The 55,333-nt window shown below is 63.1% G+C and carries 60 protein-coding genes and 1 tRNA gene (2 of these 61 cut by a window edge); 14 read left to right on the forward strand and 47 right to left on the reverse strand.

The features are described 5' to 3' along the window. The 5 genes in view from C513_RS0100850 to C513_RS0100870 are tightly spaced (at most 36 nt apart) and all read right to left on the reverse strand, a layout consistent with a single transcriptional unit that may run on beyond the window. Positions 1–389, reverse strand: the 5' portion of a protein-coding gene (locus tag C513_RS0100850) for a DUF4870 family protein (protein WP_018714131.1). 49 nt of this gene lie to the left of the window's left edge; only the first 389 of its 438 coding nucleotides appear in the window; its start codon is at positions 387–389; the stop codon falls past the left edge of the window. Between the two features lie 36 nt (positions 390–425). Next, on the reverse strand, positions 426–785 hold the full coding sequence (locus tag C513_RS0100855) for a phosphoribosyl-ATP diphosphatase (RefSeq protein ID WP_018714132.1): 360 nt from the start codon (positions 783–785) through the stop codon (positions 426–428). Continuing rightward, a complete protein-coding gene (gene hisI, locus C513_RS0100860; protein ID WP_026320399.1) occupies positions 785–1,186 on the reverse strand; it encodes a phosphoribosyl-AMP cyclohydrolase in 402 nt (133 codons plus the stop codon). The genes C513_RS0100855 and hisI overlap by 1 nt, the downstream gene beginning before the upstream one ends. A 9-nt stretch (positions 1,187–1,195) precedes the next feature. Further along, a complete protein-coding gene (gene hisF / locus C513_RS0100865) occupies positions 1,196–1,978 on the reverse strand; it encodes an imidazole glycerol phosphate synthase subunit HisF (protein ID WP_026320400.1) in 783 nt (260 codons plus the stop codon). Beyond that, on the reverse strand, positions 1,972–2,946 hold the full coding sequence (locus tag C513_RS0100870; protein ID WP_051084362.1) for an NAD-dependent epimerase/dehydratase family protein: 975 nt from the start codon (positions 2,944–2,946) through the stop codon (positions 1,972–1,974). The genes hisF and C513_RS0100870 overlap by 7 nt, the downstream gene beginning before the upstream one ends. A gap of 151 nt (positions 2,947–3,097) precedes the next feature. Here C513_RS0100870 and C513_RS0100875 point away from each other — a divergent pair, with 151 nt between their 5' ends. Then, entirely contained in the window at positions 3,098–4,147 is a 1,050-nt protein-coding gene (locus tag C513_RS0100875) for a CDP-6-deoxy-delta-3,4-glucoseen reductase (RefSeq protein WP_018714136.1), read from the forward strand. Between the two features lie 19 nt (positions 4,148–4,166). Here the strand turns inward: C513_RS0100875 and C513_RS12345 are convergent, their stop codons facing one another. From C513_RS12345 to C513_RS0100920, 9 genes are all read right to left on the reverse strand, one after another. Further along, on the reverse strand, positions 4,167–4,586 hold the full coding sequence (locus C513_RS12345) for a VOC family protein (RefSeq protein ID WP_018714137.1): 420 nt from the start codon (positions 4,584–4,586) through the stop codon (positions 4,167–4,169). A gap of 98 nt (positions 4,587–4,684) precedes the next feature. Further along, positions 4,685–5,401 carry an ABC transporter ATP-binding protein gene (locus C513_RS0100885; RefSeq protein ID WP_018714138.1) on the reverse strand — a complete coding sequence of 239 codons (717 nt, stop codon included), beginning with the start codon at positions 5,399–5,401 and terminating at the stop codon, positions 4,685–4,687. 10 nt (positions 5,402–5,411) lie between these two features. Next, complete coding sequence (locus tag C513_RS0100890) at positions 5,412–6,182, reverse strand: ABC transporter ATP-binding protein (protein WP_018714139.1); 771 nt, start codon at positions 6,180–6,182, stop codon at positions 5,412–5,414. 10 nt (positions 6,183–6,192) lie between these two features. After that, complete coding sequence (locus C513_RS0100895) at positions 6,193–7,389, reverse strand: ABC transporter permease subunit (protein ID WP_018714140.1); 1,197 nt, start codon at positions 7,387–7,389, stop codon at positions 6,193–6,195. 13 nt (positions 7,390–7,402) lie between these two features. Continuing rightward, positions 7,403–8,332: a branched-chain amino acid ABC transporter permease gene (locus C513_RS0100900; protein ID WP_026320402.1), complete on the reverse strand. Its 930-nt coding sequence runs from the start codon at positions 8,330–8,332 to the stop codon at positions 7,403–7,405. A gap of 202 nt (positions 8,333–8,534) precedes the next feature. Next, positions 8,535–9,893 carry a replication-associated recombination protein A gene (locus C513_RS0100905; RefSeq protein ID WP_083927336.1) on the reverse strand — a complete coding sequence of 453 codons (1,359 nt, stop codon included), beginning with the start codon at positions 9,891–9,893 and terminating at the stop codon, positions 8,535–8,537. A 113-nt stretch (positions 9,894–10,006) separates the two neighbouring features. After that, positions 10,007–10,699, reverse strand: coding sequence for an outer membrane lipoprotein periplasmic chaperone LolA (gene lolA / locus C513_RS0100910; RefSeq protein WP_018714143.1), 693 nt, complete (start codon positions 10,697–10,699; stop codon positions 10,007–10,009). A gap of 225 nt (positions 10,700–10,924) precedes the next feature. Beyond that, positions 10,925–13,300, reverse strand: a complete 2,376-nt coding sequence (locus C513_RS0100915) for a DNA translocase FtsK (protein ID WP_018714144.1) — start codon at positions 13,298–13,300, stop codon at positions 10,925–10,927. 22 nt (positions 13,301–13,322) lie between these two features. Next, positions 13,323–13,997: a Crp/Fnr family transcriptional regulator gene (locus C513_RS0100920; RefSeq protein ID WP_018714145.1), complete on the reverse strand. Its 675-nt coding sequence runs from the start codon at positions 13,995–13,997 to the stop codon at positions 13,323–13,325. Between the two features lie 224 nt (positions 13,998–14,221). Between C513_RS0100920 and trxB the strand changes: the two genes are divergently transcribed. From trxB to rpmG, 3 genes are all read left to right on the forward strand, one after another. Then, a complete protein-coding gene (gene trxB / locus C513_RS0100925; protein WP_018714146.1) occupies positions 14,222–15,178 on the forward strand; it encodes a thioredoxin-disulfide reductase in 957 nt (318 codons plus the stop codon). A gap of 256 nt (positions 15,179–15,434) precedes the next feature. After that, a complete protein-coding gene (rpmB, locus tag C513_RS0100930; protein ID WP_018714147.1) occupies positions 15,435–15,668 on the forward strand; it encodes a 50S ribosomal protein L28 in 234 nt (77 codons plus the stop codon). Positions 15,669–15,697: 29 nt separating this feature from the next. Next, the gene (gene rpmG, locus C513_RS0100935) at positions 15,698–15,868 is read left to right on the forward strand and encodes a 50S ribosomal protein L33 (RefSeq protein ID WP_018714148.1); all 171 of its coding nucleotides are present in this window, start codon (positions 15,698–15,700) and stop codon (positions 15,866–15,868) included. Between the two features lie 114 nt (positions 15,869–15,982). Here the strand turns inward: rpmG and C513_RS0100940 are convergent, their stop codons facing one another. The 23 genes from C513_RS0100940 to C513_RS0101050 form a co-directional block, all read right to left on the reverse strand. Beyond that, positions 15,983–17,266 (reverse strand): RsmB/NOP family class I SAM-dependent RNA methyltransferase, encoded by a 1,284-nt coding sequence (locus C513_RS0100940; protein ID WP_018714149.1) that lies wholly within the window; start codon positions 17,264–17,266, stop codon positions 15,983–15,985. Between the two features lie 84 nt (positions 17,267–17,350). Then, on the reverse strand, positions 17,351–18,439 hold the full coding sequence (nagZ, locus tag C513_RS0100945) for a beta-N-acetylhexosaminidase (protein ID WP_018714150.1): 1,089 nt from the start codon (positions 18,437–18,439) through the stop codon (positions 17,351–17,353). A gap of 21 nt (positions 18,440–18,460) precedes the next feature. Continuing rightward, positions 18,461–18,868: a holo-ACP synthase gene (gene acpS / locus C513_RS0100950; protein WP_018714151.1), complete on the reverse strand. Its 408-nt coding sequence runs from the start codon at positions 18,866–18,868 to the stop codon at positions 18,461–18,463. Further along, entirely contained in the window at positions 18,865–19,659 is a 795-nt protein-coding gene (locus C513_RS0100955) for an alpha/beta fold hydrolase (RefSeq protein ID WP_018714152.1), read from the reverse strand. Before C513_RS0100955 ends, acpS begins: the two co-directional genes overlap by 4 nt. After that, positions 19,656–20,423 carry a pyridoxine 5'-phosphate synthase gene (locus tag C513_RS0100960; RefSeq protein ID WP_018714153.1) on the reverse strand — a complete coding sequence of 256 codons (768 nt, stop codon included), beginning with the start codon at positions 20,421–20,423 and terminating at the stop codon, positions 19,656–19,658. The genes C513_RS0100955 and C513_RS0100960 overlap by 4 nt, the downstream gene beginning before the upstream one ends. Beyond that, on the reverse strand, positions 20,420–21,178 hold the full coding sequence (recO, locus tag C513_RS0100965; protein ID WP_018714154.1) for a DNA repair protein RecO: 759 nt from the start codon (positions 21,176–21,178) through the stop codon (positions 20,420–20,422). Before recO ends, C513_RS0100960 begins: the two co-directional genes overlap by 4 nt. A gap of 27 nt (positions 21,179–21,205) precedes the next feature. Continuing rightward, positions 21,206–22,243, reverse strand: coding sequence for a GTPase Era (gene era, locus C513_RS0100970; RefSeq protein ID WP_018714155.1), 1,038 nt, complete (start codon positions 22,241–22,243; stop codon positions 21,206–21,208). Next, a complete protein-coding gene (gene rnc / locus C513_RS0100975; protein WP_018714156.1) occupies positions 22,240–22,986 on the reverse strand; it encodes a ribonuclease III in 747 nt (248 codons plus the stop codon). The genes era and rnc overlap by 4 nt, the downstream gene beginning before the upstream one ends. Before the next feature lie 81 nt (positions 22,987–23,067). Beyond that, entirely contained in the window at positions 23,068–24,033 is a 966-nt protein-coding gene (gene lepB, locus C513_RS0100980) for a signal peptidase I (protein WP_026320406.1), read from the reverse strand. 3 nt (positions 24,034–24,036) lie between these two features. Further along, a complete protein-coding gene (gene lepA, locus C513_RS0100985) occupies positions 24,037–25,845 on the reverse strand; it encodes a translation elongation factor 4 (RefSeq protein WP_018714158.1) in 1,809 nt (602 codons plus the stop codon). Positions 25,846–26,059: 214 nt separating this feature from the next. After that, positions 26,060–27,607, reverse strand: coding sequence for a DegQ family serine endoprotease (locus C513_RS0100990; protein WP_018714159.1), 1,548 nt, complete (start codon positions 27,605–27,607; stop codon positions 26,060–26,062). Positions 27,608–27,842: 235 nt separating this feature from the next. After that, entirely contained in the window at positions 27,843–28,907 is a 1,065-nt protein-coding gene (locus C513_RS0100995) for a MucB/RseB C-terminal domain-containing protein (protein WP_083927325.1), read from the reverse strand. A gap of 14 nt (positions 28,908–28,921) precedes the next feature. Further along, positions 28,922–29,623, reverse strand: a complete 702-nt coding sequence (locus C513_RS13590; RefSeq protein WP_018714161.1) for a hypothetical protein — start codon at positions 29,621–29,623, stop codon at positions 28,922–28,924. 22 nt (positions 29,624–29,645) lie between these two features. After that, positions 29,646–30,293: an RNA polymerase sigma factor RpoE gene (gene rpoE / locus C513_RS0101005; RefSeq protein ID WP_051084363.1), complete on the reverse strand. Its 648-nt coding sequence runs from the start codon at positions 30,291–30,293 to the stop codon at positions 29,646–29,648. Then, positions 30,290–30,823 carry a hypothetical protein gene (locus C513_RS14545; RefSeq protein WP_245552779.1) on the reverse strand — a complete coding sequence of 178 codons (534 nt, stop codon included), beginning with the start codon at positions 30,821–30,823 and terminating at the stop codon, positions 30,290–30,292. Before C513_RS14545 ends, rpoE begins: the two co-directional genes overlap by 4 nt. A 54-nt stretch (positions 30,824–30,877) precedes the next feature. After that, positions 30,878–32,122 carry a beta-ketoacyl-ACP synthase II gene (gene fabF / locus C513_RS0101015; protein WP_026320407.1) on the reverse strand — a complete coding sequence of 415 codons (1,245 nt, stop codon included), beginning with the start codon at positions 32,120–32,122 and terminating at the stop codon, positions 30,878–30,880. A gap of 214 nt (positions 32,123–32,336) precedes the next feature. Beyond that, positions 32,337–32,576, reverse strand: coding sequence for an acyl carrier protein (acpP, locus tag C513_RS0101020; protein ID WP_018714165.1), 240 nt, complete (start codon positions 32,574–32,576; stop codon positions 32,337–32,339). A 113-nt stretch (positions 32,577–32,689) separates the two neighbouring features. Continuing rightward, a complete protein-coding gene (fabG, locus tag C513_RS0101025; RefSeq protein WP_018714166.1) occupies positions 32,690–33,433 on the reverse strand; it encodes a 3-oxoacyl-ACP reductase FabG in 744 nt (247 codons plus the stop codon). Positions 33,434–33,460: 27 nt separating this feature from the next. Next, a complete protein-coding gene (fabD, locus tag C513_RS0101030) occupies positions 33,461–34,411 on the reverse strand; it encodes an ACP S-malonyltransferase (RefSeq protein ID WP_018714167.1) in 951 nt (316 codons plus the stop codon). An 88-nt stretch (positions 34,412–34,499) separates the two neighbouring features. Further along, positions 34,500–35,477, reverse strand: coding sequence for a beta-ketoacyl-ACP synthase III (locus tag C513_RS0101035; protein ID WP_018714168.1), 978 nt, complete (start codon positions 35,475–35,477; stop codon positions 34,500–34,502). Positions 35,478–35,596: 119 nt separating this feature from the next. Beyond that, entirely contained in the window at positions 35,597–36,670 is a 1,074-nt protein-coding gene (gene plsX / locus C513_RS0101040) for a phosphate acyltransferase PlsX (RefSeq protein WP_018714169.1), read from the reverse strand. Between the two features lie 106 nt (positions 36,671–36,776). Continuing rightward, positions 36,777–36,959, reverse strand: coding sequence for a 50S ribosomal protein L32 (gene rpmF / locus C513_RS0101045; protein ID WP_018714170.1), 183 nt, complete (start codon positions 36,957–36,959; stop codon positions 36,777–36,779). Between the two features lie 216 nt (positions 36,960–37,175). Then, complete coding sequence (locus tag C513_RS0101050) at positions 37,176–37,640, reverse strand: YceD family protein (protein WP_018714171.1); 465 nt, start codon at positions 37,638–37,640, stop codon at positions 37,176–37,178. A 136-nt stretch (positions 37,641–37,776) separates the two neighbouring features. Between C513_RS0101050 and C513_RS0101055 the strand changes: the two genes are divergently transcribed. Together C513_RS0101055 and C513_RS0101060 are read left to right on the forward strand one after the other, a co-directional pair. Continuing rightward, entirely contained in the window at positions 37,777–38,397 is a 621-nt protein-coding gene (locus tag C513_RS0101055; protein ID WP_018714172.1) for a Maf family protein, read from the forward strand. Then, entirely contained in the window at positions 38,394–39,176 is a 783-nt protein-coding gene (locus tag C513_RS0101060) for an SAM-dependent methyltransferase (RefSeq protein WP_018714173.1), read from the forward strand. The genes C513_RS0101055 and C513_RS0101060 overlap by 4 nt, the downstream gene beginning before the upstream one ends. A gap of 46 nt (positions 39,177–39,222) precedes the next feature. Here the strand turns inward: C513_RS0101060 and C513_RS0101065 are convergent, their stop codons facing one another. Beyond that, complete coding sequence (locus tag C513_RS0101065; RefSeq protein ID WP_018714174.1) at positions 39,223–39,516, reverse strand: H-NS histone family protein; 294 nt, start codon at positions 39,514–39,516, stop codon at positions 39,223–39,225. 96 nt (positions 39,517–39,612) lie between these two features. Continuing rightward, positions 39,613–40,929 (reverse strand): hemolysin family protein, encoded by a 1,317-nt coding sequence (locus C513_RS0101070; RefSeq protein ID WP_018714175.1) that lies wholly within the window; start codon positions 40,927–40,929, stop codon positions 39,613–39,615. A gap of 26 nt (positions 40,930–40,955) precedes the next feature. On the opposite strand from C513_RS0101070, the gene C513_RS0101075 reads away from it, so the two are divergent. Further along, positions 40,956–41,783, forward strand: coding sequence for a symmetrical bis(5'-nucleosyl)-tetraphosphatase (locus tag C513_RS0101075; protein WP_033394760.1), 828 nt, complete (start codon positions 40,956–40,958; stop codon positions 41,781–41,783). Positions 41,784–41,795: 12 nt separating this feature from the next. Here the strand turns inward: C513_RS0101075 and C513_RS0101080 are convergent, their stop codons facing one another. The 3 genes from C513_RS0101080 to dcd form a co-directional block, all read right to left on the reverse strand. Continuing rightward, a complete protein-coding gene (locus tag C513_RS0101080; protein ID WP_018714177.1) occupies positions 41,796–43,265 on the reverse strand; it encodes a DEAD/DEAH box helicase in 1,470 nt (489 codons plus the stop codon). Between the two features lie 92 nt (positions 43,266–43,357). Then, positions 43,358–44,227 carry a KPN_02809 family neutral zinc metallopeptidase gene (gene ypfJ, locus C513_RS0101085; protein WP_018714178.1) on the reverse strand — a complete coding sequence of 290 codons (870 nt, stop codon included), beginning with the start codon at positions 44,225–44,227 and terminating at the stop codon, positions 43,358–43,360. 115 nt (positions 44,228–44,342) lie between these two features. After that, a complete protein-coding gene (gene dcd, locus C513_RS0101090; RefSeq protein ID WP_018714179.1) occupies positions 44,343–44,912 on the reverse strand; it encodes a dCTP deaminase in 570 nt (189 codons plus the stop codon). A gap of 166 nt (positions 44,913–45,078) precedes the next feature. Here dcd and cobA point away from each other — a divergent pair, with 166 nt between their 5' ends. Beyond that, a complete protein-coding gene (gene cobA / locus C513_RS12355; protein WP_051084364.1) occupies positions 45,079–45,885 on the forward strand; it encodes a uroporphyrinogen-III C-methyltransferase in 807 nt (268 codons plus the stop codon). On the opposite strand, the gene C513_RS0101100 is transcribed toward cobA, so the two are convergent. After that, positions 45,877–46,188, reverse strand: coding sequence for a c-type cytochrome (locus C513_RS0101100; protein WP_026320409.1), 312 nt, complete (start codon positions 46,186–46,188; stop codon positions 45,877–45,879). The two genes, cobA and C513_RS0101100, sit on opposite strands and share 9 nt — an antisense overlap. 400 nt (positions 46,189–46,588) lie before the next feature. Between C513_RS0101100 and C513_RS12360 the strand changes: the two genes are divergently transcribed. Both C513_RS12360 and C513_RS12365 read left to right on the forward strand, forming a co-directional pair. Next, positions 46,589–47,161 (forward strand): hemerythrin domain-containing protein, encoded by a 573-nt coding sequence (locus C513_RS12360; protein WP_018714182.1) that lies wholly within the window; start codon positions 46,589–46,591, stop codon positions 47,159–47,161. A gap of 46 nt (positions 47,162–47,207) precedes the next feature. Then, complete coding sequence (locus C513_RS12365; RefSeq protein ID WP_018714183.1) at positions 47,208–47,708, forward strand: hypothetical protein; 501 nt, start codon at positions 47,208–47,210, stop codon at positions 47,706–47,708. 63 nt (positions 47,709–47,771) lie between these two features. Here C513_RS12365 and C513_RS0101115 read toward each other — a convergent pair. The 3 genes from C513_RS0101115 to C513_RS0101125 all read right to left on the reverse strand — a co-directional run bounded on the left by C513_RS0101115 (position 47,772) and on the right by C513_RS0101125 (position 51,089). Further along, positions 47,772–47,859, reverse strand: a tRNA-Ser gene (locus tag C513_RS0101115). Between the two features lie 43 nt (positions 47,860–47,902). After that, positions 47,903–49,525: a phosphoethanolamine transferase gene (locus tag C513_RS0101120; RefSeq protein WP_018714184.1), complete on the reverse strand. Its 1,623-nt coding sequence runs from the start codon at positions 49,523–49,525 to the stop codon at positions 47,903–47,905. Positions 49,526–49,658: 133 nt separating this feature from the next. Next, entirely contained in the window at positions 49,659–51,089 is a 1,431-nt protein-coding gene (locus tag C513_RS0101125; protein ID WP_018714185.1) for an SLC13 family permease, read from the reverse strand. A gap of 535 nt (positions 51,090–51,624) precedes the next feature. Between C513_RS0101125 and C513_RS0101130 the strand changes: the two genes are divergently transcribed. The 4 genes from C513_RS0101130 (at position 51,625) to C513_RS0101145 (ending at position 54,536) form a co-directional block, all read left to right on the forward strand. Then, positions 51,625–51,927 (forward strand): type II toxin-antitoxin system HigB family toxin, encoded by a 303-nt coding sequence (locus C513_RS0101130; protein ID WP_018714186.1) that lies wholly within the window; start codon positions 51,625–51,627, stop codon positions 51,925–51,927. Between the two features lie 17 nt (positions 51,928–51,944). Next, on the forward strand, positions 51,945–52,316 hold the full coding sequence (locus tag C513_RS0101135) for a helix-turn-helix domain-containing protein (RefSeq protein ID WP_018714187.1): 372 nt from the start codon (positions 51,945–51,947) through the stop codon (positions 52,314–52,316). Between the two features lie 542 nt (positions 52,317–52,858). Further along, a complete protein-coding gene (locus C513_RS0101140; RefSeq protein WP_018714188.1) occupies positions 52,859–53,455 on the forward strand; it encodes a DUF6088 family protein in 597 nt (198 codons plus the stop codon). Continuing rightward, positions 53,448–54,536, forward strand: coding sequence for a nucleotidyl transferase AbiEii/AbiGii toxin family protein (locus C513_RS0101145; RefSeq protein WP_018714189.1), 1,089 nt, complete (start codon positions 53,448–53,450; stop codon positions 54,534–54,536). Before C513_RS0101140 ends, C513_RS0101145 begins: the two co-directional genes overlap by 8 nt. Positions 54,537–54,565: 29 nt before the next feature. Here the strand turns inward: C513_RS0101145 and C513_RS0101150 are convergent, their stop codons facing one another. Next, positions 54,566–55,333 carry the 3' portion of a DUF3322 domain-containing protein gene (locus tag C513_RS0101150; protein ID WP_026320412.1) on the reverse strand. It continues 393 nt past the right edge of the window, so the window shows 768 of its 1,161 coding nt (coding positions 394–1,161); the start codon falls outside the window, past its right edge; its stop codon occupies positions 54,566–54,568.

Below are 55,333 nucleotides of genomic sequence, written 5' to 3' on the forward strand. Positions count from 1 at the left end.
ATGCGGTACAGGAACCAGACCGAGACAACGCCCCAGGCCAGGTAGCCGGGCACGATCAGCAACAGGAACAGCGGGCTGGTGACCACATACCAGAAGGTGGCCCAGAGCACCGAGCGGATGCGCCAGCTGAAGTGGCTTTCCTGCCAGGTACCCTGCGCATCTCCGCGCTTGACCAGATCAATCACGAAAGCGATGATCAGCACCGCCACCCCGACCTGGAAGCCGGGAATGACAGCGGCCAGAGCCACCGTCAGGTGCAACAGGTAGCTGACCCAGCCCACGGCCTTCAGGTTGCGTGCGCGGGCGTCCTGTTCGGGGCCCTGCGGAAAAGCCGGCGGCTGTGTCCGCGGCTGGGTTTCGCGGGCTTTCACGTCGATCACATCATTCATGGCAACTCCTTGTCGTGGACAGTGGGTGGCTCGGAGTCAGTCTGCCGGTCGGCTCGCCTTCTCTGTAATGCCACTGATCCCTTCACGGCGCGCAAGTTCCGCCGTAATGTCTTCCGGGCGCAAGCCGTAGTGCGCGAGCGCGATCATGCTGTGGAACCACAGATCGGCAATTTCGTACACCAGCTTGGCCTTGTCGGCACCGGCATCCACGTCCTTGGCCGCCATCACGGTTTCGGTGGCTTCCTCGCCAATCTTCTTGAGGAAAGCGTCCGGCCCCTTGTGCAGCAGTTTCGCCACATAGCTGGTTTCGGGATTGCCGCCGCGTGCCGGCAGGCGCGTTTCCAGCGTGTCGGCGACACGGGCGAGGATATCTTGCGTGTTGAAGGTCATGCGCATTACTTGTAGATGGTGTCCGGGTCTTTCAAGACCGGATCGACGGCCTGCCAGCCACCGTTTTGCAAGCTTTGGTAAAAACAGCTGTGGCGACCGGTGTGGCAGGCAATGCCGGGTTCGTGGCCGAGCTGGGTGATTTTCAGCAGCACCACATCGTTGTCGCAGTCGAGGCGGATATCGTGCACGGTCTGCACATGGCCGCTTTCCTCGCCCTTGAACCAGAGCTTGTTGCGCGAACGGCTGAAATAGACGGCACGACCCAGTTCGGCAGTCTTCTGCAGCGCTTCGCGGTTCATCCAGGCGAACATCATCACATCGCCGGTGGCCGCTTCCTGGGCAATGACCGGCACCAGGCCGTTGGCATCCCAGCGAATGGCATCAAGCCAGTCAGGCATTGTCGTCATGGGGTCTCCTTACAGGCGCACCGGAATGCCGCGTGCAGCCATGTGCTGCTTGGCCTGCAGCACGGTGTATTCGCCATAGTGGAAGATACTGGCAGCCAGCACGGCATCCGCACCGCCCTGCTGCACGCCATCGGCCAGATGGTCGAGGTTGCCGACGCCGCCGGAAGCGATCACCGGCACCGGAATCGCATCGCTGACGGCTCGCGTCAGCTCCAGGTCGAAGCCGCTCCTGGTGCCGTCCTTGTCCATGCTGGTGAGCAGGATCTCGCCAGCACCGTAGTCGGCCATCCTGCGTGCCCATTGCAGCACGTCCAGGCCGGTGTTCTTGCGCCCGCCGTGGCTGTAGACGTCCCAGCCCTCGCCCCGTGCGGCAATGTCTTCGGCAGCCACGCGGCGCTTGGCGTCGATCGCCACCACGATGCACTGCGAACCATAGCGGCCGGAGGCCTCGCGGATCACCTCCGGATTGGCAATGGCGGCCGAGTTGAAGCTGGTCTTGTCGGCACCGGCATTGAGCAGGCGACGCACGTCGTCCACGCTGCGCACGCCCCCCCCCACGGTCAGCGGAATGAACACCTGGCTGGCGACCGCCTCGATGATGGGCAGGATCATGTCCCGCGCATCGCTGGTGGCGGTGATGTCCAGGAAGGTGAGTTCGTCCGCGCCCTGCTCGTTGTAGCGGGCGGCGATCTCGACCGGGTCACCGGCATCGCGCAGTTCGACAAAATTGACGCCCTTGACCACGCGGCCACCGGTAACGTCGAGACAGGGAATGATTCGTTTGGCTAGCATGGTCCCGATTGTAAGGGCTGACCCGACAGCAAGCCCTGCGCCGGGGTCGGGTAACGCAGCACCAGCCCCAGCTCCTGCTTCAGGCGGGTGTTGTCGAGTTGGCGCGATTCCAGCATGAAGCTCAGCAGCGTCGGCGAAAGCTGGGTGCGCGCCTGTTCCAGGCTGATGCGCGGCGGGCGCGGCAGACCGTACAGGTCGGCGGCCAGATCGAAATAGTCTCCCATTTTCAACCGCGCATCGTCGTTCACGTGGACGATGCGCTGCGGCCGTCCGCGCCACAGCGCCAGCCAGCAGGCGCGCGCCAGGTCATCGGCATGAATGTGGTTGCTGTAGCTGTCATCCTGCGGCTGCAAGGCCGGTGTGCCGCGCAGCAGGCGTTCGCGCGGCGTGCCCTGCGCGCGGTCGGGCGCATAGATGCCGGGAACGCGCAGAATGCTGATGGCAGGCTGCCCCAGGCGTTGGCGGCCCCAGTCACGCAAGGTCTGCTCGGCATGCACGCGACGCTGCGCACGCCCGGTCGCGGGAGCCAGGGCAGCAGTTTCACGCAGCAAGGCCCCCTGGCGGTTGCCGTAGACACCGCTGGTACTGCCATACACCAGCTGCAGGGGGGATCGGCCACGCCGCAAGGCCTGCACCAGCGCGTGCGTGCGCACATCCCGCGCCCCGCCATCGGCCCCCGGTGGTGCCAGATGCAGCACGCGCTGTGCCAGTCCGGCCAGCCGGCGCAGGGTACACGGCTGATCGAGGTTGCCGGCCAGCACCGTCAGCCCTTGCGCGCGCAAGGCATTCAGCCGATCTGGCTGGCTGCTCAGGGCCAGCAGCTGCACTCCACGACGCGCCACGCGCTGCAGCACGACACGGCTGCCGACATCGCCACAGCCCACAATCAGCAGACGCTGCCGTCGGAATCGGGCTGGCAGCGCACGCGGGCGGACAAGTGAAGCCGGTCGGGCAAGGGACAGGGGCATGGCAAGATGGATAACAGACGGGAACCCACCCTAATGTAACAGCCCCAGACCCTGCCCCTGTCAGGGATCGGCAAGATGCAGGACAATAAGGAATTGCGGCCTGTGCAGCAGGCCACCCCGTTCACCCAGTTTTTGCAGGAGATCACCCCCCATGGGATACCAGGTCCATATCCAGCCCAGTGGCCGCCAGTTCGAGGTTCTGGACGGCGAAACCGTGCTCGATGCCGGCATCCGTCTGGCCATCGGCCTGCCCTACGGCTGCAAGGATGGTGCCTGCGGATCCTGCAAATGCAAGAAGATCAGTGGCGAAGTCACACATCGCCCCTACCAGGCCAAGGCCATGTCGGACGAGGAGCTGGCCGCCGGCATGGTGCTGGCCTGCCGCGCCGAGCCGCAGTCCGACCTGGTACTGGAATCACGCCAGGTGACTGCTGCCGGTGCGTTCCCGGTGCGCAAGATGCCGGCGCGCGTGATGGGCCTGACGCGCCTGGCCGATGACGTGATGCAGATCAGCCTGCAGCTGCCGGCCAACGCGCCGCTGCAATACCATGCCGGCCAGTACATCGATATCCTGCTGGCGGATGGCCAGCGCCGCAGCTACTCCATGGCCACGGCGCCGCAGGACGTCGATGCGGCACAGCCACGCGTAGACCTGCATCTACGCCACATGCCCGGCGGCAAGTTCACCGACCATGTGTTCGCCAGCATGAAGGAAAAGGAAATCCTGCGCATCGAGGGGCCGTTCGGCAGCTTCCACCTGCGCGAGGATGCCGGCCAGGGGCCGCTGCTGTTCCTGGCCTCCGGCACCGGATTTGCCCCCATCAAGGCGATGCTGGAGCACATGGAGCACACCGGCAGCCAACGCCATGCCGTTCTCTATTGGGGTGCGCGTCGCCCGGCCAACATCTACATGCACGACTGGATCACGGAATACTGCACACGCCACCCACAGGTGCGCTATGTGCCGGTGATTTCCGATGCCCTGCCGGAAGATGGCTGGACCGGTCTGTCGGGTCTGGCCCTGGATGTGATGCTGCAGGAACATCCTGACATGCGCGATATGCAGCTGTATGCCTGCGGCGCACCGGCCATGGTGGAAGCGGCACAACAGCGCGCCGTAGCGGATCACCAGCTGCCAGCGGAGCACTTCTTTGCCGATGCCTTCACCTCGCTGAAGGACAAGATCGAGCCGCAAGCCTGAGCCGAAGCGGCTGCTGCCGTCAGCCGCAGAACTCCACCAGCCGCAGACGATTACCGTCAGGATCCTGCACACGCAAGACGCGCAAGGCATTGATCTTGCCGGTATACAGCACGGGTCCCGCGGAGTCGGCCCAGCCTTCACGCTGCAGGTGGGCACGGATGCCCTCGACCGGTTGTTGCACCAGGAAGTAGAACTCCTGGAAGCCGGCCTGCTCTGCGTCAGCCGCTGCGTTGGCAGCAGCACGCCTGGTCAGCGGGGGCCTGACCTCCATCAGCTCAATGCTGCCGGTTCTCAAGCGGAAGACAAAACGCTCACCCGGCACAGCCTGTGCCACCCGTACATCCAATTCCAAGCTGGCAATGCGCTTGAGCAGTAGTACCCGGGTATAAAAATCCAGGCACTTCAGTGGCCTGGTACTGACAATGTGCGTTTCCAGCATGCTTGGATTGTTGCCGGAAACAATGAGCTACACGGATTGTCCCATCTGCGTTGTAGCAAAAACCCTGAGAACGTGTGACATATTCCCAGCCAGCAGGCTCACTCGCCCAAATAAGCCGCCCGCACACGCGGATCCGCCAGCATGGAGCCGGCTTCTCCCTGCATGGTCATGACGCCGGACTCCATCACGTAGCCACGATCGGCAATCGATAGCGCCCGACTGGCGTTCTGCTCCACCAGCAGCAGAGTCATGCCGCGCTGGTGCACGTCCTGCACCACCTCGAAAATCTTGTCCACCATGATGGGCGACAAGCCCATGGACGGCTCATCCAGCAACAGCAGCCGCGGCCGCGCCATCAGCCCGCGCGCCATGGCCAGCATCTGCTGCTCACCGCCGGACATGGTGCCGGCGAGCTGGCTACGGCGTTCCTGCAGGCGCGGGAACAGCTGCAGCATGCGCTCCAGATCCTCTGCCACGGCGGCCTTGTCCTTGCGCAGGAAAGCGCCCATCTGCAGGTTCTCGATGATGGTCATGCGCGTGAAAATGCCGCGCCCCTCCGGAATCATCACCAGGCCTTCGCGCGCAATATCCCAGGCGCCCTTGCCGCGAATACTCTTGCCGAGAAACTGGATATCACCGTTGCGCACCGGCTGCAGCCCGGTGATCGCCTTCATGGTGGTGGTCTTGCCGGCACCATTGGAGCCGATCAGCGAGACCAGTTCGCCTTCCCTCACCTCCAGATCGATGCCCTTGACCGCATTGATGCCGCCGTAGGCCACTTCCAAGCCGCTGATTTTCAACAGGGTGTTGCTCATGCTGTCTGCCTCAATGCTGTCCGGTGCCCAGATAGGCCTCGATCACTTTCTCGTCCTTCTGCACCTCGGCTGGCGTCCCCTGGGCGATCACCTTGCCATAGTCCAGCACGGTCACGCGGTCGCACAGGCCCATCACCAGCTTCACATCGTGTTCGATCAGCAGAATCGTGCGGCTGTCCTGGCGGATACGGTCGATCAGCTCGCGCAGCTGCACTTTCTCTGTGGCGTTCATGCCGGCAGCAGGCTCATCCAGTGCGATCAGTTGCGGGTCGGTTGCCAGCGCACGGGCAATTTCCAGGCGGCGCTGGTCGCCATAGCTCAGGGTGCGCGCACGGAAATCGGCATACTGGCCGATACCGACATAGTCGAGCAGCTCCTGGGCACGGGCGCGGATGGCTGCCTCCTCCGCCAGGAAGGAGCGCGTCTGGAAAATCGCCCCCAGTACGCCGGAGTGGGTGCGCACATGGCGCCCCACCATGACGTTTTCGAGTGCCGTCATTTCGGCAAACAGGCGGATGTTCTGGAAGGTACGGGCGATGCCGGCCTGTGCCACCTTGTGCACTGCCGTGGGCTCATAACGCTGGCCGGCCAGCTCGAAGCTGCCGCTGTCCGGCGTGTAGAGGCCGGTGATCACGTTGAAGAAAGTCGTCTTGCCCGCGCCGTTGGGGCCAATCAGTCCGTAGACCTGGCCTTGTTCGATATGCAGATTGACATCGCTCAGCGCCTGCAGGCCACCAAAGCGCTTGGACACATCGCGGACTTCGAGAATGGTCGTGCTCATGCTGTGCGCCTCAGGGGTTGACGCTGTCCTGGCGGACCGTGGTGGTACCGGGAACGGCATCGGCGGGCGAATCCACACCGGGCGGATTCTGCTGGGCCGTGACGGGCTGTGCCTTGCTGGCAACCCCCTTGCGGCTGCCGGCCTTGCCATGTTCGGGAGACGGCCAGAGACCACGTGGACGCAGCAGCATCACCGAGATCATGGCCAGCGCAATCAGCAGCTGACGCAGGATGGCCGGGTCCAGCCGGCCATCGGTCATGGCCTGCAGCGGGTGCGCCACATAGCGCAGCACCTCGGGCAGCGCCGACAACAGCACCGCGCCCAGGATCACGCCCGGCAGGTGGCCCAGACCGCCCAGCACGACCATCGCCACGATCATGATGGATTCCATCAGGCTGAACGACTCGGGCGAGACAAAGCCCTGGAAGCTGGCAAACATGGCCCCGGAAATACCGCCAAAAGTGGCCCCCATGCCGAAAGCCAGCAGCTTCAGGTTGCGCGTGTTCAAGCCCATGGCCTGCGCCGCCGTCTGGTCTTCGCGGATCGCCATCCAGGCGCGACCGATGCGCGAATCCTGCAGGCGATAGCAGACCACCACCGTCAGCACCACCAGGATCAGGAACAGGTAGTAGTACAGGCTGACCGAGGACACGGTAAAGCCGCCAATATCGAGCGAACGCGACAGCGGGTGGCCGGCCACGGTCACCGGATCGATCTGGCCGATGCCCTTGGGGCCGTTAGTGATGTTGACCGGCGCGTCCAGGTTGTTCATGAAAATGCGGATGATCTCGCCAAAGCCCAGCGTGACAATCGCCAGATAGTCGCCACGCAGCTTGAGCAGCGGGTAGCCGAGCAGCACGCCGACAATGCCAGCCAGTGCCGCCGCCAGTGGAATCACCGCCCAGAGTGGCAAGTGCAGGCCTCCGGGAAAAGTGGCCGCCAACTGCGGGAAGGTACCCAACAGATGGGGCGATGCCAGCAGCGCGAACAGGTAGGCCCCGACGGCATAAAACGCCACATAACCCAGATCCAGCAGGCCGGCGTAACCGACCACGATGTTCAGGCCCAGTGCCAGCATGATGTACAGCAGCGCCAGATCGGCGATGCGCACCCAGGCATTGCCGAACTGCTGCAGTACCAGCGGCAGCACCAGCAGCCCGATGGCGGCCAGCAGGAAGACGAACAGCTTGCTCTTGCTTGATGTCATGGTGTTCTCCCGGTCAGGCACGGTCGGCCACACGTTCGCCCAGCAGGCCGGACGGACGCAGGATCAGGATCAGCACCAGCACCAGAAAGCCCAGGATATCGGTGTAATGGCTGCCCAGCACACCGCCGGTCAGCACGCCCAGGTAGCCGGAACCAATCGATTCGATCAGGCCCAGCAGCAGGCCTCCCACTACTGCGCCGCCCAGGTTGCCAATGCCGCCTAGCACGGCGGCAGTAAAGGCCTTCAGGCCGGGCAGGAAACCCATGGTGTGCTGTACCGTGCCGTAGTTGGCGGCAAACATGACGCCGGCTACGGCCGCCAGTACCGCACCGATGATGAACGTGGCGGAAATCACGGTGTCGGGCTTGACGCCCATCAGCGAGGCCACACTCGGGTTCTCTGCCGTGGCGCGCATGGCACGGCCCAGACGGGTACGATGCACCACGTACAGCAGGATGGACAGGCAGATGGCGGTCACGCCCAGCACCATCACCTGGGTCACGGTGATCACGGCACCGGCGACCTGGAACGGCTCTGCGGCCAGCAGCGTCGGGTAGGACTTGTAGTTGGGCTTCCAGATGATCATGGCCAGCGTCTGCAGCAGGATGCTCATGCCGATGGCGGTGATCAACGGCGCCAGACGCGGGCTGTTGCGCAGCGGCCGGTAGGCGATTTTCTCGATGCTGAAGTTCAGCACGGCGGCTACCACGCAGGCCACCAGCATGGCGATCAGCAGGATCATCCAGCCCGGTGTCCCCGGCATGCTCTCCTGGATCAGGCCGACAATCGTCCAGCTGGTCAGTGCACCAATCATCAGCACTTCGCCGTGGGCAAAGTTGATCAGGTTGATGATGCCGTACACCATGGTGTAGCCCAAGGCCACCAGGGCGTACATGCTCCCCAGAACCAGACCATTGATGATCTGTTGCAACAAAATATCCATCGAATCGGCTCTCCCGGAAGTCGGGCACCAGAGGGGACTGGCGCTGGGATGGGCTCTTGCCGGGTCAGGCAACAGGCTAGGGGCAGTCAGGGGTCGTTGCAATCGCTTACGGACCAGTGGCGGTTTCGAATTGTAGCAAGCACGGTCGTTCACCTCGATTCTGGCTGATTAGGGAGATTCCCTGATCACGGTCTATTCGTCATCAGCCTGTTCGCCCCTCCCCTGCTTCGTCATCCAGCTTCCGCAGAAAAGTCAGCTTCTCGCCAATCCGGGATTCCAGCCCTCTCGGCACAGGCTGGTACCAGCCTGGTTCCGCCATGCCATCGGGCAGATAGGTTTCACCGGCGGCATAGCCATGCGGTTCCTCATGCGCGTAGCGATAGGCGCGGCCATGGCCCAGCTCCTTCATCAGCTTGGTGGGCGCATTGCGCAGGTGTACCGGCACTTCGCGGCTCTTGTCCTGACGCACAAAGGCGCGCGCCTGGTTGTAGGCGGTGTAACCGGCATTGCTCTTGGCCGCAATAGCCAGGTAGATGACGGCCTGCCCCAGGGCCAGCTCGCCTTCGGGGCTTCCCAGCCGTTCATAGGTCAAAGCGGCATCGTTGGCGATCTGCATGGCACGCGGATCGGCCAGCCCGATGTCTTCCCAGGCCATGCGCACGATGCGCCGCGCCAGGTAACGCGGGTCGGCTCCGCCATCGAGCATGCGCGTCAGCCAGTACAGGGCGGCATCGGGATGCGAGCCACGCACTGACTTGTGCAACGCCGAAATCTGGTCATAAAAGGCATCGCCTCCCTTGTCGAAGCGCCGCGCATTCAGCGTCAGCGCATTCTCGACAAAGGCGCGGTCGATCTGGTCCGTGTGCGCCGCCTGCGCTGCCGTTTCGCACTGTTCCAGCAGGTTGAGAAAGCGGCGGCCATCGCCATCGGCATAGCCGATCATGGTGTTGATGGCCGCATCGTCGAAATGCAGATGCCCGAGCGCCCGTTCATGTGCCGCGGCAAACAGCTGGCGCAGCTCGTCATCGGTCAGCGACTGCAGCACGTAGACCTGGGCACGCGACAGCAGCGCCGAGTTGACCTCGAAGGACGGGTTTTCGGTGGTGGCACCGATGAAGGTCACCAGCCCGGATTCGGCATAGGGCAGCAAGGCGTCCTGCTGCGACTTGTTGAAGCGGTGGATCTCGTCGACGAACAGGATGGTGTGGCGGCCCTGGGCCAGATGGCGCTCGGCCTGCTCCATGGCTGCGCGAATATCCTTGACGCCGCTGAACACCGCCGACAAGGCGATGAAGTCGCAGTCGAAGGCATGCGCCATCAGGCGCGCCAGCGTGGTCTTGCCGACGCCGGGCGGGCCCCACAGAATCATCGAATGCGGCTTGCCGGAGGCAAATGCCAGTTGCAGCGGCTTGCCTTCACCCAGCAGGTGCTGCTGGCCGATTACCTGCTCCAGCGTTTGCGGCCGCAGGCGCTCGGCCAGCGGTGCAGCAGCCGATGCCACACCGGCGGGGAGGCGGCCAGGGCTGGCCGGGGCGGGAACATGTCCAAACAGGTCTTCCATGGACTGCATGTTACCTGCTGGCGGCCTGCCCTGTCAGGGCGGCGCGGCAAATGCAGAACGGCACCAGAAGGAGTCCCCCTGGTGCCGTTTGCGGCCTGACGCGCCTGACGGGCTTACTGCTTCAGGACATCGGCGCCAGCCGGCGGCTTGAAGTTGAAGCTCACGTTGGCCGGCAGCTTGCTGCCAAAGTTCTGGAACTGGATGTCGGAGCGCTGGCCAAAGTTGTCCTGGATCACCAGCGAACGCAGGTTCTTGCCCTGGAAGCCGATCATCACGCTCTTGATCTGGCCATCCTGGGCCTTGGGTGTGGCGCGCACCCACTCCAGACCGTTCTGGGCCGGCGCGTTTTCCAGCTGGTAATGGGTCTGCAGCGACTTCAGGCTGGTCGCCGATGCCACCAGGGCCGCCGGCGTGGCATCCAGCACCTGGGCCTGGCTGCGCTGCGTGACCTGGTTCAGGCCGGCGTCATACATCCACAGCGTCTTGCCATCGGCCACAATGGTCTGCTTGAAGGGTTTGGTGTAATCGAAGCGGAACTGGCCCGGACGCTTGAAACTGAAGGTACCGGAGCTCTGGCGTGCCGTACCCTTCTTGTTCACATTGGTCACGGTCTGGGTAAAGGTTGCCTGGCCGGACTTGCTGTTCTTGATGTAGCTGTCGAGCGTTGCCAGGCCATCGGCATGGGCCGCCCCGCTCCAGCCAGCCAGACCCACGGCCAGAATGGACGCAGCGCCCAGCAGGGAACGGCGGCCGGAAGCGGCAACAGGCGACAGGGACTTGGCGGTTTCTTGCTTGATCATCAGCATTTTCTCCTTGTTGGCCGACCTGCCACACAACCCCATGTCATGTGGCTGCAGACGTGCTGCTACAGGTCTCGCTGTCAGTTTAGAGGGGGAATCGGGCAGAGGTTCAGCCACAAGCGTTGCAAAAGTTCTGCCGTGGCAGAAAATGTAACAGCGAAAGGCGCAAGTCCCTGCCGGCCTTGCCACCACACAGGGACTTGTTACAAAACAAGGACAGAAAGCTGACGCCTATTCGTCGCGATTCGGCACCAGGATGTCGCGCTGGCCGCTGGTGGACAGGCTGCTGACCAGTCCCGCACGCTCCATGTCCTCCAGCAGGCGGGCAGCGCGGTTGTAGCCGATACGCAACTCACGCTGCACCAGAGAGATGCTGGCCTTGCGCTTCTTCAGCACCACTTCCACGGCCTGGTCGTACATCGGATCCTGCTCGCTGCCGCCCTCGCCGTCCAGACCGCCTTCCTCGCCATCGACGGTGCCGCCTTCCAGCACGCCCTCGATGTAGTTGGCTTCGCCATGCTCCTTCAGGTAGGTCACGACACGGTGCACCTCGTCATCGCTGACAAAGGCACCGTGCACGCGGGTCGGCAGGCCATGGCCGGCCGGCAGGTACAGCATGTCACCCATGCCGAGCAGGCTTTCGGCCCCCATCTGGTCCAGGATGGTACGGCTGTCGATCTTGCTCGATACCTGGAAGGCGATACGGGTCGGGATGTTGGCCTTGATCAGGCCGGTGATCACGTCCACGCTCGGGCGCTGCGTGGCCAGGATCAGGTGGATGCCGGCGGCTCGCGCCTTCTGCGCCAGACGCGCAATCAGCTCTTCGATCTTCTTGCCAACCACCATCATCAGGTCGGCCAGCTCGTCGATCACCACCACCAGATACGGCAAGCGCTCCAGTGGCTCGGGCGAATCGGGCGTCAGGCTGAACGGGTTGGGAATCAGCTCTTCACGGGCCTTGGCATCCTCGATCTTGGCGTTGTAGCCGGCCAGGTTGCGCACGCCCATCTTGCTCATCAGCTTGTAGCGGCGCTCCATCTCGCCCACGCACCAGTTCAGGCCATGGGCAGCCTGGCGCATGTCGGTCACGACCGGCGCAATCAGGTGCGGAATGCCTTCGTAGACCGACATTTCCAGCATCTTGGGATCGATCATCAGCAGGCGTACCTGCTCCGGCGTGGCCTTGTAGAGCAGGCTCAGGATCATGGCGTTGATGCCGACCGACTTGCCGGAACCGGTGGTACCGGCCACCATCACGTGCGGCATCTTGGCCAGATCGGCCACCACCGGCGCACCGACAATGTCCTTGCCGAGTCCGACCGTCAGCAGCGACTTGCCATCGTGATAGGCATTCGAGCCCAGCACCTCGCTCAGGTGGATGGTCTGGCGGCGTGCATTCGGCAGCTCCAGCGCCATCAGGTTCTTGCCGGGAATGTTCTCGATCACGCGGATCGAAACCAGGCTGAGCGAACGCGCCAGATCCTTGGCCAGGTTGACGATCTGCGAGCCCTTGACCCCAGTCGCCGGCTCCATCTCGTAACGCGTCACGACCGGGCCCGGCTTGGCCGCCACCACGCGCACCTCGACACCGAAGTCCTTGAGTTTTTTCTCGATCAGGCGGCTGGTCATTTCCAGCGTCTCGTGCGGAATCGATTCGCGGCTGGCCGGCGCCTCGTCCAGCAGGCTGATCTGCGGCAGCGTGCTGTCGGGCAGCTCGGTGAACAGCGGCTTCTGGCGCTCCTTGGCCACACGCACACTGGGTTCGGCCGCGACCGGGCGCACCGGTACATCGACCGCGACCGGAATCGGGTGGTTCTCGCGTACCAGCTCCAGTTCCTGCTCGACCTCGACCTCGCGCTGGCGGGCCGCCTCCTGGCCGGCGACCAGGTCGGCCGCCACTTCGCGGCGCGTGCGGGCCGCCTCCAGGCGCCGCTCGATCCAGGCGCCGATCTGCTGCGACACCTGGCCCCAGGAGAAACGGAACACCCAGGCAAAGGCCGCCACCAGCAGCACGATGCCGAGCACGCCGGAACCCAGGCCACCCAGGAAGGACACCATCAGCGGACCAACAAAGCTGCCCAGCATGCCGCCGGCTCCGCCAGGCAGCGAGGCCGCGCTGGCATACAGGCGGCTCCACTCCAGACCGGTGGCCGCGGCCAGCAGCACCAGCAGGCCCAGCCACCAGAACAGGCGTTGATCAAACCAGCCGAGCCAGCGCTGTTGCCAGCCGGCATCTTCAACGACTGCCTGCGGTGACGCCTCGGACAGCACCTGACCGCGCATCCAGCTGCGGAACAGGCGCACCCAGCCGGCAAACAGGGCCAGGAACAGCAGCCAGACCGAACGGCCCAACAGGAAATAGCTGATGTCGGAGACCCAGGCTCCGGCATGGCCGAGCCAGTTGCGGGGTTCGGAATAGACGCCAGTGGTGCTCCAGGCCGGATCAGCCGCATCGTGGCTGATCAAGGCGGCCAGCCAGAACACCAGCAGCAGCAGTCCGACAAACAGCACGGTCTCCTGGCTGAAACGCCGGAAAAAGGCCGGCACCAGGGGTTTGTCTTCTGCAGGAGCAGCTTCAGTCGGGGTATTGCGAATCAGGTATGCCATTCAACTTCCTTGGCAGCCGTCTTCAGTCTGCGTGCTGGCTGCGCGGGGTCAGCACAAAGCTGCCATCGGCACGCTCCACCAGAGTACCATCTTCCTCGAAGTGCTTCATCACGCGGCTGACCATCTCGCGGGAGGCTCCCACCATCTTGGCCACATCCTGGCGCGATACTTTCTGGCGCAGCACCATGTGGTCTTCGGCATCGGTTTCTGCCATATCGACCAGCACCGCCTGCACGCGGCCATAGACATCCATCAGCGCCAGCGACTCGATCTGCTTGTCGGCCTTGCGCAGACGGCGCACCAGACCGCGCATGACCGATTCGGCCATGCTGGAGTTCTCGCGCAGGCTGTTGAGGAAGGCTTCGCGATCCAGCGTGAGCACATCGGTCTGCACCTCGGCACGCACGGTGGCGGAATGCGGTTCGCCATCGATCAGGCTCATCTCGCCGATGCAATCCCCGACCTCGAGCGTGGCCATGATGACCTCGCGGCCACGATGGTCCTGCAGCAGGACGCGCGCCCGGCCGGACAGGATCATGTACAAGGTGCCGGAGATACGGCCTTCCTCCACGATGTTTTCACCACGCTTGAAGCGCTTTTTTCCGATATTGGCGTATAGCACGCTGGTTTGTGTCGATGTCAAGTCACTGAACAGGGGGACCCTGCGGATCAGATCCAGATTGGAAACAATGGTCATGTCGTCTTTCCCTGGCTAGCCGGTCTCGCCGGTAACCGTCATTTTGCCCTAATAGCATGACATAAATAATGGATACTGCAGGGAAATGATCCATTACCCACCGACTGTGCCCGACATGACAGACGGAATGCTGCATTTTCGGGCAAGCCGCCCGGCCCCTACGCCGCTCGTGCCAAACGGCTACACTGCAGGGCACTACCGACAGACAAGAAAGGATACACGCCATGACGACCACGACGCACGCCAAAGTCCTGATCCTGGGTTCCGGCCCGGCCGGCTATTCTGCCGCCATTTATGCCGCACGCGCCAACCTGCAGCCACTGCTGATTACCGGCATGGCCCAGGGCGGCCAGCTGATGACCACCACCGAGGTGGACAACTGGCCGGCGGACGTCCACGGCGTGCAGGGCCCGGAGTTGATGCAGCGCTTTCTGGAACATGCGCAGCGCTTCAACACCACAATCCAGTTCGACCACATCCACACGGTGGAACTGGGCCAGCGTCCGTTTACCCTGACCGGTGACAGCGGCACCTATACCTGCGACACGCTGATCATTGCCACCGGCGCCTCGGCCCGCTATATCGGCCTGCCCTCCGAGGAGTCCTTCATGGGCCGTGGCGTCAGCGCCTGCGCCACCTGTGACGGTTTCTTCTACCGTGACCAGGATGTGTGCGTGGTCGGTGGCGGCAACACCGCCGTGGAAGAGGCGTTGTATCTGAGCAACATCGCGCGCAAGGTCACGCTGATCCACCGCCGCGACAGCTTCCGCGCCGAAGCCATCCTGGTCGACAAGCTGATGGACAAGGTGCAGGCCGGCAAGATCGAGCTGAAGCTGTTTGCCACGCTGGACGAGGTGCTGGGCGACGCCAGCGGTGTGACAGGCGTGCGCATCCGCAGCACGAAGGACGACAGCACCGAGGAGATTCCGGTGCATGGCTGCTTCATCGCGATTGGCCATTCGCCGAATACCGACATCTTCAAGGACAAGCTGGCGATGCAGGACGGCTACCTGATCACCCAGGGCGGTCAGCAGGGCTTTGCCACGCAGACCAGCGTACCGGGTGTGTTCGCTGCCGGTGATGTGCAGGATCACATCTACCGCCAGGCCATCACCAGTGCCGGTAGCGGCTGCATGGCCGCGCTGGATGCGCAGCGCTTCCTGGAGCAACAGGCAGACTGAGCCGGATCCACACCGGAATCGCACAGGGCAGCCCGGGCTGCCCTGTTGCATTGCTGCAAGTCCTTCCCGATAAACAGTTTTTGTTCTATAATCTGACGTTTTGCCGAATCAGCCGGGCGGCTGGTTTGTCAAATAAACCGCCTGCAAGCAGGCATACAGGGGTTTTCTTGGCCCGTGCATGCCGCAGGCGAGGTGCAGGACCGGCCAGCGTTGTCGGCCCTGTTATTGCAACAACCACAGTCAAAGGAGTGCTTCAATGGCACGCAAATGTGAAGTCACGGGCAAGGGCCCGATGGTGGGCAACAACGTTTCCCACGCCAACAACAAGACCAAGCGCCGTTTCCTGCCCAACCTGCAGTCTCGCCGTTTCTGGGTAGAGAGCGAAAACCGCTGGGTGCGCCTGCGCGTGACCAACGCCGCCCTGCGCCTGATCGACAAGAATGGCATCGACTCCGTGCTCGCCGACATGCGTGCCCGTGGCCAGGCCTGATCCCCATAACTGACTGAAAGGACACCATCATGGCAAGCAAAGGCGGACGCGAAAAGATCAAGCTGGAATCCACTGCAGGTACCGGCCACTTCTACACCACGACCAAGAACAAGAAGACCATGCCCGAGAAAATGACGATCATGAAGTTTGATCCGAAGGCTCGCAAGCACGTCGAATACAAGGAAATCAAGCTGAAGTAATTCAGCCCTTCCCTGTCCGGAAGCCCGCTGTTCATTCCAGCGGGCTTTTTTGCGTCCGGAGCGCCAACCATGACAGCCACGGCAGTCACCGCTGCCGTGGCCGTTTCGCGGCGATCAGTCCTTTTGCCAGACGGCGGCGAAGAAACCGTCCATGTCGTGCAGGTCCGGCCACAGGCGCAGATAGCGGCCAGCTTCGATCCCGCCCTGCCCCGGGCTGCCCAGCACCTCCGCCTGCTCCACCTTGCGCTGTGCCAGCAACTCCACCACATTCAGCGGCCTGAAGCCTGGGTGAGCCTGGCTGAAGGCTTCGGCGATGTGCTCATTCTCTTGCGGCAGCATGCTGCAAGTGGCATAGACCAGACGGCCACCGGATTTGACCAGGCGTGCAGCGCTGGCCAGGATGGCACTTTGCCTGGCGGTCATCTCCTGCACCGTCTGTTCCGACTGGCGCCATTTCAGATCCGGGTTGCGGCGCAAGGTGCCCAGGCCGGAGCACGGGGCATCGACCAGCACGCGGTCGATCTTGCCGCTCAGACGCTTGATGCGATCGTCACGCTCATGCGCGATGGCCGCCGGGTGCACATTGCTCAGGCCGCTGCGTGCCAGTCGCGGCTTGAGCTTGTCGAGGCGGTGCGCCGACACATCAAAGGCGTACAGGCGGCCGGTGTTGCGCATTTCAGCCCCCAGCGCCAGCGTCTTGCCACCAGCACCGGCACAGAAATCGGCCACCATCTCACCACGGCGCGCATCCAGCAGCAACGCCAGCAGCTGCGAGCCTTCATCCTGCACCTCGATCGCGCCGTCCTTGAACAGGTCCATGTGCATCAGCGCCGGGCGTCCGCGCAGCCGCACGCCCCAGGGAGAAAAGCGCGTGGCTTCGGCCTGCAGCTGCTGCTCCGTCAGCGCCTGAATGACATCAGCGCGTTTGGCCTTGAGCGTGTTGACGCGCAGATCCAGCGGCGCCCCCTGCAGCAGGCTGTCGGCCAGTTGCCGGAAACGTTCGGCTCCCAGCTGCTGCTCCAGCGCACCAGCCAGCCAGTTCGGCAGATTGTGGCGGTGGATCGGCATCAGCTGCTCGTCACTGACCTGCCGGCAGTCCGCCAGCCATTCCTTTTCCTGTGGCTTGAGAGCCGCCTGGACGAAGTCGGCCGGTGCAGCCAGCGCCAGAATGGCAAGACGGCGCTCGCGTGCACCGCTGCCGCTGCGGGCCAGCAGCTCGTAATACGGCTTGCGGCGCAGCACGCTGTAGACGGTTTCGGTCAGGGTGGCGCGTTCGCGCGAACCCAGTTCACGATGCTCGCGGAAATAGCGCGACACCACGGCATCGGCAGGATGGTCCAGACGCAATACCTGGCCTACCAGGGCAGTGGCATGGTCCAGCAGGGCTTTGGGATGCATGGAAAACTCTCTCGGTCAGGGCCCGCTTGGCAGCGGGCCGGAATCAATTGGGCAGGCAGGCGCAAACGCCCTGCCCGCTTCGCATCAGAACAGTTCGGACAGCAGGTCCAGTGCCTGCATGTAGGCGCTGCTGCACATCAGCTCGTCCCAGTCCGGGGCCGGGCTGGCCGGCAACAGGGCGCGCCGACGCAGCTCGCTGGCCTCGTCCAGTGGCAGTTGCTGCTTGACCACGGCTTCGCTGACGTGCGCCATGGCGGCATCGAGTGCCTGACCGCCGTCCAGGCTCTGGTTGCACAACAGCACCAGATCGCAGCCGGCGCGGATCGCAGCCACGGCAGCTTCGCCATGCGTGAGTGTGCGCCCCTGCATCTGGCGTGCGCCCTGCATGCTGAGATCATCACTGATCACGGCACCACGGAAATCCAGTTCGCCGCGCAGAATATCCTGGATCCAGATGTCGCTGAAACCGGCCGGACGCGCATCCACCTTGGGGTATATCACGTGCGCCGGCATGACCGCCGTCAGCGTGTTGTTGAGCCAGCCGTAGGGACGGGCATCGTCCTTCAGGATACGCTTGAGGCTGCGCTTGTCGACCGGAATCGCCACATGCGAATCGGCCTTGACGTAGCCGTGGCCGGGGAAATGCTTGCCGCAGTTGCCCATGCCGGCCTGCAGCAGGCCCAGCATCAGGCTTTGCGCCAGTTGCGTCACCAGATGCGGATCGGCATCAAAGGCACGATCACCGATCACGCTGCTTTCGCCATAGTCGAGATCGAGCACCGGCGTAAAGCTGAAATCGATACCGCAGGCGCGCAGCTCGGAGGCCAGCACGTAGCCACAAGCCGTTGCGACCTGGCTGGCATGCTGCGCCTGCCGGTTCAGGCGACGCTTGCCGCCCTGCCCCTGGCGCCACAGCTCGCCCAGCGCACGCATTGGCGGCAGGCGCGTGAAGCCATCGGTGCGGAAACGCTGCACGCGGCCTCCTTCGTGGTCAACCGCGATCAGGATGTCGGGGCGGATCGACTTGATTTCGGCGCTCAGTTCGCTGATCTGGGCGCGGCTTTCCCAGTTGCGGCCAAAGTAGATCAGGCCACCTACCAGCGGATGCTGCAGGCGCTCGCGGTCGGCGGCGTCCAGACGGGTACCGGCAATATCGATGATCAGGGGATGCATGGCAGACAGTCTCGGAAAATATCAGGAAAGGGATTCGGGAAGGTATTCGACGATAACGAAGCTGGAGGCCTGCTCGGCCTCGTCGGTGACACTGACATGGGCACGCAGGTGCCGTTCACGAAACCAGCTCTCCAGCTCGCCGTGCAGCACGATCTGCGGCTGGCCGCTGGGCGCATTCAGGATCTCGCAGCGCCGCCAATGCATCGGCATGCGCATGCCCAGGCCAATCGCCTTGCTGAAGGCCTCCTTGGCGGAAAAACGCGTTGCCAGATAACTGATGCCACGGTCGGCCCAGCGCGCACTGCGCTGGCGGTACACCTGCAGCTCGGTCGGACCCAGCACGGTTTCGGCAAAACGCTCGCCGCGCCGCTCCAGCGTGGCACGGATGCGGCGGATATCGCACAGGTCGGTGCCAATGCCGTAAATCATGCCAGCACACCCCAGTCCTGCAACACCTGCTGCATGGCCTGCAGTGTGGCCTCGGGATTCTCCAGATGCGGCGAATGGCCGCAATCGGGCAACAGCTGATCGGTGGCGGCATGAATGCCGGCGGCAATATCGTGCATGTGCTGCACGGTGGCATACTGGTCGCCCGCGCCCTGCATCACGCAGGTCGGCACGCTGATGGCCGGCAAGGCATAGGCCATGTTCCAGTGGGCAAAGGCGGGTGTCAGCCAAGTCGCATTCCAGGCCATGAACACCTGCTCGACACGATCGCCGTGGTAGCGTGCCAGGCCACGCAGCTTGCCGGCATGCCAGGCATCCAGCGCATCGCGGATGCCCTGCAACGTCACGTCTTCCACATAGATATGGGCCGCCAGCGTGATCAGGCCACGCAGGCGTGCGGGCCGTTCGGCGGCATGCAGCAGACCGATGCTGCCGCCATCGGAATGGCCGATGACGATATAGTCGCGTTCCGGAATCGCCTGTGCCAGCACCTGGGGCAATTCCTCCAGCGCATAGCGATGCAGGTAGTGGATGGTGCGCGGCTGCTGTTGCGGATCCGACTGGCCGTGGCCCTGGCGGTCGAACAGCAGGCCCTCGCAGCCGGTGGCATCACACAGGGCTTGCGGAAAACCTTTCCACATGCGTGTGCTGCCCAGGCCCTCGTGCAGGAACACCAGCACCGGGCGGCGCGCAGCCTGACCGGCATCGGGCGGTTGCAGCGCCTCGGCATGGATGCGGGCTCCGTTGCCCAGCCGGATGTTGTCGGTCCTCATGCGTGGCGACCTGCGGCGCGCAGGCATTGCAGATAGGCTTCGACCGTGGCGGCATAACCCAGTTCCAGCGCATCGGCGATCAGCGCATGGCCAATGGACACCTCCTGCAGACCCGGCACGGCACGGGCGAAATCGGTCAGGTTGTCGCGATTCAGGTCATGGCCGGCATTCACGCCCAGGCCGGCATCCAGCGCTGCCTGTGCCGCTGTGGCAAAGCGCTGCAGTTGCTCCTGCTGCTGCCCGGTTCCCCAGGCTGCGGCATAGGGTTCGGTATACAGCTCGATGCGGTCCGCGCCCAGTTCGTGCGCCGGCGGCATCAGCGCCGGTTCGGCATCCATGAACAGGCTGACGCGTACACCAAGCGCATGGCATTCCCCGATCAGCGGACGCAGGCGCTCGCACACGGCGGCATCGGACAAGTCCCAGCCGTGGTCGCTGGTGAACTGGTCCTCGCTGTCGGGCACGAACGTGGCCTGGTGCGGACGCGTCTGGCGGATGAAATCCATGAGGTTCTGCGTCGGGTTGCCCTCGATATTGAACTCCTGCTGCGGCCAGTTCTGCATCAGGCCGGCCAGCTCCTGCACGTCACTGCCGCGGATATGGCGCTGATCCGGACGCGGGTGGATGGTGATGCCATCGGCCCCGGCCTGCAGGCACAGCGCCGCCGCGCGTGTCACGCTGGGAATGCCCAGATGCCGCGTGTTGCGCAGCAAGGCGACCTTGTTCACATTGACCGACAGCTGGGTGGTTCCGGTGAGATTCATAGTTTCTGCAATTCCATCATCATTTTGCGTGTGCGCAGCAGCTCCACGCCGCAATGCGCGTGCAATACGCCGCGCAGTTGCTGCTTCAGGCCCTGCGCCAGTTCACGCTGCGCCATGCACAACTGCATCACCGCCTGCAGCGGCTGTACCTCCTGCATGGCCTGTTCCAGCGCCAGCCAGTGAGCGCTTGACAGCGCCTGACGCCGCTCCTCCGGTTGAGCCAGGCGCAGGCCGCTGTGGGCCAGCAGCACATAGTGCCGGCCGGCTTCCAGTGGCTGATGCGTCAGTGTCTGCACATCCAGCGCCGGCAGCAGGCCCACCTCGCGCAGCAGCGACAGCTCGAAGGCACGCAGCACGGCCTCCAGCCATTCGCCGGCATGGTCGGACGCCATCAACGCCAGCGCACGGGCATAGACATCGAACAGTGCCGGGTGCGGGTCATCACGTGCCAGCATGCGCAGCAGCAATTCATTCAGATAATAGCCCGACAGCAGCCGTTCGCCCGTCGGCATGATGTGGCCGCCTATCCATTCGGCCGAACGCAGCATGCGGATGTCGGCATCGCCACCGAAACTCAGGTGCAGCGGCTGCAGCGGCAGCAACACCGGCCGGAAATTCGAACTGGGCTTTTTGGCACCACGCGCCATCAGCGCGGTGCGACCATGGTGCCGCGTGAACACCTCCAGGATCAGGCTGCTTTCGCTCCAGTCGTAATGATGCAGCACGAAAGCCGGCTCATGCGCCACGCGTTTCATACCGCCTCCGGGGACAAGGGCATGGACTTACTCGTAACCGAAAGAGCGCACGCGCGCTTCGTCGTCAGCCCAGCCGGAGCGCACCTTGACCCACAGCTCCAGGAACACCTTGGCGTCCATCAGCCGCTCCAGCTCCTGGCGCGCCTCGGTACCGATGCGCTTGATGCGCTCGCCCTTGTCGCCAATCACCATCGCCTTGTGGCCGTCACGCTCCACCACAATGGTGGCGGCAATGCGCACCATGCGCGCTGCGGCCTTGCCCGGTTCCTCCTGGAACTGGTCGATCACCACGGTCGAGGTATAGGGCAACTCGTCGCCAGTCAGGCGGAACAGCTTTTCGCGCACGATCTCGCTGGCCAGGAAGCGCTCGCTCTTGTCGGTCAGTTCGGCCTCGTCATGCCACCAGAGCTGCTGCGGCAGATAGTTGGCAACGATGTCGAGCAGGCGCTCCACGTCACGCGAGTTCTTCGCCGACATCGGCACGAATTCGGCAAAAGGGTGGCGCTCCTGCATGTCGCGCAGCCAGGGCGCGATCTCGCTGCGACGGTGGACGGTGTCCAGCTTGTTGGCCACCAGCAGCACCGGCACATCGGTCGGCAGCAGCGACAGCACCTTGGCATCGGCCAGGCTGAAGCTGCCGGCCTCGACCACGAACAGCACCACCTGCACATCGGAAACGGCTCCGGTCACGGCCTTGTTCAGCGACTTGTTCAGGGCATTGCCATGACGCGTCTGGAAGCCGGGGGTATCGACAAACACGAACTGGTTGTCACCACGCGTGCGAATGCCGGTAATGCGGTGGCGCGTGGTCTGTGCCTTGCGCGAGGTGATGCTGATTTTCTGGCCAACCAGGGCGTTGAGTAGCGTGGACTTGCCGACGTTGGGCTTGCCGACAATGGCCACCATGCCACAGCGCTGCTGCTCCGGATCGGAGGCGGCCGACTGGTTGCCCGGCTGCGCCGGAGCCAGCGGCTCCTTGCCCAGCAGGCGTTGCAGCTGGGCCTCGGTATCGGCATCCAGCGCGCCGGCGGCAGGCTTGGGATCGGTGGGGGAAGAAGAACTCATGTCGGTTTCCGGGTAGAAAGTAAGGGGCGGCGCGCCTTGGGGGCAGCGCTAGCCTGCTGTTGCAGTTGCGCAAGTACGCGACTGGCGGCATCCTGCTCGGCGGCGCGGCGGGAGCGACCCTGGCCACGCTGGCTGATCTGCAGGGCCGGGATCTGGCAATCGACCAGAAAGGTCTGGCGATGTGCCTCACCCTCGATACCAGCCACCTCGTAGGTCGGCACCTTCATCTTGCGCGCCTGCAGCCATTCCTGCAAGGAGGTCTTGGCGTCCTTGGCAGTGACAGACTGGTTCTGGCTCAGGTCAACCTCGGCAAACAGGCGGTGTACCAGGGCTTCGGCAGCCAGATAACCGGCATCCAGGTAGATGGCACCGATGATGGCCTCGAAGGCATCGGCCAGGATGGACGGGCGCTTGAGGCCGCCGGAGCGCAGCTCGCCCTCCCCCAGCCGCAGGCAGCTCGCCAGCTCCAGCTGCAGCGCCAGCTGGTGCAGGCTGTCCTGCTTGACCAGGTTGGCGCGGATGCGCGACAGGTCGCCCTCGGGCGAATCCTTCAGGCGTTCGAACAGCAGGCTGGAAATGGCCAGGCCCAGTACCGAGTCGCCCAGGAATTCGAGGCGTTCGTTGTGGTCGGCAGAAAAGCTGCGGTGCGTCAGGGCACGCTGCAGCAAGGCGGGCTGGGCAAAATCATGCTGCAGCCGCAGCGCCAGGTGTTGCAGGGGGGAAAGGGATTCAGCTGGACTCATGGGAACGGGAAATGCAGGATGCCTGCCCTGCCGGGGACCTTATCGCAAAGCCCCGGGACAGGCAATCCGGTGCATCCATGCTTACTGGATCTTGCCAATGCGATTGAAATCGCCAAAGTTCATCCACACCGCCACCGCCTTGCCCACAACGTGGTCGTCAGGGACAAAGCCCCAGAAGCGGGAATCGAGCGAGTTGTCGCGGTTGTCGCCCATCACGAAGTAATGGCCTTCGGGCACCTTGCAGGTGACGCCATCGACGCTGTACTTGCAGTTTTCGCTCTGCGGGAAATCGGCCAGCACCGGAATGCCGGAGGGGCGGCTGTCATCGATCAGGATCTGGTGCATGTGGGTGCCGATCTGTTCATCGAACAGCTGGTGGTAGCGCATGGTGCTCTGATCCAGGAAATCGGGTTTCTGCACCTGCGCGATGTCCTTGCCGTTGATGGTCAGGCGCTTGTTGATATAGGCCACGGTGTCACCGGGCACACCAATCACGCGCTTGATGTAATCGGTGCTCGGCTTGGGCGGATAGTGGAACACCATCACCTCGCCGCGCTGTACCGGCTTGCCTTCGGTGATCTTGGTATTGAGTACCGGCAGACGCATGCCCCACTCGTACTTGTTGACCAGAATCAGGTCACCGATGTGCAATGTCGGGATCATGGAGCCCGATGGAATGCGGAACGGCTCGTAGGCAAACGAGCGCAGCAGGAACACCAGCAGAATCACCGGGAACAGGCCGGCCGTCCAGTCCAGCCACCAGGGCTGTTCCATGATGCGCGCCCTGGCGCTGCGCGTGTCCACCGCATCGGCCTGGATGCCCTGCGCGGCCAACTCGGCCTGGCGCTTGTCCTGTGCCTGCTCGAAAGCCAGCGCAGCCTGGCGACGGTGCGGCTTGAACCAGATTTTCTCGGCCAGCCAGTACAGCCCGGTCACCACCGAGGCCACGAACAGCAACAAGGCCATATTGCCTTCCAGGTAGCCCATGAACCAGGCCGCCATATAGGCTACAAAACCCCCGAGTACCAATGCAGTAATGAATGGCATGTATCAGTCTTCCACTTGCAAAATGGCCAGGAACGCTTCTTGCGGCACCTCGACCGAACCAATCTGTTTCATGCGTTTCTTGCCCGCCTTCTGCTTTTCGAGCAGCTTGCGCTTGCGCGAAATATCGCCGCCGTAGCACTTGGCCAGCACGTTCTTGCGCAGCGCCTTCACGGTCTCGCGTGCGATGATGTTGCCGCCAATGGCCGCCTGGATCGCCACGTCGAACTGCTGCCGGCTGATGATCTCGCGCATCTTGGCCACCACGGCGCGACCGCGGTACTGGGCCTGGGTGCGATGCACGATGATGGACAGTGCGTCCACCTTCTCGCCGTTGAGCAGGATATCGACCTTGACCACATCGGACGGGCGGTATTCCTTGAACTCGTAGTCCATCGAGGCATAGCCGCGGCTGACCGACTTGAGCTTGTCGAAAAAGTCCAGCACGATCTCGCCCAGCGGCAGCTCGTAGGTCAGCATCACCTGGCGACCGTGGTAAGTCATGTTCATCTGCACGCCGCGCTTCTGGTTGGCCAGTGTCATCACCGGGCCCACATAATCCTGCGGCATGAACAGGTGCACGGTCACGATCGGCTCGCGCACCTCCTGAATACGGCCGGCCTCGGGCATCTTAGAGGGGTTTTCCACCATGATGACTTCGCCATCGCCCTTGACCACCTGGTACACCACGCTGGGCGCGGTGGTGATCAGATCCTGGTCAAATTCGCGCTCGAGGCGTTCCTGCACGATTTCCATGTGCAGCAGCCCCAGAAAGCCGCAGCGGAAGCCGAAGCCCAGCGCCTGCGACACCTCGGGCTCGAAATGCAGCGAGGCATCGTTGAGCTGCAGCTTTTCCAGACTGTCGCGCAAGGCATCGTACTGGTTGGCCTCGGTCGGGTACAGGCCGGCAAACACCTGCGGCTGCACTTCCTTGAAGCCGTGCAGGGCCTCGCTGGCAGGGCCCAGGTTGTTGGGCAGCTTTTTCTCCAGCGTGATGGTATCGCCCACCTTGGCGGCCTTCAGCTCCTTGATGCCGGCAATGATGTAGCCCACCTCGCCGGCATTGAGCGCTTCGCGCGGCTGGTTGGCCGGGGTGAACACACCGATGTTGTTGGCATCGTAAGCGGCACCAGAGGCCATCATCTTGAAGCGCTCGCCCTTGCGCAGCTGGCCATCGACCACGCGCACCAGCATCACCACGCCGACGTAGGAGTCGAACCAGCTGTCGATGATCATGGCGCGCAGCGGTGCATCGGGATTGCCGCGCGGCGGTGGCACCTTGGCCACGACCATTTCCAGGATCTCGTCAATGCCCAGGCCGGACTTGGCCGAACAGGGAATCGCCTCGCTGGCATCGATGCCGATCACGTCCTCGATCTCGGCCTTGGCATTGTCGGGATCGGCCTGCGGCAAATCCATCTTGTTGAGCACGGGCAGCACCTCGACCCCCAGGTCGAGTGCGGTATAGCAGTTGGCCACGGTCTGCGCTTCCACGCCCTGGCTGGCATCCACCACCAGCAGCGCCCCTTCACAGGCGCTCAGGGAGCGGCTGACCTCATAGGAAAAGTCCACGTGGCCGGGGGTGTCGATCAGGTTCAGGTTGTAGATCTGGCCATCCTGGGCCTTGTATTGCAGGGCAGCGGTCTGTGCCTTGATGGTGATGCCGCGCTCCTTCTCGATGTCCATCGAGTCGAGCACCTGCTCACTCATCTCGCGGTCGGACAGGCCACCGCAGCGCGAAATCAGGCGGTCGGCCAGAGTCGACTTGCCATGGTCAATGTGCGCAATGATGGAAAAGTTGCGGATATGCTTCATGAAAACGGAATCCAGAAAGGCGATGGGCCGTGTCGGGCCAGCGTACCCGGAGGCGGGAGATGGGCTCCGGGCAAAACGCGAGCGTGTCACGCTGGCGACAAAAAGCGCCGGTTGCCCAAGGGACAAGCCGGCGACTGCAGGCTGCGTTAGCCAGAACGCACTATTTTAACGTTTTTGTGGCACTCTGCCCACAAGACCGTGCGTATCCCGTGCATCAGCGTGCCTGCGGGCGGATCATGCCGTACTGGGCATAGCCGTCACGCACGTAGAGCACACTGACCGGGTGGTTTTGCGGCAATGCGGCTATCGCGCGCGAGAAGCTTTCCACGCTGTCCACCGACTGGCGGCCGACCGACAGGATCAGGTCACCGGCACGCAGGCCGGTGCGCGCTGCCGGGCCACCCTCTGTCACGCTGCTCACGGCCACGCCGGAACGTCCGCGCAGCTGCTGGCGCTGTGCGGCCGTCAGCTCGTTCACGCTCAGGCCGAGAGCAGCCACCGCCGTGGCTGTGCCATCCACCTGCGGTGCCGTGCCTCCCAGCAGGCCGCGCGGTGTACCGCCCTCCTCGGCCTTCTCTACCGTCAACGTCAGGTCCTGTGCGCTGCCGTTGCGCAGCACGGTGATACTGGCGCGCGTGCCCGGCTTGGTCTCGCCAACCAGGCGCGGCAGATCGGCCGTCTTCTCGATCGCCTTGCCGTCAAAGCGCGTGATGATGTCGCCCTGCTGCACGCCCGCCTTGGCGGCCGGCGAATCGGCCTCGACATTGCGCACCAGCGCGCCCTGCTGGTTCGGCGGCAGGCCGAGCGAACTGGCCACCTCACGGTCCACATCGCCAATCATCACGCCGATGCGACCGCGCGTGACGGTGCCGGTCTGGCGCAACTGCTCGGCAATGCGCATCGCCTCATCGATCGGGATCGAGAAGGAAATCCCCATGAAACCGCCGGAGCGCGAATAAATCTGGCTGTTGATGCCGACCACCTGGCCGGCCATGTTGATCAGCGGGCCGCCGGAGTTGCCGGGGTTGATCGCCACATCGGTCTGGATGAACGGCAGGTAGTCGCCGGTATCGCGCTGCTTGGCACTGACAATGCCGGCCGTCACCGAGTTTTCCAGGCCAAAGGGCGAGCCGATGGCCAGCACCCAGTCTCCCACGCGCAGCTGCTCCACGTTGCCGATCTGCACTGCCGGCAAGCCGCTGCCCTCGATCTTGACAACGGCGACATCGGTACGCTTGTCCTGCCCCACCACCTTGGCGCGGAATTCCCGCTTGTCCGGCAGTGTCACGATCAGGTTGTCGGCTCCCTCGACCACGTGGGCGTTGGTCATGATGTAGCCGTCCTGCGACAGAATGAAACCGGAACCGATGCCGGCCTGACGCTCGCGTTCGTCGCCCGGAGCCGAAGGTGCCGCTCCGCCACGCGGCAGATTCGGCACCTCGATACCAAAGAAGCGGCGCAGCAGCTCCTCCATCTGGGCCTCCGGCGAGCCGGGCGCAGCACCGCTGCGGGCGCTGCGCACCTTTTCCATGGCACGGATATTCACCACCGACGGACCGACGCGCTCCACCAGCGGTGCGAAATTGGGCAAACCGGTCACCAGCGGCGGAGCCGGCAGCGTCGAGGCGGCCGCCACAGGCGGCGTGGCCACCACGGCAGGTGCCGCCTCGCTGGCCGCCTGCCCCGACTGCTGTGCCGAAGCCTGGTAGTTGCAGCCCAGCAGCGCCAGCGCCACGCCAGCGGTCAGTGCATGGCGCGCCATGCCGTACCAGGGCGTGCCTGCCGCTGCGCCGGACACGGTCTGGCCGGGGGGATGCCTATCGTCTAGTGACTGCATGAAAGTTCTCCTCGATGGGTTCATGTGGCCCTGCTGGCGCATGTGGCCGGCAGGCACCGGATCTGTACCACGGCATGCCCATGCGCATGCCTGTGACAAAAGGGAATATCCGCTTCAGATGCGGATGGCTGCGGCAGATTCAACACTGCCTGCTCCATCGTTATCGGCGCACCAGCCCGTCCAGCAGCGCCTGCAGCGCAGCCACGGGCACCTCGCCCATGGCCGTGACCACCTGCCCTCCGGTATAGCTGCGCGACACAATGCGGGTGGCTCCACGACCGCGCACGGCTGGCGGGCTGCGCTTGTCGGCGCTCGCGCCTTCCAGGAACAGGGAGATGCTGGACAGGCCATCCGACAGCACGCACTGCGTCACCATGCCGGCGGCCGCGGGCCGCTGCGGCACCGCCTTGTCCCGCAAGGGCGGTCGCAAATAGCAGTGCGTGACCACATAACCCGGCAACGGCTGGCGCATGACCCAGCCCTGCTGTTCCAGCGTACTCGTCTGCAAAGCCTGTTGCTCGATGCGATAACCGCTGGTCTGCACCATCTGCTGCTGCAGCGTGGCGTACTCCAGCGGCGCCTGGATCTGCAGATCGGAAAACGCCACCTCGCGCAGCATGCGCGCCTGCTGGAAGCCGGTGGCACCCGCCGGCAGCTCCAGCAACTGCCATTTCAGCAGCAGGCCGGACTTCTGTTCACTCCAGAAACGAAAACCATGGCGCAGGCCATCCTGCGGCAGAAAACCGACCACATCGGTCGCATGGTTGGATACCCGCTCCTGGCCCAGCTGGCGCGCCTGATAGCGCGCGGCCCCCTGTGCCTGCTGTGCCGCCGGCAGCGGCTGCACGCCGGGAAACATCATGCCGCCGCGCGGCAGATTCGATTGCACGCGCACCAGCTTCTGGTCGTGCAGGAAAATGCGCGAACCACTGTCGGTGCGGAACATGCTGCGAGCGTTGCCCGCAAGGTTGTCCACCCGCTCGATCTGGCGCCCGCCCTGCACCGCGTGCCAGACGCGCGCACTGCGCAGATTGCCATTCGGACCGGACACTGCCAAGGTGCCGGCAAAACTGTTGCTGGCAGCCGCCTGCTGCCAACGCTGCAGCCACTGCAGGCTGGTGCGCGCCTGTGCAGCTTCGGCCTGTGCCGACAGCCCCCACAGGCCTGCGGACAAGGGCAGACCACCCAGCGCCAGTGTGCCCATCACGGTACGTCGCGTAACCATCTCGCTCCTCCCGCTTACGGCGTATAGCTGACCGTACTCATGCCCGATCCCTCACCCAGCAGCGCATAGTCGCCAAACTGGGCATGCGCCTGCAGCATGGCCTGGGTATCCTGATCCAGCGGCTCCTGTAGCGGATCGGCCGGCAACGCTGCCGGCGCTCTGGCCACGACCGCAGCCGGCGGCATCTGTGCCGCGGCCAGCACCTGTCCCTGGGCATTGGCGGATTCGTGCTGCTGCAGGCCGATCAGGTTCCAGCCGAGCGCGGCCACAGCCAGCACGGAGGCAAAGCCGGCAGCCATCTTCCAGCGCCAGACGCCATCGTTGGCGGCCTCGCGTGGCAGCCGGCGAACCGTGTCCAGCCTGGGCGGCAGCGGTGCTGCCGTGACGTGCGGCTGTTCCAGCTGCAGCACATCCTCCTGCAGGCTGGCCACCCCGGTCTGCGCCAGATGCTGCTGCAGCTGCTGCATCCAGACCAGGGAGTCCGTGGCGTGTTCGCCATGCTGGCGCGCCTCATCCTGGCGCAACTGCTCTCCCAGCTGCTGCCAGCAGTCCCAGCAATCGCGTCCCGCCTCCTGCGTATCCAGCCAGTCCAGCAGCTGCGACTCGTGCACACCGTCGGGCAGCGACTCGCCATCCATCCAGGCAGACAGGGCCTGGGCCATGGTGGCGGTTTCCGGCAGCGGTGATTCAGTGAATGGGGTGCGCTCGCTTGTCATGACTTCATCCTTTGCCTGAGGACTACCAGCGCTTGCCGCTGCGGTGTTCCAGCAGGGGCCGGATCTTGGCAGCAACCGCTTCGCGGGCGCGGAAGATGCGGGAGCGCACCGTTCCGATCGGACAATCCATCAGTTCGGCAATCTCGTCATAGGACAGACCGTCGATCTCGCGCAGCGTCAGGGCGCGGCGCAGATCTTCGGGCAGCTGTTCCATGGCCAGATTGACCATCTGGGCGATTTCCTTGGCCGCCAGCATGGCTTCAGGCGTTTCTTCCGTACTTGGTTCATGCTGGCGCAGAAAAGTTTCATCTTCTTCGGCATCGGCCGGCTGCAGGGCCGTGGCCGTGATCGGCTGGCGCTTCAGGTCCAGCAGCGCCTTGCGCGCGGTATTCATGGCAATGCGGTGCAGCCAGGTATAAAACTGCGCCTCGCCACGGAACTGGTGCAGCGCCTTGTAGGCGCGGATAAAGGTTTCCTGCGTGATATCGGGAATCAGATCCACATCGCGCACCATGCGCGCCACCAGCCGTTCGATGCGCTTCTGGTACTTGAGCACCAGCAACTCGAAAGCCTTCTGGTCACCAGCCAGGGTACGCTGCACCAGCGCCCAGTCCACCTGCTGTTCGGGTGTACGCGTGACTGTTCCAGGCGGGGTTTCCGCTGCGCTCACCGGCGGGCCTCCCCGTCTGCCGGCTGGCTGCGCTGCGACCAGTGCAGCACCGCTCGCAGCAGCGCCCAGTCGGCCGGAGCCATGGCATTGCGCAACCACAGCCACTGTGCCGGTGCACGCGGCACACCCTGCAGGCGCACCAGCATGCCCCATTGCAGATCCAGGGCAATACGGCATTGCCAGGCCTGCGAACGCGGCTGCTCCGGTTCGGAATCATCCAGCGCCACCGGCTGCAGGCGGCTGCTGTACCCTGTCGTCAGCGGCCTGAAGCTCCAGTGTTCGCCCGTCCAGTGCAGCCAGCCCTGTGGCAGGCTGCGGTACCAGCGCCAGCCGCGCCAGGCCATCAGCAGCAGCCAGGCCCAGGCTGCTGCCCAGACCACGCCGAGCCAGTCGGGCGCGTTCTGCCAGCCCAGTCGCCAGCTGGCGAGTACGCAGGCCAATGTCATGCCCAGCAAGAGCAGCCCGGCTGCCAGTGCCGGATCGCTGCTGACCGGGTACTGCATGGCAGGCGGGCGTCGGGTGCTACTCATGGGTATCGATCAGGCCTGCCGACGCAGGATGCACACAGCTGGCCATCTGCGTCATCAGACGCGCTTGAACACCAGCGTGCCGTTGGTGCCACCAAAGCCGAAGTTGTTCTTCACCGCGACATTGATCTTCAGGTCACGTGCGGTGTTGGCACAGAAGTCCAGGTCACACTCGGGGTCCTGGTCGTTCAGGTTGATGGTCGGCGGCACTTTCTGCTCGTACACGGACAGCGCCGTGAACACGCTCTCGACACCACCGGCACCGCCCAGCAGGTGTCCGGTCATGCTCTTGGTGGAACTGACCACCATCTTGTAGGCGTGCTCACCCAGTGCCGCCTTGATGGCATTGCATTCGTTGACGTCGCCCAGCGGCGTGGAGGTGCCGTGCGCATTCAGGTAATCGACCTGGTCGGCATTGATGCCGGCATTGTTCAGGGCGGCCAGCATGGCGCGGCGCGGGCCGTCCATGTTGGGAGCCGTCATGTGGCCAGCATCGCCACTCATGCCGAAACCGGCGACTTCAGCGTAAATCCTGGCACCGCGTGCCTTGGCGTGCTCGTACTCTTCCAGCACCATCATGCCGGCACCTTCGCCGAGCACGAAACCGTCACGGCCCTTGTCCCAGGGACGGCTGGCCGCTTCGGGATCGTCGTTGCGGGTGGACAGCGCACGCATGGCGGCAAAACCGCCGATGCCCAGCGGGCTCACGGTGGATTCGGAACCGCCCGCCAGCACCACGTCGGCATCGCCGTATTCGATCAGGCGTGCCGCCTGGCCAATACAGTGCAGACCGGTGGTACAGGCCGTGACGATGGCCAGGTTCGGGCCCTTGAAGCCGAAGCGCATGGACGCCTGGCCCGCCACCATGTTGGTGATGGAAGCCGGCACGAAGAACGGCGTGATGCGGCGCGGACCGCGCTGCATGTACTCGGCGTGCGTGTCCTCGATCAGCGGCAGGCCGCCAATGCCGGAGCCCATGACGCAGCCGATGCGCTCGGCCAGCTCGGGCGACAGCGCCTCGCCTGTCGGCAGGCCGGCATCTTCCACTGCTTCCTGGGACGCGGCCAGGCCATAGTGGATGAAGGTGTCCATGGTGCGTGCTTCCTTGCTGGACAGGTACTTGTCCAGCTCGAAGCCCTTGACTTCACCGGCGATCTGGCAGGCAAAGGCGGATGCATCAAAGCGGGTGATGCGGCCAATGCCGGAGCGGCCGGCCAGCAGGTTGGCCCAGGATTCACTGACGGTGTTGCCCACGGGCGTTACACACCCCAGGCCTGTAATCACGACACGACGACGGGTCATGGCAGTTCTCGCGCTAGTGCCTGCAACCGCCACCAGCCAGGCCGGTACGCATGCAGGCGATCAACAATACAAACAACTTGGCGCCCATCACCGGCTGCCGACAGCAGACTGAAGCCAGCCACTCGGCAAACCCGTGCATGAGCGCCATGGGAAAGAGCCCCGGCCATCAGCCCCGGCAGAAAGATCTGCCTCCGCCAGCCAGGTCAGAGGCGTATCAGGCCTTCTGGTGCTCCTTGGCGTAGTCGATGGCGTTTTGCACCGTGGTGATCTTCTCGGCGTCTTCATCGGGGATTTCGATGCCGAATTCGTCTTCCAGGGCCATCACCAGTTCAACGGTGTCCAGGGAGTCAGCACCCAGGTCAGCAACGAAAGCCTTTTCGTTGGTCACTTGTGCTTCTTCAACGCCCAGCTGTTCAGCAATGATCTTCTTGACGCGTGCTTCGATGTCGCTCATGGTTATCTCTATCTTGGTTAGTGGTAAACAGGGAGTGATTCTATCCGTTTGACGGAGTTTTTCACAGACTGCCGGGAAATCCATATCCCTGCGCCTGTATGGATCATATCTTATCAGGCCATGAACATGCCGCCATTGACATGCAGTTCCTGTCCGGTAATGTAGCCATTGTCGGCCGCTGCCAGGAAAGCCACGGCACGTGCCACATCCTGCGGTGAACCCAGGTGACCCATGGGAATCTGCGCCATCAGGGCCTTCTGCTGCTCCTCACCCAGTTCGGCGGTCATGTCGGTGGCGATAAAGCCCGGTGCCACGCAATTGACGGTGATGCCACGACTGCCCAGTTCGCGTGCCAGGGCGCGCGTCATGCCGGCCACGCCAGCCTTGGCTGCAGCGTAATTGGCCTGACCCGGATTGCCGGAGGCGCCCACCACGCTGGTGATGCTGACGATGCGACCATGACGCTGCTTCATCATCGGCTTGATGACGGCGCGGCTGACGCGGAACACCGCCTTGAGGTTGGTATCGAGCACGGCATCCCAGTCCGCGTCCTTGAGGCGCATGGCCAGCATGTCACGCGTGATGCCGGCGTTGTTCACCAGCACATGCAGTGCACCATGTTCCTTGACGATATCGGCAATCAGCGCCTCGACAGCGGCCAGATCGTTCACGTCCAGCACGGCGCCGCGGCAGCCGGGGAAAGCAGCCAGGGCCTGGTTGATGCCGTCGCGGCCCTTGTCGCTGGTGGCGGTGCCGATCACCAGGCAGCCGGCCTGGGCCAGTTCCTGGGCAATGGCGGCGCCGATGCCGCGTGAAGCGCCGGTCACCAGGGCGATACGGGGGGTGGAGCTAGTCATGTCCGGTTCCTTGTCTCTGGGGTTGTCTTATTGTTCCTGCTCAAGCAGGCTGCGTACCTCGGCCAGACTGGCCGGGTCAAACACGGAGGCGCTCACGATGGTGCCATCGATGCGTTTGTTCATGCCGGCCAGCACCTTGCCCGGACCACATTCCAGCACATGGTTGATGCCACGCGCCTGGATCGCCTGCACGCACTCGACCCAGCGCACCGGGCCGAATGCCTGGCGATACAGGGCATCGCGGATGCGCGCCGGATCGGTTTCAACGGCCACGTCGATATTGTTGACCACCGGAATCACGGGAGTCGCCAGTTCGGTGACAGCCAGCCTTTCGCGCAGGCGCTCGGCAGCAGGCTTCATCAGGCTGGAATGGAACGGTGCCGACACCGGCAGCGGCAGTGCGCGCTTGGCACCCATGTCCTTGAGCACCTTGCAGGCATGCTCGACACCGGCCTTGCTGCCGGCGATCACGGTCTGCGCGGTATCGTTGAAGTTGACCGCCTCGGCCACTTCACCGGGCACTTCCTGCATCGCCTGGGCACAGCCGGCGGCGACCTGATCTGCGGGCAGGCCGAGAATGGCCGCCATGGCGCCCTCACCCACCGGCACGGCTTCCTGCATCGCCTGGGCGCGGAAGCGCACCAACGGTGCCGCCTGGGCCAGCGTCAGCACGCCGGAAGCGACCAGCGCGGAGTACTCGCCCAGTGAATGACCAGCAACCACGGCCGGCTTCGGACCGCCTTCGGCCAGCCAGGCACGATACGCCGCCACCCCAGCCACCAGCATCACCGGCTGGGTATTGGTCGTCAGGGCCAGCGCTTCCTTGGGGCCTTCCTGGATCAGGCGGGCCACATCCTCGCCCAGGGCATCGGAGGCTTCTTTCAGGGTATCGGTCACGGCGGGATGATCGCCCCAGCCATCGAGCATGCCGACGGCTTGCGAGCCCTGACCGGGAAAAACAAATGCGAATTGCGTCATGGTGATTCAAACAGGGAATGCGCCGGCCACACAAGGCAACCGGCCTGAACAGACAGGCCTGGCAAAACTGCACGCCAGGGTGAAGAAATCAGTACTTGAGCAGCACGGAGCCCCAGGTAAAGCCACCGCCCACGCCTTCCAGCAGCAGGGTCTGGCCTGGCTGGATCTGGCCGGAGCGCACACCGGCATCGAGGGCCAGCGGAATCGAGGCCGCCGAGGTATTGCCCTGCTCTTCCAGCGTGACAATGACTTTGTCGGCCGGCAGGCGCAGCTTGCGTGCCGTGCTCATCATGATGCGGATATTGGCCTGGTGCGGCACCAGCCAGTCGACCTGCTCTTTCTCCATGCCGGCCTTGGCCAGCACGGCGGTCGCGGTTTTTTCGAGCAGGCCAACGGCCAGCTTGAACACGGCCTGGCCATCCATCTGCAGCAGCGGGCTGCCGCTGATCTCGCCGCCGGACACATGACCCGGCACATGCAGGATCTCGCGGTAGCTGCCATCGGCATGCAGGTCGGTCGCCAGGATGCCGGGCTGCTCGCTGGCTTCGAGCAGGATGGCACCAGCGCCATCGCCGAACAGCACACAGGTGGTACGGTCATCAAAATCGAGAATGCGGGAGAAGATTTCGGTGCCGATGACCAGCGCCTTGCGCGCCGTGCCGCTGCGGATCATGGCGTCGGCCACGGTCAGGGCATAGATGAAACCCGTGCACACCGCCTGCACGTCAAAGGCCGGACAACCGGCAATGCCCAGCTTGTGCTGCACGATGCTGGCCGTGGAGGGGAACACCATGTCCGGCGTGGAAGTGGCGACGATGATCAGGTCGACCTCGTCTGCCGATGCGCCGGCAGCCTCGAGTGCCTTGCGTGCGGCCTCGACCGCCAGATCGCTGCTGAAAGTGCCTTCATCGGCAAAATGGCGGGCTCGGATGCCGGTACGCTCGACAATCCATTCGTCGGACGTCTCGACACCACGCGCTGCCAGCTGCTCCACCAGCTGCTGGTTGGTCACGAAACGGGGCGGCAGATAGCTGCCGGTACCGGTGATACGGGAATACAGGGGCATGTTCTGATCTCGGAAAAATCGCCGTCAGTGCCAACCGTGCTGACACCCCTTGACGGAATAATGGATCATTCTAGCGCTGCCCGGCCTGCAACGCACCAGCCGGGAGACTGCCGGACTGACTATGCAGCCGCTTCCTGCTGTGGCAACTGCAGCGTGGCGGCACGGGCAATGCGCTGCTCCACACGCGACAGCAGCGCGTGACTGGCTGCCTCATGGGCGGTTTCCAGGGCGTAGCTGAAAGCCACTTCATCGGCCGAGCCATGGCTCTTGAATACCAGGCCGCGCAGTCCCAGCAGCGCGGCCCCGTTGTAACGGCGGTGATCCACACGCCGCTTGAAGCTGGCCAGCACCGGATAGGCCACCACGGCAATCAACCGGGTGAAGATGTTGCGCGAGAACTCCTGCTTCAGCAGGCTGGCTACCATCGAGGCCAGACCTTCGCTGGCCTTGAGTGCCACGTTGCCGACAAAACCATCGCAGACGACGATATCGGTCGTGCCCTTGAAGATGTCATTGCCCTCGACATTGCCATGGAAGTTGAGGATGCCGGCCTGGCCGGCTGCACGCAACAGCTCGCCCGCCTTCTTGACCACCTCGCTGCCCTTGATCGCCTCTTCGCCGATGTTGAGCAGACCGACCGTAGGGGATTCGTTGTTCAGTTGCACCGATACCAGCGCCGAGCCCATGATGCCGAACTGCAGCAGGTGCTCCGGTGTGCAATCCACATTGGCACCCAGATCCAGCACGGTGGTGGCACCCCCCTGTCCATTGGGCATCTGCGTGGCAATGGCAGGCCGGTCAATGCCATCGATGGTCTTGAGCACATAGCGCGCCACGGCCATCAAGGCGCCGGTATTGCCGGCCGATACCGCAGCCTGCGCCCACCCCTCCTTGACCTGCAAGATGGCCACGCGCATGGACGAGTCCTTTTTCTTGCGCAGGGCGATCTCGACCGGGTCATCCATGGTGACCACCTCGGACGCCGGCACGATGCCGATGCGCGCCTGCACCGCGGCAGCGCCCTTGAGACGCCCCCACTGCTCCTCGATCACGGCCTGCTGGCCGACCAGCAGCAGCCGGGCGGCAGGATGGGATTCCAGAAAGCGCACACAGGCCGGCAAGGTCGTTGCCAGTCCGTGATCCCCACCCATGCAGTCCACTGCCAGGGTCACTGTCTGCGTTGCATCCGTCATCTTTGAATCACTGCACCATGCGCATGCGGCAGCCAGAACTGCTGCCAGCAAGAAAAAGAAAAGCCCGAGGCTGCTAGAGCGTCGGGCCCTGTCATCAGACCTGGAATCAGGCTTCGGACTTGTTCTTCAGCACCTGACGGCCACGGTAGAAACCGTTGGGGCTGATGTGGTGGCGCAGGTGCAGTTCACCGGTCGTGGGTTCGGTCACGACATTGGGTGCCGTCAGGGCATTGTGGGAACGGTGCATGCCGCGCTTGGAAGGAGATTTCTTGTTTTGCTGAACGGCCATGGTCCGCTCCTCTGAAAAAGTTGAATGGAATAACTGGGTTTGCCGGCATGACAGCGCCATGCGCCATGTGATCATGGCCGGACCCTCGCGATCCCGGGCGTTTTTGCCTGCAGATTGCCGACACAGGACAAACCTGATCAGCAGTAAGAGGAAGATTATAGCCGCATTTCTGCAAGCCCGACAAGCCGGATTGTGCCGACTACGCCACGGCCCGGATCAGGACCTGGGTTTTTTCAGCGCTTCCAGGGCGGCAAAGGGGTTGGGCTTCTCGGCCTCCTCTTCGCGGAAATCGGCTGTCTGCACCTGCATGCGCGGCTGCTGCGGACACACGTCATGCCGAGGCGCCACCGGCAGCTCCATCAGCAGCTCGTCTTCGATCAGGCCGTGCAGGTCGAAATCGCGGCTGATGACCAGCACATCGTCTTCCAACTCGTCATCCAGCATTTCTGCCGTGGCCTCGTCGCGCACGAAGCGGAAACGGCGCGACACCTGCAGCGGCTGGCGCATCGGCTCCAGACAGCGCTGGCACTGCAGCGGCAGGTCCACCCCGATGTCGAGTTCAAGCCAGCACTCCGGGCTGCCTCCCAGCACCGGCACCAGCAGGCCCTGTGCCTGCCAGCGTACCGGCGTGTCCTGATCGGTGTCCAGCACCTCATCGGCCAGCCGCGGGTAGTGCGACAATACCGTTTCGCCTGCGAGACATGCCCCAGCCTCGGCAAATGCCGCAATGTCCAGGTGCTGCGCTGAGAATGGCGGCGCTTCACGCCCGCCCTGTTGTTTGTCCGTAGCCATAACCCACAGTGTAAAAGAATCTGCCATGTCCGACACTGCCCTGCCCCGCATCATTCTTGCTTCCACCTCGCCCTATCGCCGTGAACTGCTGCAGCGCCTGCACCTGCCTTTCGAGACGATCTCGCCGCAGGTCGATGAAGCACCGTTTGCCGGCGAGCAGCCGCGCAACCTGGCCAGACGTCTGGCCAGGGCCAAGGCACTCGCCGTGGCCGAACAGCACCCCGATGCGGTGGTGATTGGATCCGACCAGGTGGCCGACCTGCACGGCAAGCCGCTGGGCAAGCCGATGCAGCACGATCGCGCCGTGGCACAGCTGCGCGCCATGCGCGGCCAGACCGTGGTCTTTCACACTGCCGTGGCCGTGGTCTGCCTGGCACGTCAGCACACCGAAGTGGACGTGAGTCAGGTCAACGTCACCTTCCGCGACATCGATACCGGCATGAGCGACGCGGAAATCGAGGCCTATTTGCGGCTGGAACAGCCCTACGACTGCGCCGGTAGCGCCAAGAGCGAAGGCCTGGGCATCGCCCTGCTGGCGCGCATCCAGAACGATGACCCGACCGCCCTGATCGGCCTGCCGATGATCAAGACCTGCAGCATGTTGCGCGCCGCTGGCGTGTCGCTGCTGACCGGAGCGCGCGCATGAGCCGCACCGGCCGCCTGTTCCTCTGCCCGGCACCGCTGGACTTTGGCTGCGAACCGCCGTTGCCGGCGATTACCGACGTGCTGCCGGCCGGCACGCTGCAGACCATGGCCGGGCTGCAGTACTGGGCCTGCGAGAACGCCAAGACCCTGCGCCAGCTGCTCAAGCGCGTGGATGAAGTCGTGCCGCTGCAGCATCCGCTACAGGAAATGCAGATCAGCGTGCTGCCACGTGACATGCACAAGAAAGGCGATCATGCCGGCGGCTCGGCACGCTCCTGGCAACAGGAAGCACGGCAACTGCTGCAACCTGCGCTGCAAGGCCATGACATGGGCCTGGCCAGCGAGGCCGGCATGCCGGCAGTGGCTGATCCGGGTTCTTCGCTGGTGCGCGCTGCGCATGAGGTCGGCATCCAGGTTGTGCCACTGACCGGTCCGAGCTCGATATTGCTGGCACTGGCCGCCAGCGGCCTGAATGGCCAGAACTTTGCCTTTATCGGCTATTTGCCGCAGGATCCGGCAGCACGCGAAAAACGCCTGAAGGAACTGGAAAGTCTGGCACGCAAAACCGGCCAGGCGCAATTGTGGATTGAAACCCCTTATCGCAACAATGCCATGCTGGAACAGGTGTTGCGCGTCCTGTCACCCGACACCGTATTGTGCATTGCACATGGATTAACACTATCCAGCGCAGGCGTTACATCCGCGATGATTTCCCGCCATCGCCAATCACCGCCCCAGCTGCCGCCCAAAGTACCGGCCCTGTTTGGAATCGGTCCATGAAAAAACGCCATGCAGTGGCATGGCGTTTGGAGAGTAGCCCGAACGATCAGGCAATCAGATAATCGTCACGGTTCTTGTCCTGGATCCATTTCGGCGGCTTGCCACGACCGGTCCAGGTAGCACCGGTTTCAGGATCGCGGTATTTGGGAGCCACCTTGCTGCCAGTCGCAGCAACGCGGACACGGCCGCGGCCACCAAACAGGTCTGCTTCCGTCAGGTCATATTGTGCAATCAGTTCACGGCATTGCGCCACGGCGGCGGCCGTCTGCTCCTTGCGCGCTTGCTGGATCTTCAGCTCCAGCGCCTGTTTTTGCTGCATGAGGTCTTGCAGGGATTCCATTTCAACTCCTGGTGAGGAAAAAGCAGATACACGTCACGCGTACCCAACAGGCCGGATTATAGAAGCAAACCCGAACCGGATAAATATTCAGGCGCATCAATTTGTTTCAGGTGTTTGACGCGCCATCACCCACTCCACCCGTTTGCCTACCAGCTTGAGGACTTCGAAATCCCAGCCAGCACAACTGATAACCTGCCCTTCTACCGGCAGGCTGCCAGAAACAAACATCAGCAATCCGGCCAGCGTGTTGTAATGGGCCTTGTCTTCGCTGGGCAAATCCTCGATGTCCAGACGCGCCTTCAATTCACTGGCCGGAATCATGCCATCCAGCTTCCAGCTGCCATCCACCTGCGGCAAGGCCCAGGCCTCTTCATGCAATGCCGGCTGCAATTCACCGGTAATCGCTTCAAGCAGGTCACGGGGTGTCAGCAAACCCTGGATTTCACCATATTCATCCACCACGAAGACCATGCGCCCCACATGGCTGCGGTATTGCTCCAGCAGCTCCATGCCAGTCAGGGTTTCCGGCACGAAAATCGCCGGCTTGGAAAAGGATTCCAGCGGGCGCTCACGTTCGGTACGCACCACCTGCAGGATACGGCCGGTGCTCACGACACCCACCACATGGTCCAGCTCACCGTCCTTGCAGACCGGATACCAGGAGTGGGCATGGACAAACTTTTCGGGTGTGGCACCTGCTGTCAGACGCTCCAGCGCCTGGGCCGCCGTCATGTCCGCCTCCAGCCAGACGATGTCGCTGCGCGGCACCATGATGGAGGACAGCAGGCGGTCATCCAGGCCCAGCACGTTCTGCACCAGGCGGTGCTCCTGCTCCTCGATCAGGCCGGCATCGACCCCCTCTTCCAGGCTGGCCGCCAGCTCTTCCTCGGTCACGCGGTGTGTCACCGTGGTATCGATCGGCATCATGCGCAGCACCGCTTGCGTGGTGGTGGACAGCAGATAGACAAACGGCTTGGTCAGGCGCGCCAGTCCGGCCATGGGGCGGGAAATCCAGCGCGACACCGCTTCCGGATACAGCTGGCCAATGCGCTTGGGCACCAGTTCGCCAAAAATGATGGTGGTGAAGGTAATCACCGCCACCACCAGCGTGGTGGCCAATACCGAGGACACCGATTCAGGCGTACCCAGCCCCCGCAGCCATTCGGCCACGATCGGGCTGAAAGCCGCCTCGCCCACGATACCGTTGAGTACGCCGATGGAAGTGATGCCGACCTGCACTGTGGACAGGAACTGCGTCGGATTCGCCATCAGGCTGAGGGCAGAAGCCGCACCGGCATCTCCGGCAGCCGACATGGCCTCGAGACGTGCCTTGCGGCTGGAGGCAATCGCCAGCTCGGACATGGCAAAGATGCCGTTGAGCAGGGTCAGGAAAATGATAATCAGAAGGTCCATCAGTTCATTGGATAATGCAAGTCATCATGGGAATATACTGTATTGGTGACATACAGGGCTGCCAGAAGGCCTTCGAGGATCTGCTGCACGCCCTGGACTTCTCGCCCAGCCGCGATACCCTGTACGTGCTGGGCGATCTCGTCAATCGCGGGCCGGATTCGGCCGGCGTGCTGCGGCGCATGATGCAGCTCGAAGGCAGCGTGCATTGCCTGCTGGGCAACCACGACATCCACCTGCTGGCCGTAGCCCGCGGCATCCGTCCCATGGGCCGGCGCGATACCCTGTTCGACATCCTGCACGCAGCCGATGCCGGCGCGATGCTGGACTGGCTGCGCCGCCAGCCGCTGGCCCTGCATGCACACGGCTGCCTGATGGTGCATGCCGGCGTACAGCCCGGCTGGGATGTGGCTCAGACCTTGTCCTGCGCCAGCGAAATCAGCGAACAGCTGCAGGACAGGCACTGGGAACATTTCCTGACCGAGCTGTTCGGCAACGTGCCGGACCGCTGGAATGACCGGTTGCAGGGCATGGATCGTGCTCGCGTGATCGTCAATACGCTGACACGCATCCGCTTCCTGGATGTGGATGGGCATATGGATTTCGGTCACAAGCGCGGGCTGGACGAAGCTCCCAGACACCTGATTCCCTGGTTTGCCCATCCGCTGCGCCGCACCATGGATACGCTGGTGGCTTTTGGCCACTGGTCGGCGCTGGGTCTGATCAGGCGCCACAACCTGCTGTCGCTGGACACTGGCGCCGTCTGGGGGGGCGAGCTGACGGCGGTGGAAATCCTGCCACCGGGCCGGCCCGGACGCATGGTGCAGGTCCGGAGCCTGACCAGCGCCGAATTCTGAACCTCAGGGTGCTCAGTTGTCCTGGCTGTCGTCGGCACGCGGCGCAGCCGGCTTGAACAGGGCTGCCACGGCTCGCTTGGGACGGATGTTGGCGCTCAGGCCAGGGCGCGTGGCAGGGCTGCGTGGCGCGCTCTTTTCCCAGGATGCCGCTTCGGCATGCGCCGGGGCCTCGTAGGGTTTGTCAAAGAAAGGATCGACCAGCTTGGGGGCACGGCGGTAACGGTCGCCCTGCGGTTCGCGCTCCTCATGGCTGCGGCGCGGCTCGCGGCGGCGCTCGCCCCCATCGCTGCGGTACTCGCCACGCGGACCACGGCTGCCGCCACGGGCTTCCAGTGCGATCTCCAGCGGCTGGATCTTCTGGTTGGTCAGCTTGCCGATCTCGGCCACATGCTTGCCGTCGGCATTGCCGACCAGGCTGATCGCCAGACCTTCGGCGCCGGCCCGGCCGGTGCGGCCAATGCGGTGCACATAGTCTTCGGCATGGAACGGCAGGTCATAGTTGAACACCGCCGGCACGTCCTTGATGTCCAGACCGCGTGCGGCCACATCGGTACAGATCAGGTAATCGACCTCGCCGGCCTTGAACGCTTCCAGCGCCTTCAGACGCTCGTCCTGGCTCTTGTCGCCATGCAGTGCGGCGGTCTTGAAGCCGTCACGCTCCAGGGCGCGTGCCAGCCGGCCACAGCCCAGCTTGCTGTTGGTGAACACAAACGCCTGCTTGACCCCGTTCTGGCGAATCAGCTGCGCCAGCATGGGACGCTTGTCCTCATCGCTGGAGACGCGCACAAAGCGCTGCTCCACGGTGGAGGCCGTCGCGTTGGAGCGGGCCACCTCGATCGTGACCGGATTCTGCAGATAGCTGCCGGCCAGACGCTTGATGTCGTTGGAAAAGGTGGCCGAGAACAGCAGCGTGGTGCGCTGCTTGGGCAGATAGGCGAGGATGCGCTCCAGATCCGGCAGAAAGCCGATATCCAGCATGCGGTCGGCTTCATCCAGCACCACGTACTCGACCTGGTTCAGCACACAGTTGCGCGCCTCGATATGGTCCAGCAGACGTCCCGGCGTGGCCACCAGTACCTCGACGCCCTTTTTCAGCTCGGCGGTCTGCGGCTTCATGTCCATGCCGCCAAACACCACGGCAGAGCGCAGATTGGTGTACTGGGCGTACTGCTTGATCTGCTGCGCGACCTGATCGGCCAGTTCACGTGTGGGCAGCAGCACCAGCGCGCGCACCGGGTGGCGCGCCGGCGACATCGAGGTGTTGTCGTGCTTGAGCAGACGCTGCAGCAGTGGCAGCGAGAACGCCGCGGTCTTGCCGGTACCGGTCTGGGCCGCACCCATCACGTCCTGACCGGCCAGCACCACGGGAATGGCCTGGGCCTGGATCGGCGTGGTCTGGACATAGCCCATCTCGGCAACGGCGCGCTGGATGGGTTCTGCCAGGGGAAGCTGGGCGTAGGCGATAGTGGCGTTTTCTGTCATGCAGGGTGTGTCTCAAGTGGACGGCAGGCACAAAGCCTGATAGCCAAGGTGCGGATAACACCTTGGCGCGTGGGACGCTGGCAGCAGCCCGATCAGAGACTGCTGGCGTTGAACGTGTCGCAGGCCTGTACCGAGCCTGTCTGGATACCGGTCGTGAACCAGCGGACGCGTTGCGCGCTGGAGCCATGCGTGAAGCTGTCGGGGACTACATAGCCCTGACTGCGCTTCTGGATGGCATCATCCCCGATTTTAGCCGCTGCATCCATGGCGCGCTCGATATCTCCATTTTCGAGGATCTGGCGCGACTTGTGGGCATGGTGGCCCCAGACACCTGCCAGACAGTCGGCCTGCAGCTCCAGACGCACGCTCAGGGCGTTCATCTGGGTCTCGCTGATGCGGCCGCGCATGGCATCCACCTTGTCGGTAATTCCCAACAGATTCTGCACATGGTGGCCTACTTCGTGGGCAATCACGTAGGCTTGGGCGAATTCGCCGTCGGCACCGAGGTCACGCTTGAGCGTGTTGAAAAAGTCCAGATCCAGGTAAACCTTCTGGTCGCCCGGGCAATAGAACGGCCCCATGGCAGACTGGCCGGTACCGCAGGCCGTGGGCGTCACGCCACGGTACAGCACCAGCTTGGGCTCCTGGTAACGGCCGCCAGACTGCGTGAACAGCTGGCTCCAGACGTCCTCGGTGTCAGCCAGCACGGTAGAGACAAAAGCGCCCTGCGGATCATTGGCAGGCGGTGCCGGGGCCGGCTGCTGCACCTGCGGCGAACCACCCGCACCGGACAGCACGCCAATCGTGGTCAGCGGGTTCACCCCGAAAAACACAAAGCCCAGGATGGCCAGCACGATGGTGCCGATACCGATGCTGCGGCCACCGAAGCCAAAGCCGCCGCCACCGCGCTGGCCCCGGCGGTCCTCCACATTGCCCGATCGGCGATTGCCTTCCCATTTCATGCTGTGCTCCTGTTCCCTAGCTGCCCGTGACCGGGGGACTTTGGCGGATTATGCGCGATTCCGCCTGCGCGTGCCTGTCAGCCGTTTCCTGCAGGACATGCAGGACCAGCAGCCATCAGGTCTTGGGCAGCGTCACGCCAACCTGCCCCTGGTACTTGCCACCGCGATCCTTGTAGGAGGTCTCGCAGACTTCATCGCTTTCAAAGAACAGCACCTGGGCACAGCCTTCGCCCGCGTAGATCTTGGCCGGCAGTGGCGTGGTATTGCTGAACTCCAGCGTCACGTAACCCTCCCATTCAGGCTCGAACGGGGTGACGTTGACAATGATGCCGCAGCGCGCGTAGGTGCTCTTGCCGAGGCAGATCGTCAGCACGTTGCGCGGAATGCGGAAATACTCGACCGTCCGTGCCAGCGCGAAGCTGTTCGGCGGAATGATGCAGACATCGCTGTGGATATCGACAAAGCTCTTTTCGTCGAAATTCTTCGGGTCCACCACCGTGCTGTGGATATTGGTGAACACCTTGAATTCCGGGGCGCAGCGGATGTCGTAGCCATAGCTGCTGGTGCCATAGCTGACGATCCTCTGGCCGTCAGCACCTTGGCGCACCTGGCCGGGTTCGAATGGCTCGATCATGCCGTGTTGCTCTGCCATGCGACGGATCCACTTGTCGCTCTTGATACTCATGCTGCGCCTCTGTTCGGGTTATCTTGGTAATGCCTTGATTTTATGCCGGCTGTGCGGAAGAAACAGCCACACTGCCCCGCATTGTGGCCGTCAATGGCGGCAGCGTCACCATAAAACCGCCTGCAGCTGTATACACTAGGCGCTTTTCCGCTTCCTGCCCACTGTCATGTCGTCTTCTCCTGCCGTTCTTCATCCTGTCAGCCTGGTGGGTGCCGGCCCCGGTGCCGCCGACCTGCTGACCTTGCGCGCCCTGCAGCGCCTGCAACAGGCCGATGTGGTGTTGTACGACCTGCTGGTCTCGCCGGAGATCCTGGCGCTGTTACCGGACAGCTGCGAGCGCATCTGTGTCGGCAAACGCTCCAGCCAGCACACGCTGCCACAGCAGGAAATCAACCGCCTGATCGTGGCCCAGGCGCAGCAGGCACGGCGCGTGGTGCGACTCAAGGGAGGGGATCCGTTCATCTTTGGTCGTGGCGGCGAGGAAATGCAGGAACTGGCCGCCGCCGGCATTGCCTGCGAGGTGGTGCCCGCCGTCACGGCTGCCATGGGCGCAGCCGCAGCCAGCGGCATTCCGCTGACGCATCGTGATCATGCACAAATGGTGAGTTTCGTCACCGGTCACCGCCGCATGGATGACGGATGCGCCAGCCTGGACTGGATCCGTCTGCTGGGCCCCGAGTCCACGCTGGTGATTTACATGGGTCTGGGCGAGGCAACGCGTATTGCGGCCGAGTTGATGGAGCACGGCGCACATGCTGCCGATACGCCGATGGCGATCGTGTCCTGTGCCACTACGCCGCAGCAGCATATCGTGCGCACCACACTGGGCGCATTGCCGCAGGCACTGCAGGACGAGCGGCTGGTGTCGCCTGCCCTGCTGATCATTGGCAGCGTCACCACGCTGCACGAAGAGCTGTATCCGCTGATCTGCCAGGCGCAAGCCATGCGCCTGGAGGCCCCTGCATCAAAGTGACAGGATCCAGCGTGCCAGCTGCTGCGCCTCGGCTTCGGAGACCTGGGGGCTGGCCGGCATCGGGATGCTGCCAAAGGTACCCGAGCCGCCTTCGCGAATCTTGCGCGCCAAGGTAGCTTCGACACCCTTGCCCTTGTACTTGAGGGCAATGTCCTTGTAGGACGGCCCCACCACCTTCTTGTCCACCGTGTGGCAGGACAGGCAGTTCTTGGAACGTGCCAGGGACTCGGAGGCATGCGCACCCTGTGCCACAGCCAGTAGCAGACCGGCAGCGATCAAGGCAGGGACAACAGAGACTTTCATGGAAACTTTCCTTGCTGTGCCCGGAATGGACACCTGTATGGCATGAGATTATCTCATCCTGGCAAAAGTTCCCTGCTGCCGTGCGGACAAGAAAAAACCATGTGGGCGCGGACACCGACATGGTTCAAGTATGGAGGTCAGGAGATTCGCCACATCTCATCGCCGGCATTCATCTGCACTCGCAGGTATCGGATGAACCCGTTGGCTGGTGCTTTTCCAGTCCACTGACCGAGGCCTTCAGGTTAACGGCAGCGCTTGCGATTCCGATCAGGGCATACCCTGTGCAGCGTCACAAAAAATGCAAAAAACTGTAAGTCGGCTAAGCCAATCGGGGAATCGGCAAACCGCACTTTGATGGGCGACAATGCCTGCATATCCCCAGGAGATGCAGGAGAAGCGTATGAAACCCGTGCAGCTGACCGAGCCCGGCCAACAGCAAGCCGCCAGTTTCGAGAACCCCGAGTCCATGCTGCTGGCCTGCCACCAGCGGGTGCAGCGCATGTGCGCCCTGTTGCTGCGGCTGCATGCCCATGCCGGCCAGCATGGGGCCGACGAGCAGGCACGCCGGGCCGCGGCCGATATCATGCGCTACTTCGACATGGCCGGTCCGCACCACCACGAGGACGAAGAGCGTCATCTGGTGCCACGCATGCTGGCCAGCGAAGATGCGGCACAAATCCATATGGCAGAAAACATCCTGCGCCAGCACAAGGATCTGGATCAGGCCTGGGCAGAGCTGCGCCCGCTGCTGGTCCGGCTGACCGAAGGCGATGCAGACCCGCTGCTCGGCCATGAAACCCTGTGCCTGCGCTTTGCCCAGATGTACCAGTCGCATATCGAGCTGGAAGAGCTGCATGCCTACCCGGCGGTTTTCCCCGGCATGGATGCGGACGTACTGCAGCAGGCCGGCGAAGAGATGGCGCAGCGCCGCGTGGAACAACCGGTGCTGCAAACGCCGGTCAATCCGGCCTGACGACTTGGGCTAGGATAGCGGCATGTCCCGGCAGCCAGGAGCCACCATGTCCCAGCCCTCTTCTCCCGCCACCACCGACTCCCCGAATCAGGAACGCCGCCTGCTGGTGCGCCTGACCGGTGCACTGGGGGCTTTTGCCGGCATGATCCTGGCCGGCTGCGGCATCACCATCGGCGGCAGCGGTGCACGCGGACCGCAGGACATGGCCTACCGCCGCCGTGCCGCCCAGCACTTGTACCAGCGGAATCCCGCCCATGTCTACCACGGCCAGCTGCCGCCCATGCTGCACGCGATTGCAGTGATGGAAGTGCGCATTGGGGGCAATGGCCGGGTACAGGGTATCCGCTGGCGTCGCCGCCCGGACCATGCGCCCGAAGTGGTGCAGCTGGCGAATCGCATGGTGCAGGCAGCCTCCCCCTTTCCGGCGCCAGGTGGCATGGGCGTGACCTATACCGATACCTGGCTGTTTGTGGACAGCCAGCGTTTCCAGCTGGATGCGATTACCGAGGGGCAGCAAAGCTACGCAAGTGGCGAGCAGGAATGGTGAAGCACTTCAGTGCATGAGCCACGCACGAAAAAGGCTGTCACAAGGACAGCCTGATAGGGATTCTGGCGGAAGCGGTGAGATTCGAACTCACGGACCCTTGCAGGTCGGCGGTTTTCAAGACCGCTGGATTAAACCACTCTCCCACGCTTCCGGAACCTGAGATTGTAGCGGCATTCCGGCAGCTTACCCACCATTCAACCCACCTTGCAGCCCGCAAACAGATCCAGGTCACGCTGGTAGAGCGCGGTTTTCACGTTCATGGCGCCCAGCACCGAATGGAACAGGTTGTCGTGCGAGTGCGGCTTGCCGGCCTGCGTCTTGAGGCAGGCCGCATCCAGGCCCCGGTCGGCGTAGAAGTCCTTCGAACCCCAGAATACCATCGGCACATGGATTTGCCCATCCGGTGCCACGGCATAAGGCGCAGCGTGCAGGAACATGCCGTTTTCGCCCAGCGATTCGCCATGGTCGGACAGGTAGAGCAAGGCCGGACTGATCCCGGGCGTCTGCTGCAGCAGCTGGATGGTATCGGCCAGCATGGCATCCTGGGCCACCACGGTGTTCTGATAGGTGTTGAGCAGCTGTTCGCGGCTGCAGTCCTGCATCTGGTTGGTATCGCAAGTCGGGGTGAACTTGCGATACTGGTCCGGATAACGCTCGAAATAGGCCGGACCGTGGCTGCCATTGGCATGCAGCACGATCACGGCATCGCCAGTCAGCGTGGTCAAGGTCTGTTTGAGCGGTTCCAGCATGGTGCTGTCAAAACACAGATTGCCATGGCACTGTTCCTTCGGGGCTTCCAGGTAGATATCGCGGTGCGGGATGCGGTCACAGATACCCTTGCAGCCGCTGTCATTTTCCAGCCAGGCGGTAGCCACGCCGGCGCGCTTCAGCACATCCATCAGGTTTTCCTGATGCTTGGCCCGGTTGCCGTTGAAATCCGCATGCGTTTCGGGCGAAAACATGCAGGGCACGGACACTGCCGTCGAGGTGCCACAAGCCGTCATGTCCGGGTAATTGATGACATCCGGCATGGCCGCCAGACGCGGAGTGGTGGCCGGCGCGCCGGGATTCAGGCCCCAGCTGGCGGCACGCGTGGTTTCCCCCACCACGACCACCAGCACCTGCTTGCGCGGGCTCGCCGCTGTACTGGTCACACGCTGCGCATCCAGCCCGATCGGCTCGAACGGACGGCTGGCATCGTAGGCGTTGTAACCGGTCTTGATGCCGGCATAGACCAGCGCCATTGGCAGCATCTGGTTCTTCAGATCCTTGTTGTTGCGGAAGAAAGAGGCGTAGTTCTGGTAGCCCATGGCGGCAATGCCCAGGACCACCAGGATCGGAACCAGCATGCCGGCGACACGCCATGCAGCGGCGCGCCATTGGCTGGCAGCCGGCCTGATCCGGACATATTTCAGGTACAGCCAGGCCGGCAGCACGCCGGTCAGCAGCGCCCAGCCGATGAAGCGCGGATTGATCCAGGCACGTGCCTCGTTGGGATCGGTCTGCAGGATGTTCTGGATCTGGTCGGCATTGAAATAGATGTTTTGCGTCATCACGGCCCAGGAGGCCGCTGCACTGAGCACCAGCAACAGCGGCACCACGATGCGATGCACGCGCGGCCAGAACAGCAGCTGCAGAACCAGGTACAGCACGGCTGCCACCAGCAGCGGCAAGGTCAGCCACAAATACAGCTGGTTGCCGGCATGGTGTTGCAGGGTCTGCTGCGCCACATTGCGCCAGAAACCGACGTTGTAGACCAGCAGTGAAAACAGGGTCACCAGGCCAATGCTCTGGTTGGGCGTGAGGGAAAGTCGCATGAGCCACCTTGTATGCATGATGGCGCCCATGCTCGGGCGGCCAGCTTAAGCGACCCTTAATTTCCCAGCCATGCGGGGACAAAAAAACCGGTGTCCCGCAAGACACCGGTTGGCACGTGGATTCAGGCGTGCATCAACGCAGCACGAAGTAGCCCCACAGCGTCAGCACGATCACGCAGAACACGTTCAGCACGGCACCGGCGCGCACCATCTCGGACTGGCGCATGTGGCCGGTACCGAACACGATGGCGTTGGGCGGCGTGGCCACCGGCAGCATGAACGCGCAGGAAGCCCCGATACCGATCATCAGCACCAGCACCGTGGGTGGCATGCCCATGCGCTCGGCGATGGCTGCGAATACCGGCACCAGTAGCGCGGCAGAAGCGGTGTTGCTGGTGAATTCGGTCAGGATGATGATGAAAGTGGTAACACCGAAGATGATCAGCAGCGGATCGGCACCGGTGAGGAAGGTCGCGACCTGATCGCCCAGCACTTCGGAAGCACCAGAGCTGCGCAGCAGGCCGGACAGGGTCAGGCCGCCACCAAACAGGAACAGCACGCCCCAGTCGGTGTTGTCGGCAATCTGGCGCCAGGTGGCCAGGCCCAGGATGGCAATCACCACGGCAGCGGTCAGCGCGATAAAGGTGTCAGGCGCCGTCACTCCCAGCACCCTGGCCACATCACCGCCGAAAATCCACGCCAGCGCCGTGCAGGCGAACACCACCATGGTCATGATGCGCTTGCTGGTCCACGGGATCACCTCGTTGGGAATCTCGATGCGGCGGTTGAGGTTGGGACGGAACACCAGCCACAGGGTCAGCACCATGAGCGGCATCAGGATCAGCATCAGCGGCAGGCCGATCTTCATCCAGCCGGCAAAGTCCATGTTCAGGGCGCGTGCGGCAATAGCGTTGGGCGGCGAACCCACCAGCGTCCCCAGACCGCCAATGGAGGCCGAGTAGGCAATGCCGAGCAGGATAAAGACGAAGGTATTGCGCTCTTTCTTCTTGTCCAGGTGGCTCATGATGCCCAGCGCCAGCGGCAGCATCATGGCGGCAGTCGCCGTATTGCTGATCCACATCGACAGCGCAGCGGTCACGCCGAACAGCAGCATCGCGGCAATGCCCAGGTGGGAGCCGGCCAGCGACATCAGCCAGAAGGCGATCTTGCGGTCCAGGTTTTGCACGTGCAGCGCGGTAGCCAGCGCAAAGCCGCCGAAGAACAGGAAAATGATCGGATCGGCAAAAGTGGCCAGCGCCTTGCTGGTATTGAACTCGGGGAAACCGAGGAGCAGCGCCCCCACCGGCACCAGCAGTGCGGTAATGGTCACGTGAATCGCTTCGGTCAGCCACAGGATGGCGATGAACAGCAGCAGCGCCAGGCCCTTGCTCGGAACCGGCTCGATACCGGCCGAACCGGTCAGCAGGAAATACAGGCCGACACTGGCGGCCACGGCAACAGCCACAATCATCCAGGAACGGACCAGGCTGATGCCGGCGTGGTTCATTTCATCGGTCGGATGTTCGATCACATCCTGCCCCGGCTGTGTTGTCGGGTGGGTCATGGGAGATCCTTTCTTGTTCTTGACATGGCCGATTGTGGCTCGACATGTCCTTGATCCGGAACGAAAAAAGTTGCCATGATGCCATAGGATCAAGGTTTTCACCTAACAGATGGACACACTTGTCCGGGATCGAGGTCGGGTTTGATGCGGGTCAAGGTTTGGGCAAAACAGGACTGAGCGTGTTGCAAGGGCGCATCGCGGGCCGTCTTGGCGCGCCTGGGTGGTGGGGCCGCTTCGGCGCCATCATGGAGCTGTGGGCAGCGTGGCCCTTGGTGGAAAAAGTGGGGAACGAGCACCGCGCAAGGGGATTCCAGTTGTTTTGTTCCCCACTTTGCCAGCGGCTATGCCGGAAGCACTCGAACTGGTAAATGATGGCGGAACACGAAACCGAACCCGCGCCCCCATATGAGGTTCTTTAGAAAAGCACTGATCTTGAGGATGCTCGCCTCTACCAAATGGCCGTTTTGCATCGTGAAAACTTCCGGGTGGGTCAGTATGGGGTTGCGATAGTCCCGAAATGGGACTATCGCAACCCATGCGAGTCATTTCCGTGTCCACCCCTCGAGCCTTCTGGGAGCGCCATCCCGATGCCGAGCAGCCACTGAAGGCTTGGTACGAGGAAGCAACGAGTGCGACCTGGACCCAGTCCGCTGACATCAAGGCGCTGTACCGCAGCGCCAGCGTGCTGAAGAACCGCCGCGTGGTCTTCAACATCAAGGGCAATGACTACCGGCTGATCGTGGCCGTTGCCTACAAGTTGCAGATCGTCTACGTGAAGTTCGTCGGCACCCACAAGGAGTACGACGCAGTGGACGCAGAAACCGTTGAAATGGCCTGACCGGCCACGGAGGAAACATGGACATCCGCCCTATTCACACCGAAGCAGACTACAAGGCCACGCTCAAAGAGATTTCGGCCTTGATGGAGTCCGACCCTGATCTGGGCACACCGGAGGGTGATCGCCTGGATATCCTGGCCACGCTGGTGCAAGCCTATGAGGCCAAACACATGACCATCACTGCGCCTGATCCGGTAGAAGCCATCAAATTCCGGATGGATCAGAGCGGTCTGTCCGTCAAGGATCTTGAGCCGATCATCGGCAAAAGCAACCGCGTCTACGAAATCCTGAACCGCAAGCGTCCGCTGACGCTAGCCATGATCCGACGACTGCACAAGAGCCTGGGCATCCCGGCCGATGTGCTGATTGCCGAGACGACTGCCGATTGATCATCGAACACTGCACTTGGCTTTCACGCTGAACAGCGTTGTCATGGGGTCATCTGTCCTGGAGAACAACAAAATGCACTACCAACGGCCCGCGCGTGTCTAGTAGATCCGGGTCGATTCATTGTGGGGCAAATCGCCTCCAACAAGGGGAAATGGGTAGGTTGCCCCACATGTTGCCCCACAGACCGCCCGGTTGTCAACGAACCAGACCGAACCTGTTAGCACCCTAACCAATTGAAAAAGCAAAGAAAAAGGGCCTCCGACGGTCTATGTCGGAAGCCCTCAAACTGGTATATGGTGGTGGAAAACGGAACCGAACCCGCGTCCGCAATCCGAACCAGATAGTAACGCCTTGGCCTTGAGGGCGTGGATTCGACGAATTGGCCGAAACCGTGTTGGCTTTCGGCGACTTACCCTTTCATGTGCGTGATCCGGGCTGCCGAGGCCATGGAGGCTTCTATGTGGCCATTGGTTGGCCTCGTGTGCTGCAAATTGCGGTTTGTCAGATACTGATTTATACTTCTGACAAAGGAGCCGTGACCATGAGCCATCTTGCCGAGAACATCTTGTCTGCCGCCCGGGCCATGCCCGAGGGTGGCTTGCTGTCGCCCAAGGAGTTCTTGCATCTGGGTTCGCGGGCGGCCATCGACAAAGCCTTGTCCCGGCTCGCTCAGGAAGGGAAGCTGCTGCGCGTGAGTCGCGGTGCCTATGTCGCACCCCATGAGGGTCGGTTTGGCTCCCGCCCGCCGTCCACCGAGTCCGTGGTGCAGGCCATCGAGGCCAGCTGCGGTGAAACGGTGGTGGCCAACGGCGCGGCCGAAGCCAATGCGCTGGGGCTGACCACGCAGGTGCCGACCCGCGAGGTTTTTCTCACCTCCGGCGCATCCCGCACCCTGCATCTTGGCAGCCGGTGCGTAGAGCTCAAGCACGGCAACCGCTGGCAACTGCTGCTGGGCAAGCGCCCCGCAGGCAAGGTGATCCGTGCGCTGTCATGGCTGGGGCCGGAAAGCGCACCGGCGGCTCTGAAGCAACTGCGCGCCAAACTGCCCGAGTCCGAATGGGAAGCCGTGCGTGGCGCGCGGGCCGCACTGCCGAGCTGGATGGCCAAAGTGGTCAGCGAGGCAATGGCGCATGGCTGAGTCCTGGTTTTCGCTCAGCAGGGAAGATCAGGTTGAAGCCTTGGAATTTGCTACGGCTCGTACCGGGCGGCCTGCGCATTTGCTCGAAAAAGACATCTGGGTGGTCTGGGTGCTGTCCGCCATCTACGAATCCGACTTGGCCAGCAAACTCACCTTCAAGGGCGGCACCTCACTGTCCAAGGTCTATCGCATCATCGATCGGTTTTCCGAGGACGTGGATCTCACCTATGACATCCGCGAACTGGCTGCCGACCTGTTGAAGCAAGGCAACCCCATTCCCGATTCCGCCAGCCAAGAGAAAAAGATCAGCAGCGCGGTACGTCACCGACTGCCCGACTGGATCGAGGCGACGGTCAGGCCGGTCATTGCTGCGGCGCTGGCGAAAGATGGGTTGGACGCAAGCTTGACGCTGGCGGGCAAAGATCAGGACAAGCTGATCTTGTCGTATCCGGCGGTCAAAACGGGAACCGGCTATTCAGCGCCCACGATCCAGCTGGAGTTTGGTGCCCGCGCCACGGGCGAGCCGCATCATGTTCAACCCGTGGCCTGCGACATTGCACCAGAAATTGAAGGCGTCACTTTTCCCGTCGCCCAGCCCTTGGTGATGGCGGCAGAGCGCACCTTCTGGGAAAAAGCCACCGCAGCGCATGTGTATTGCTTGCAAGGACGGCTGCGCGGCGAGCGTTATTCGCGTCATTGGTATGACTTGGCCGCCATCGCAAAAACGCCGCACTTTTCTGCGGCCTGCGCCGACCAGGCGCTGGCTCGGGCCGTTGCAGAACACAAATCGGTGTTCTTCGTCGAGAAAGATGCTGTCGGTGCAAAGATCGATTACTTCGTCGCCGTCAGAGGCCAGCTACAACTCATCCCCACGGGAGAATCGTTGGCGGCGCTCGAAAAGGATTACGCCGCGATGCTGGAAGATGGCTTGCTGGCGCTCAATCAGCCAAGCTTTGCCGACATCATCGAGCAGTGCCGTGTCATTCAGGATGAGGCCAATCGGCAGGCCATCTTGGGCGAGCGCCGCAAGGCATTGGACGAGTTGGCCGCGCAGGCGCAAAAACTCGACATGGGCTACTGACGCTACATCCAGCTGGAGGGTCCAGTAGTTCAGATAGAGCGCTGCAACGAGCTCCATGCGGCAGCCCAGTCGATCCGTTCCTGCTCCAAGCGAACGTTTTGTCCCCAGCGCTGCTGCTTGAGATCCCGATAGAGTTGCTGCTCTTGCTCCGTCAGAAGCGTCAGTTCCGTTGCTGGATGCTGCGCCGACTCATCCACCCACAGCGCCTTGTGTCGAAGCAAGGTGTCTTCGTCCATGAGCACGGATTGCAACTCCGGGATGTATGAACGGGCACGATGCAGGATGGCAAATCCATGGGTGTCCAAATCACCCCAATAGATGCACTTTGCGCAGGCAAGCCAAGGGAAACGGGCCAACACGTCAACGTTATAGCCAAGACGCATGAGCACGACAGCGCCCGGCATGTCGGACATTGCCAGTCCCGTTTGAAGGTTCTCGACAATAAACACATGTGAGACCGGTAAATTGAGACCCGCCAGGTCTTCCACTGGTGCAGTGATGTCACCCACGCCACCGACCCTGGCTCGCAATGCCTGATCCAGCACCCGCATTCGGACAAGGATTGGAGGTGCTTTCAGTCCGCAGCGCTGGTAGAAGTCCAGGTCGCTGGAGGAGTCCTCTTGTATTGCGGCCACCAGATCCGTCAGCAGCCCTTTGCGCCCATCAAACCATTTGCTATCCAGCCCGGACACCGGCAGCTGGCGGGGGTAGAGGTCGGATTGTGGATGGTTCGCGATCCAATCCAGCATCTCTGCAAGCCGACGAAAATCGGCATCGCCGTAGTCCGCCAGGACATC

The sequence above is a fragment of the Allobrachymonas chironomi DSM 19884 genome, assembly GCF_000374625.1.
Lineage (GTDB): Bacteria > Pseudomonadota > Gammaproteobacteria > Burkholderiales > Burkholderiaceae_C > Brachymonas > Brachymonas chironomi.

Excerpts from the sequence above, each read along its gene's own strand:
- C513_RS0100855 (WP_018714132.1), bottom strand. The coding sequence starts at position 785 with ATGCGCATGACCTTCAACACGCAAGATATCCTCGCCCGTGTCGCCGAC.
- hisI (WP_026320399.1), bottom strand. The coding sequence starts at position 1,186 with ATGACGACAATGCCTGACTGGCTTGATGCCATTCGCTGGGATGCCAAC.
- hisF (WP_026320400.1), bottom strand. The coding sequence starts at position 1,978 with ATGCTAGCCAAACGAATCATTCCCTGTCTCGACGTTACCGGTGGCCGC.
- C513_RS0100870 (WP_051084362.1), bottom strand. The coding sequence starts at position 2,946 with ATGCCCCTGTCCCTTGCCCGACCGGCTTCACTTGTCCGCCCGCGTGCG.
- C513_RS0100875 (WP_018714136.1), top strand. The coding sequence starts at position 3,098 with ATGGGATACCAGGTCCATATCCAGCCCAGTGGCCGCCAGTTCGAGGTT.
- C513_RS12345 (WP_018714137.1), bottom strand. The coding sequence starts at position 4,586 with ATGCTGGAAACGCACATTGTCAGTACCAGGCCACTGAAGTGCCTGGAT.
- C513_RS0100885 (WP_018714138.1), bottom strand. The coding sequence starts at position 5,401 with ATGAGCAACACCCTGTTGAAAATCAGCGGCTTGGAAGTGGCCTACGGC.
- C513_RS0100890 (WP_018714139.1), bottom strand. The coding sequence starts at position 6,182 with ATGAGCACGACCATTCTCGAAGTCCGCGATGTGTCCAAGCGCTTTGGT.
- C513_RS0100895 (WP_018714140.1), bottom strand. The coding sequence starts at position 7,389 with ATGACATCAAGCAAGAGCAAGCTGTTCGTCTTCCTGCTGGCCGCCATC.
- C513_RS0100900 (WP_026320402.1), bottom strand. The coding sequence starts at position 8,332 with ATGGATATTTTGTTGCAACAGATCATCAATGGTCTGGTTCTGGGGAGC.
- C513_RS0100905 (WP_083927336.1), bottom strand. The coding sequence starts at position 9,893 with ATGGAAGACCTGTTTGGACATGTTCCCGCCCCGGCCAGCCCTGGCCGC.
- lolA (WP_018714143.1), bottom strand. The coding sequence starts at position 10,699 with ATGCTGATGATCAAGCAAGAAACCGCCAAGTCCCTGTCGCCTGTTGCC.
- C513_RS0100915 (WP_018714144.1), bottom strand. The coding sequence starts at position 13,300 with ATGGCATACCTGATTCGCAATACCCCGACTGAAGCTGCTCCTGCAGAA.
- C513_RS0100920 (WP_018714145.1), bottom strand. The coding sequence starts at position 13,997 with ATGACCATTGTTTCCAATCTGGATCTGATCCGCAGGGTCCCCCTGTTC.
- trxB (WP_018714146.1), top strand. The coding sequence starts at position 14,222 with ATGACGACCACGACGCACGCCAAAGTCCTGATCCTGGGTTCCGGCCCG.
- rpmB (WP_018714147.1), top strand. The coding sequence starts at position 15,435 with ATGGCACGCAAATGTGAAGTCACGGGCAAGGGCCCGATGGTGGGCAAC.
- rpmG (WP_018714148.1), top strand. The coding sequence starts at position 15,698 with ATGGCAAGCAAAGGCGGACGCGAAAAGATCAAGCTGGAATCCACTGCA.
- C513_RS0100940 (WP_018714149.1), bottom strand. The coding sequence starts at position 17,266 with ATGCATCCCAAAGCCCTGCTGGACCATGCCACTGCCCTGGTAGGCCAG.
- nagZ (WP_018714150.1), bottom strand. The coding sequence starts at position 18,439 with ATGCATCCCCTGATCATCGATATTGCCGGTACCCGTCTGGACGCCGCC.
- acpS (WP_018714151.1), bottom strand. The coding sequence starts at position 18,868 with ATGATTTACGGCATTGGCACCGACCTGTGCGATATCCGCCGCATCCGT.
- C513_RS0100955 (WP_018714152.1), bottom strand. The coding sequence starts at position 19,659 with ATGAGGACCGACAACATCCGGCTGGGCAACGGAGCCCGCATCCATGCC.
- C513_RS0100960 (WP_018714153.1), bottom strand. The coding sequence starts at position 20,423 with ATGAATCTCACCGGAACCACCCAGCTGTCGGTCAATGTGAACAAGGTC.
- recO (WP_018714154.1), bottom strand. The coding sequence starts at position 21,178 with ATGAAACGCGTGGCGCATGAGCCGGCTTTCGTGCTGCATCATTACGAC.
- era (WP_018714155.1), bottom strand. The coding sequence starts at position 22,243 with ATGAGTTCTTCTTCCCCCACCGATCCCAAGCCTGCCGCCGGCGCGCTG.
- rnc (WP_018714156.1), bottom strand. The coding sequence starts at position 22,986 with ATGAGTCCAGCTGAATCCCTTTCCCCCCTGCAACACCTGGCGCTGCGG.
- lepB (WP_026320406.1), bottom strand. The coding sequence starts at position 24,033 with ATGCCATTCATTACTGCATTGGTACTCGGGGGTTTTGTAGCCTATATG.
- lepA (WP_018714158.1), bottom strand. The coding sequence starts at position 25,845 with ATGAAGCATATCCGCAACTTTTCCATCATTGCGCACATTGACCATGGC.
- C513_RS0100990 (WP_018714159.1), bottom strand. The coding sequence starts at position 27,607 with ATGGCGCGCCATGCACTGACCGCTGGCGTGGCGCTGGCGCTGCTGGGC.
- C513_RS0100995 (WP_083927325.1), bottom strand. The coding sequence starts at position 28,907 with ATGGTTACGCGACGTACCGTGATGGGCACACTGGCGCTGGGTGGTCTG.
- C513_RS13590 (WP_018714161.1), bottom strand. The coding sequence starts at position 29,623 with ATGACAAGCGAGCGCACCCCATTCACTGAATCACCGCTGCCGGAAACC.
- C513_RS14545 (WP_245552779.1), bottom strand. The coding sequence starts at position 30,823 with ATGAGTAGCACCCGACGCCCGCCTGCCATGCAGTACCCGGTCAGCAGC.
- fabF (WP_026320407.1), bottom strand. The coding sequence starts at position 32,122 with ATGACCCGTCGTCGTGTCGTGATTACAGGCCTGGGGTGTGTAACGCCC.
- acpP (WP_018714165.1), bottom strand. The coding sequence starts at position 32,576 with ATGAGCGACATCGAAGCACGCGTCAAGAAGATCATTGCTGAACAGCTG.
- fabG (WP_018714166.1), bottom strand. The coding sequence starts at position 33,433 with ATGACTAGCTCCACCCCCCGTATCGCCCTGGTGACCGGCGCTTCACGC.
- fabD (WP_018714167.1), bottom strand. The coding sequence starts at position 34,411 with ATGACGCAATTCGCATTTGTTTTTCCCGGTCAGGGCTCGCAAGCCGTC.
- C513_RS0101035 (WP_018714168.1), bottom strand. The coding sequence starts at position 35,477 with ATGCCCCTGTATTCCCGTATCACCGGTACCGGCAGCTATCTGCCGCCC.
- plsX (WP_018714169.1), bottom strand. The coding sequence starts at position 36,670 with ATGACGGATGCAACGCAGACAGTGACCCTGGCAGTGGACTGCATGGGT.
- rpmF (WP_018714170.1), bottom strand. The coding sequence starts at position 36,959 with ATGGCCGTTCAGCAAAACAAGAAATCTCCTTCCAAGCGCGGCATGCAC.
- C513_RS0101055 (WP_018714172.1), top strand. The coding sequence starts at position 37,777 with ATGTCCGACACTGCCCTGCCCCGCATCATTCTTGCTTCCACCTCGCCC.
- C513_RS0101060 (WP_018714173.1), top strand. The coding sequence starts at position 38,394 with ATGAGCCGCACCGGCCGCCTGTTCCTCTGCCCGGCACCGCTGGACTTT.
- C513_RS0101065 (WP_018714174.1), bottom strand. The coding sequence starts at position 39,516 with ATGGAATCCCTGCAAGACCTCATGCAGCAAAAACAGGCGCTGGAGCTG.
- C513_RS0101070 (WP_018714175.1), bottom strand. The coding sequence starts at position 40,929 with ATGGACCTTCTGATTATCATTTTCCTGACCCTGCTCAACGGCATCTTT.
- C513_RS0101075 (WP_033394760.1), top strand. The coding sequence starts at position 40,956 with ATGGGAATATACTGTATTGGTGACATACAGGGCTGCCAGAAGGCCTTC.
- C513_RS0101080 (WP_018714177.1), bottom strand. The coding sequence starts at position 43,265 with ATGACAGAAAACGCCACTATCGCCTACGCCCAGCTTCCCCTGGCAGAA.
- ypfJ (WP_018714178.1), bottom strand. The coding sequence starts at position 44,227 with ATGAAATGGGAAGGCAATCGCCGATCGGGCAATGTGGAGGACCGCCGG.
- dcd (WP_018714179.1), bottom strand. The coding sequence starts at position 44,912 with ATGAGTATCAAGAGCGACAAGTGGATCCGTCGCATGGCAGAGCAACAC.
- cobA (WP_051084364.1), top strand. The coding sequence starts at position 45,079 with ATGTCGTCTTCTCCTGCCGTTCTTCATCCTGTCAGCCTGGTGGGTGCC.
- C513_RS0101100 (WP_026320409.1), bottom strand. The coding sequence starts at position 46,188 with ATGAAAGTCTCTGTTGTCCCTGCCTTGATCGCTGCCGGTCTGCTACTG.
- C513_RS12360 (WP_018714182.1), top strand. The coding sequence starts at position 46,589 with ATGAAACCCGTGCAGCTGACCGAGCCCGGCCAACAGCAAGCCGCCAGT.
- C513_RS12365 (WP_018714183.1), top strand. The coding sequence starts at position 47,208 with ATGTCCCAGCCCTCTTCTCCCGCCACCACCGACTCCCCGAATCAGGAA.
- C513_RS0101120 (WP_018714184.1), bottom strand. The coding sequence starts at position 49,525 with ATGCGACTTTCCCTCACGCCCAACCAGAGCATTGGCCTGGTGACCCTG.
- C513_RS0101125 (WP_018714185.1), bottom strand. The coding sequence starts at position 51,089 with ATGACCCACCCGACAACACAGCCGGGGCAGGATGTGATCGAACATCCG.
- C513_RS0101130 (WP_018714186.1), top strand. The coding sequence starts at position 51,625 with ATGCGAGTCATTTCCGTGTCCACCCCTCGAGCCTTCTGGGAGCGCCAT.
- C513_RS0101135 (WP_018714187.1), top strand. The coding sequence starts at position 51,945 with ATGGACATCCGCCCTATTCACACCGAAGCAGACTACAAGGCCACGCTC.
- C513_RS0101140 (WP_018714188.1), top strand. The coding sequence starts at position 52,859 with ATGAGCCATCTTGCCGAGAACATCTTGTCTGCCGCCCGGGCCATGCCC.
- C513_RS0101145 (WP_018714189.1), top strand. The coding sequence starts at position 53,448 with ATGGCTGAGTCCTGGTTTTCGCTCAGCAGGGAAGATCAGGTTGAAGCC.